The sequence below is a fragment of the Streptomyces cyaneofuscatus genome (assembly GCF_000718135.1).
GTDB classification, from domain to species: domain Bacteria; phylum Actinomycetota; class Actinomycetes; order Streptomycetales; family Streptomycetaceae; genus Streptomyces; species Streptomyces cyaneofuscatus.
Genome location: NZ_JOEM01000016.1, coordinates 1 through 57,129, shown reverse-complemented (window position 1 = coordinate 57,129; position 57,129 = coordinate 1). Strand labels below are relative to the sequence as shown.

Genomic DNA, 57,129 nt, shown 5'->3' with positions numbered 1-57,129 from the left:
CCGTCGAGCGTGGGGTAGGGGACCCGGGAGCGGATGGTGGCGGTGCCGGTGTCGGGGGTGCGGTCGACGAGGGCGCGCAGATCCCGCAGCCCCGGGAGGACGGTCAGGGTGTGGTCGGAGCCGGGCTCCTCCACGTACGCGTCCCAGCGCCCCTCGGGTACGTCGGCGGAGGGCGGCAGCACCGCCCGCAGCCGCCCGGGGGCGGTACTGGTCAGCGGGAGCCGGACCGTGGTGCCCGCCCCTCCCCGGCGCCGCAGGAGCAGCACGGCCTCGGGGCCGGGGACGGTGGCGGCGGGGGCCAGGTCGAAGGTGAGCGCTCCGGCCGGATCGGCGGCGCAGTCGGCCCGTACGGTGGTGGCGGTGGCGGTCATGCGCTCTTCCCTTTGCGGAGCACGTCGGCGGCCTTGTAGCGGAGCGCGTACGCCCCGTCGAGCACGGTGCCCCGGGTGCGGTGCAGCGCGGTGCGCACAGGGCCGTGGCCCCGGCGCCGGGCGCCCTGGGCGATCAGTTCGGTGTACAGGCGCTCGTGGCGCTCGGCGATCCGCGCCGGGTCGAAGCGCTCCGACGCGGACAGCGCGGCGCGGCCCATCCGGTGGCGCAGGCCGTCGTCCTCGATCAGCTGGAGCAGCGCGGCGGCGATCGCGTCGGTGTCACCCTTCGGCACGAGCCGGCCGTCGGTGCCGTCCTCGATGATCTCGACCGGTCCGTGCGGGCAGTCGGTGGCCACCACCGGCAGTCCGCCGCGCATCGCCTCGACGATGGTCATGCCGAAGGACTCGCGGTCCGAAGTGACGGCGGCGATCGACCCCTTGGGCCACTCCGCCTCCAGGGGGGTGGCGGAGCCCATAAGGAACACGTGGTTGTGCAGGTCCAGTTGGTCGATGAGGGCGCGCAGCGTGGTCTTCTCGTCGCCGGAGGCGTCCGCACCGCCGTAGATCCGCAGCCGCCAGTCCGGGCGGACCGCGGCGACCTGGGCGAAGGCCCGTACCAGCAGGTCGTACCGTTTGACCCGGTGCAGCCGGCCGGCCGCGACGACCCACTTCAGGTCGCCGCCCGCGGGCGGACAGGCGGGCTCGGGAACGGCGTTGGGGATGGCCTCGATCCGTACGCCGGGCAGCTTCATCCGGCTGCGGTAGTCCTCGGCGTCGGCGCGGGTGACGGTGGTGAGGGCGTCGAGCAGCGTGTAGCGGTGGGCGATCTCGCGCCGCAGGCGGTAGCCGTGGTTGTCGAGCGTGAGGTGCTCCTGCCCGACGCGCACCGGGCCCCGGCGGGTCTGCCGGCTGATGTGGACGTTGAGGCCGGGGCGGGTGCCGACGACGACATCGGCTTCGAGCCGCTGGAGATGGGCGGCGATCCGGGCGTCGGTGAGTTTGCTGTACTGCTTGTGCCGGCTGTCGCCGCGCGGGAACACCGTTGCGGGCCGGGCGTGTTCGGCGTCGTCACCGTCGTACGTCGCGCTCTTCTTCCGCGTGTCGACGAGGTGGCGCAGGGTCACACCGTCGGGCGTGCCGAACGCGGGGGCCTCGCGGTGCCGGAAGACGGACACGATCTCGACGTCGTGCTGTTCGGCGAGGGTGCGGGCGAGTGTGAAGGTGGTACGGATCGTCCCCCCGATGCCGTACGCGTTGTGCAGAAGAAATGAAATATGCATGGCGCCGCCGTTTCCCCCTGGTCTGGCCGTCTCTTGCGACTGTACGTCCCGGCGGTTCACCCCGGAATGCGTGCGGAATCCGGCTGGATTCCGCCGGGGAATGCGTCGCGGTGTCCGAATACTCCCGTCGCACCGCCGGAACCGTGGCTGACCAGCAGGTTTACGGAAGCCGTGAATCCGCTTCACCGTCACCGACCGGAATCCCGCGCATACGTCGGGGACGGCCGGTGTACCGTCCGGCCGCCTGCCCGCCACCCGTTCCAGCGACGCTTTCCCTCCGTGCTTGACGTGAGGAAAGGCGGGCGGGTTGCCTGCGTCCGGCGAAAAATTCCGGCGAATATCCCGGCTCCCGGCGCCCCGGCCTCCGGGGCACGGCGGTCGACTCCTCGATGTAGCGATCTGTCGACCTTGCCCTCACTTCCGTCGCCGCCGGTGCGTGACCCCGGCCACGGATCCCGCGTTGTCTCTTCATGAGCCGGGAACCCCTCGGCCCACGCACCGAGTTCGAGGAGCCACCCGTGCCGCGCATGCTCGACGTCAGCCAGGACGTACGCGCCGAGATCGGCGACGACGAAGCCGACCGGCTGCTCGTCGGCGACGACACCCCCGGCAGTTACGACTGCACCTCCTGCCGCACTCCCGGCGACTCCGACCAGGAACGCACCAGCACGGTGCTGTTCATCGGGGACGAGACCGCCGTACTCGCGTTCGCCCACGCGACGTGCATCCCCTCGCAGGTCGTCAAGGTCGCGGAGGACCAGCTCCAGGGCGCGGTGCGCAGCATCACCGGCAGCGAGCAGAAGAACACGGAGGGGCGCATGCCCGAACAGGCTGTCCTCGGCATCACCAGCGGTCTCGTTCTCATCGAGGACGATGTCCGCCCGGCCCTGGTCGTCGAACCGACCGGACCGGTCGCCCGGCCCGGCACCGACGGCAGCGGGGGCGACGAGTTCCTCCAGCTGCTGCTGGAGCAGGGCTTCCACCCGGCCCCCGACCTGACCGCGCTGCCGGCGCCGCTGCCCGGCTGGTCGGTGCTGCTCGCCGTGGGCCAGCTGCACGCCGTGCTGCAGCCGGGCTCCGGCGGCGGCAACCCGGTCGCCTGGTGGCAGGCCCACCAGCCGCTCCAGGTGACCGACGGCTGGCGGGCCGCGGTCAACAAGTCGCAGACGGTCCTCGTCTTCGCCGCACCGGCCGGCACCATCGGCCAGCAGCCGCGCGAGGACCTGCTCCGGGACGCCCTGGAGAAGGCCGCGGTCAACGGGGTCCTGGTCGCCGCGTCCATGCCGCTGGCCGGGACCTGATCATGTCCGCCCCGCTCGGGCACCCCCGCCGAACAGCGATTTCTCCGGCGGGACCGCATCCGACGGGCGATGAGGTCGTTGGCACCTACGTGCACTCATACGACCCCTCCCGCCAGCACCAGAGCCAGATTCCTGCCATGCGTCCCTCGCAGGAGCCATCGGTGGGCACGTCCGCCACCCCGATCTACGACGCGCTGTACTCCGAGTACCGGCGCTCGTTCCGGGCGTTGCCGGGTGACCGGAGCGGTGAGGAGAACCTCCGCTTCCCGGCCTTCGGCGCCGGGATGTTCGCCTCCCGGGCCCCGCTGGGCGGCAGCCACTCCTCCCCGGCCGGTCAGAGCCGCCACACCGGGACCGGCAGCAGCGTCCAGAGCCAGCACACCGGAACCCTCGGCTCCTGGCAGCGGGTCGGCCGGCACGCCGGGCGTCCCCTGCCCGCGGCACTTCCGCCGGGGACCCGGGAGTCCTGAGAGCGGGTACGGGAGAGCCCCGGCACGATCCTTCGTACGGATCGTGCCGGGGCTCTCCCGTAGGCGCTACTTGTTGCGGCCGCGCTTCTCGCGGACCCGGACCGAGATGTGGATCGGGGTGCCCTCGAAGCCGAACTCCTCGCGCAGCCGGCGCTCGACGAAGCGGCGGTAGCCGTGCTCCAGGAAGCCGGAGGCGAACAGCACGAACCGCGGCGGCTTGGTGCCCGCCTGGGTGCCGAACAGGATGCGCGGCTGCTTGCCACCGCGGATCGGGTGCGGGTGGGAGGCGACGATCTCACCGAGGAAGGCGTTCAGCCGGCCGGTGGGGACGCGGGTCTCCCAGCCCTCGATCGCGGTCTCGATCGCCGGGACGAGCTTCTCCATGTGCCGGCCGGTGAGGGCCGAGACGTTGACCCGGGGGGCCCAGGAGATCTGCGCGAGCTCCGTCTCGATCTCGCGTTCCAGGTAGTAGCGGCGCTCCTCGTCGAGGGTGTCCCACTTGTTGAAGGCGACGACGATGGCGCGCCCGGCCTCCACGGCCATGGTGATGATCCGCTGGTCCTGGACGCTGATGGACTCGCTGGAGTCGATCAGGACGACGGCGACCTCGGCCTTCTCCACGGCGGCTGCCGTACGGAGCGAGGCGTAGTAGTCCGCGCCTTCCTGGAGGTGCACGCGGCGGCGGATGCCGGCCGTGTCGATGAACTTCCAGGTGATGCCGCCGAGCTTGATCAGCTCGTCGACCGGGTCGCGGGTGGTGCCGGCCTGTTCGTTGACGACGACCCGGTCCTCGCCCGCGACCTTGTTCAGCAGGGAGGACTTGCCGACGTTCGGACGGCCGATCAGCGCGATGCGGCGGGGGCCGCCCAGCGCGGTGCCGAACTTCTGCTCCGGGGCGTCCGGGAGGGCTTCGAGGACGGCGTCCAGCATGTCGCCGGTGCCGCGGCCGTGCAGCGAGGAGACCGGGTAGGGCTCGCCGAGGCCGAGCGACCACAGGGCGGTGGCGTCGGCCTCGCCGCTCTGGCCGTCGACCTTGTTGGCGCAGAGCACGACGGGCTTGCCGGCCCGGCGCAGCAGCTTGACGACGGCCTCGTCGGTGTCGGTGGCGCCGACGGTCGCGTCGACCACGAAGACGACGGCGTCGGCCGTCTCGATGGCGTACTCCGCCTGGGCGGCGACGGAGGCGTCGAGGCCCAGCACGTCCTGCTCCCAGCCGCCGGTGTCCATGACCTTGAAGCGGCGGCCGGCCCACTCGGCCTCGTAGCTGACGCGGTCGCGGGTGACGCCGGGCTTGTCCTGCACGACGGCCTCACGGCGGCCGATGATCCGGTTCACCAGGGTCGACTTGCCGACATTGGGGCGGCCGACGATGGCGAGCACGGGGAGCGGGCCGTGACCGGCCTCACCAAGGGCGCCCTCGACCTCTTCGGGGTCGAAGCCCTCCTGCGCGGCGAGCTCCATGAACTCCGCGTACTCGGCATCGCCAAGTTCTCCGTGCTCGTGGTCCGAGCCGCCGGAGTGAATCTGGTCGTTCATGAAGTCCGTTCCTCTTTGCATCATCATCGATGGACCGCGATCAGCGCCGTCCACTACTCAAGTCAGGTCAAGTCTGGCCTATCGCCCGGTGAGGCGCTTGGCACTTTCCAGGTGGGCGGTGAGCTTCGCCTGGATCCGCAGGGTCGCCTCGTCCAGCGCCTTGCGCGTACGCCGCCCGTCGCCGGCGCTCGCGTCGAACGCGTCACCGAAGACGACGTCGACCCGGCTGCGCAGCGGGGGCAGCCCCCGTATCAACCGCCCGCGCCGCTCGGTGCTTCCCAGGACGGCGACGGGGACGATGGGCGCCCCGCCCCGTACCGCGAAGTACGCGAGTCCGGCCCGCAGCGAGGCGAAGTCACCTTCGCCCCGGGTGCCCTCCGGGAAGATCCCGAGCGCTCCGCCGTCCGCCAGCACACCCAGCGCGTGGCCGATGGCGGTGCGGTCGACGGTCGTACGGTCCACCTCGATCTGGCCGATCCCGTGCAGGAACGGGTCGAGGGGGCCGACGAACGCCTCCTTCTTGATCAGGAAGTGCACCGGCCGGGGTGCGGTCCCCATCAGCATCGGTCCGTCGATGTTGTGGGAGTGGTTCACCGCGAGTATGACGGGTCCGGCGGCGGGCACGCGCCACGCGCCGAGCACGCGGGGCTTCCACAGCCCGTACATCAGGCCGATGCCGATCCCTCGCCCGACCGCGGCTCCGCGCAGTGTGGGCGCCCCCGTGGCGTCACTCACGCGGCGGTCCGCTTCTCCTCGACGAGGGTGACGACGCACTCGATGACCTGCTGGAGGGTCAGGTCGGTGGTGTCCACCTCGACGGCGTCGTCCGCCTTGGCGAGGGGGGAGGTCTTCCGGCCGGAGTCGGCGGCGTCCCGCAGAATCAGGGCCTCGCGGGTGGCGGCGAGGTCGGAGCCCTTGACCTCACCGCTGCGGCGGGCGGCGCGGGCCTCCGGGGAGGCGGTGAGGAAGATCTTGAGGTCGGCGTCGGGCAGCACGGTGGTGCCGATGTCGCGGCCCTCGACGACGATGCCGCCCACGGCGCCCGCGGCGATGGAGCGCTGGAGCTCGGTGATGATCGTGCGCACCTCGGGGACCGCGCTGACGGCGCTGACCTTGGAGGTGACCTCCTGGGTGCGGATCGGGCCCGAGGCGTCCTCGCCGTCGACGGTGATCGTCGGGCCGGTCGGGTCGGTGCCGGAGATGATCACGGGCTTGGCGGCCGCGGTCGCGATCTCGGCGGGGCTGTTCACGTCGATGCCGTTGGTCAGCATCCACCAGGTGATGGCCCGGTACTGCGCGCCCGTGTCCAGGTAGCTCAGGCCGAGCTTGGCGGCGACGGCCTTGGAGGTGCTCGACTTTCCGGTGCCCGAAGGCCCGTCGATGGCGACGATCACGGCGGAGCTTGCGGTTTCCACGGTGGTGGACACCTTCCTGGTACACGGGGTGGGGACGGACAGGCCTGAGGGCGGCCTTGTACCAGGTTACCGAGTGCCGGGCGCGCCCTTGTACCCCGTACGGGGGAGGCTCCGTCCCCGTACGGGGGTGGCGCCGGGCGCCGCCTCCCCCACCGGCCTCAGTTGCGGACCGACCAGCCGCGCTCGGTCAGGGCCGCCGCGAGCACGGGGGCCGCGCTCGGTACGACCATGAGCTGGACCAGGCCCGCCTGCTGCCCGGTGGCGTGCTCGATGCGGACGTCCTCGATGTTGACCCCGGCCCGGCCCGCGTCGGCGAAGATCGAGGCGAGCTCGCCCGGCTTGTCGCCGATGAGGACGGCCACGGTCTCGTACGCGGCGGGGGCCGCGCCGTGCTTGCCGGGGACCCGGACGCGGCCCGCGTTGCCGCGGCGCAGGACGTCCTCGATGGCGTCGGTGCCCGCACGCCGCTTCTCCTCGTCGGCGGAGTGCAGGCCGCGCAGCGCGGTCACCGTCTCCTCCAGGTCGGCGGCGACCCCGGCCAGCACGTCGGCGACCGGTCCGGGGTTGGCGGAGAGGATCTCCACCCACATCCGGGGGTCCGACGCGGCGATCCGGGTCACGTCGCGGATGCCCTGGCCGCACAGGCGTACGGCGGTCTCGTCGGCCTCCTCAAGGCGCGCGGCGACCATGGAGGAGATCAGCTGCGGGGTGTGGGAGACGAGGGCGACGGCCCGGTCGTGGGCGTCGGCGTCCATGACCACGGGGACGGCCCGGCAGAGTGCGACCAGCTCCAGCGCGAGGTTGAGGACCTCGGTGTCGGTGTCCCGGGTCGGGGTGAGGACCCAGGGGCGCCCCTCGAAGAGGTCGCCGGTGGCGGCGAGCGGCCCCGAGCGCTCCTTGCCCGCCATCGGGTGCGTACCGATGTACGGGGAGAGGTCGAGGCCCATCGCCTCCAGCTCGCGGCGCGGGCCGCCCTTGACGCTGGCGACGTCCAGGTAGCCCCGGGCCACCCCGTCCCGCATGGCCCGGGCCAGGACGGTGGCCGTGTGGGCGGGCGGTACGGCGATGACCGCCAGGTCGACCCGGCCCCCCGGCGGCTCGTCGCTGCCGGCGCCGAGCGCGGCCGCCGTGCGGGCCGACTCGGGGTCGTGGTCGACGAGGTGGACGTGGACGGAGCGGCCGGAGAGCGCGAGGGCGGCGGAGGTGCCGACGAGGCCGGTTCCGATGACGAGGGCGGTTCTCACTGGGCGATGTCCTTGCGCAGGGCGGCGGTGGCGCCGAGGTAGACGTGGCTGATCTCCGCACGCGAGAGATAGGTCTCGACGTGGGCGAGGAGGCGGACGACGCGGGGCATGGCGCCCTCGATGTCCAGCTCCTGGGCGCAGATCAGGGGGACGTCGACGATCCCGAGGCCGCGCGCGGCGGCGGCCGGGAAGTCGCTGTGCAGGTCGGGGGTGGCGGTGAACCAGATGCTGATCAGGTCGTCGGCGACCAGCTCGTTGCGTTCCAGGACGGCCGTGAGCAGCTCACCGACCCGCTCGTCCATGTGCCCGGCCTCGTCCCGCTCCAGCTGGACGGCGCCTCGGACCGCTCGTACCGCCACGTCGTACTCCTTGCTCGTTCACTTCCGCACTGCTCCTGATCACCCTAGAGGGGAGGCGCCGGGCCCGGTCACCGCGCTCTCTGGGTGAGACGGGCGGTGGCGTGGACGGCGAGGAGCATGCGCCAGATCCGGCCGGCGAGGTGTTCCGGCGTCGCGGTGGTGCGCCCGTGCACCCAGTCGGCGAGGACGCCGGTGAAGAGCCCGGCGACGGCGCTCGCGGTGAGGTCGTGTCCGGTCTCCGCCGGGCGGCGGGCGGTCAGCTCGTCGAGGCTGCGCCGCCGCAGCTCCCGGTGAAGCAGCTCGCCGAGGGGCCCGCCGCCGCCCTCGCGGAGCAGGCTGCGGTAGACGGGCGCCCGGGTGTGGACGGACGCGAGGAGAGCGGCGAGCGGGGCCGGGGGCGCGTCGGGGCCGGGCGGTGCGCCGTCCCAGGCGTGCAGGGCGTCGACGGCTTCGGTGACGACCTCGGCGCAGGCGTCCACCGCGAGGGCGTGCAGGTCGTCGTAGTGGAGGTAGAAGGTGGCCCGCCCGACGCCGGCCCCGCGGACCACCTGCGCCACGCTGACCTGTTCGAGTGGCCGGTGCTCGCAGGCGGCGAGCAGGGCGGCGCGGAGCTTGGCCCGGGTGCGTGCGGTACGGGGGTCGGCGCTGCCGTCGGTCACTGCGGGGCTCATCGGCCCAGGATCTCAGCCCGCGAGCAGGACGGCGCCGAGGGCGAGCGCGGACGGCACGGCCTGGACGTACAGGATCTTCCGGCTCACGGTGGCGGCCCCGTAGACCCCGGCGACGATCAGGCAGCTCAGGAAGAAGACCTGCGCCTGGTACGCGACGGGGTCGGCGGCGATGAGTCCCCAGACCAGACCGGCGGCCATGAACCCGTTGTAGAGGCCCTGGTTGGCGGCGAGGGTGGCGCTCTCCCGGGAGAAGGCGGGAGTCGTACCGAAGGCCTTGCGGCCGCGGTCGGTGTCCCAGAGGAACATCTCCAGGACGAGGAAGTAGGCGTGGATCAGCGCGACGAGCGCGACCAGGACCTGAGCGGTGATGTGCATGACGTCGGCCTCCCGGGGGCGATTTCCTGGACGACTGTACAGGAAGTGCCTCGAACCCGCCCGGTTGCTTCACCTGCGCGCTCCCCGGCACCACCATGGCCAGCAGAGATCGCCCCCCACGCCCGACAACTGGAGAGCCCATGCCCATGAACGCGAACGCACGGCGAAGGACGGTCCTGACCGCGGGCGCGGCGGGCGCCGCCGCCCTGGTGACCGGCTGCGGGTCGTCCGCCGACGAGGGCGGCGGAGGGGACGCGAGCGGTACGCCGACGGGTACGGCGTCGGACACCGCGTCGCCCGGGGCCTCCCCCGGCGGCGGTCAGCAGCTCGCCGCGACGGGCGACATCCCGGTCGGCGGCGGCACCATCTTCAAGGAGCAGAAAGTGGTGGTGACGCAGCCGGAGGAGGGTGAGTTCAAGGCCTTCTCCGCCGTCTGCACGCACGCCCAGTGCCTCGTCTCGACGGTCAGCGACGGCACCATCAACTGCCCCTGCCACGGCTCCAAGTTCTCCATCACGGACGCGGCGGTCGAGGCCGGCCCGGCGACCCGCCCGCTGCCGGCCGAGCAGATCACCGTCGAGGGTGGAGCGATCCGGCTGGGCTGAGGGCCGGGGCTTCTCAGTGCGCCGCCGGAATCTCGGGGGCGGGGCGGCCCGCCGCCCCCGTACCCTCGCCGCCATGATCACTCCCACCGACGAGGCTCTCGTACGCGACCACACGGTCTACGCGTGTGTGATGGGTTCCCGCGCGTTCGGTCTGGCGACGGAGGACAGCGATACCGACCGGCGGGGCGTGTTCGTGGCCCCCACCCCGCTGTTCTGGCGCCTCGACAAACCCCCGGCGCACATCGAGGGCCCAGCTCCCGAACAGTTCTCCTGGGAGCTGGAGCGCTTCTGCGAGCTGGCGCTGCGGGCCAACCCGAACGTGCTGGAGTGCCTGCACTCCCCGCTGGTGGAGTACGTGGACGACACCGGCCGCGAACTGCTGGAGCTGCGCGGGGCGTTCCTCTCCCGCCTGGCCCACGCCACGTTCGTCCGCTACGCGCTGGGCCAGCGGAAGAAGCTGGAGGCCGACGTACGGCAGTACGGGGAGCCCCGCTGGAAGCACGCGATGCACCTGCTGCGGCTGCTGGCGAGCGGCCGGGACCTGCTGCGCACGGGCGAGCTGCACATCGACGTCGGCGAAGCGCGCGAGGGGCTGCTGGCGGTGAAGCGGGGCGAGGTGTCCTGGCCGGAGGTGGAGCGCCGGATGAACCGGCTGGCCGAGGAGAACGACGCGGCGGCGGACGCCTCCCCACTGCCGCCCGGACCGGACCGGGCGGCGGTGGAGGACTTCCTGGTACGGGTCCGGCGGACGTCCGCCTAGAGGCCAGGCGTCAGGGCGCGAGCCGCGCCCGTACGACGAGGTCGTGCAGGTCCTCCAGAGCCGTCGCGGCCTCCGGCAGCCGGGAGCGGTCCTGCGCCTCGTCCAGGACGCGGTGCAGCTCCTCGACGTCCCGGGCCACCGCTCCGCCGTCCAGATCCGTCGCCGCCGCGTGCTCGGCCTCCGCCTTCGCCTCGATCAGGCCGGGCAGATACGCGGGGGCGTCGACCTCGCCGAGCAGCGTCGGCAGATGGGCCTGGATGGACCCGCCGCGCATCAGGTGGATGCCGGTGAGCAGGGCGCGGAAGGTGTAGAGCAGCGGTTTCAGCTCACCGGTCTTCGCGTACAGCCTCCACTGGGTGCCGGCGAAGCCCCGGTAGTGGTGGGCGTGGTTGCGGGTCAGTACGCCGGGGACGAGGGCGGACAGTTCGGTGTGGAGGGTGCTCGTGTGCACCACCAGCGGGGAGAGCAGCTGCTCCAGGACGTAGCCGTTCGGCCGGAGCATCAGGCGGACGAACTTCCGCAGGTCGTGGGTGACGAGGTCCATCTCGACCCCGTCCCGCTCCCACATCCGGGTCCGGGTCTCCTCCAGCTGGTGCAGCCCCACCAGGTCCTCGGCGGGCAGGACGTGGACCCCCCGCAGGTCCACGTCCGAGTCCCGGGAGGGGAAGCCGTAGAGGTGGGCGCCGGAGACCGTGGCGAAGACCAGCGGGCCGGGGGCGTGGGCGAGGTCCGGGCGCAGGTCGGCGACCGGCAGGCCGGCCCGCGCCAGGGTGAGGGGTGAGGTGCTCATGGCTCAAGCGTCCCAGAGCGCCGCCAGGGAGAGCAGGTCGCTGCGGTACTCGATGCGTTCCGACCACTCCTGGGGCCAGGCCCCCGCGCCCAGGTGGGCGCCGGCGAAGGCGCCCGCCAGGCAGGCGATCGAGTCGGAGTCGCCCCGGGTGCAGGCGGCCCGGCGCAGGGCGGTGAGCGGGTCCTCGGGGAAGAGCAGGAAGCAGTGCAGGGCCGTGGCGAGGGCCTCCTCGGCGATCCAGCCGTCGCCGGTGCGCTCGCACGGGTCGGTCTCCGGGGACGGGGTGCGCAACGCCTCCTGGAGGGCGGCCAGGGCCACCTGGCACTCGTCCCAGCCGCGGCTGATGAACGCCTCGGGTGAGGTGTCCCCGGCGTAGCGCCACAGGTCGCCGAGCCAACGGGTGTGGTAGCGGCCGGTGTTCTCGTACGCGTAGCTGCGCAGCCGGCCGATCAGGCCGAGCGGTTCGGCGCCCTGGGCGAGCAGGAAGACCGCACGGGCGGTCAGGTCGGAGGCGGCCAGGGCGGTGGGGTGGCCGTGGGTCAGGGCGGCCTGGAGCTGGGCGGCGCCGGCGCGCTGTTCGTCGCTGAGGCCGGGGACGAGGCCGATGGGGGCGACCCGCATGTTGGCGCCGCAGCCCTTGGAGCGGGTCTGGCTCGCCTCCTGCCAGACCGGGCCGGTCTCCAGCAGGCGGCAGGCGGTGAGGCAGGTGTTGCCGGGGGCGCGATTGTTCTCCGGCGAGTGGTACCAGGCGATGAACTCCCTGCGTACCGGGTCCACCATCCGCTCCGGGGTGAGCAGTCCGCTGTCCATGGCGGTGCGGATGCCACGGCCCAGCGCGATCGTCATCTGGGTGTCGTCGGTGACGATCGCGGGGGTCGGCAGGGCCATCTGCTGCCAGGGGCCGAACTTGGCGAGGATGGCGGGGACGTCGTTGAACTCGGTGGGGAAGCCCAGCGCGTCACCGAGCGCGAGCCCGGTCAGCGCGCCGGTGGCCGCCTGCTTGGTGATTCTTCGGGTGGCTGTGGTCATGGCGTTCGTCCTTCCGGGCGCGAGAGGGGTACGTAGGTGGGCTGCGGGCGCAGCAGGGGCGGGTGCAGGGTCGTGGTTCCGCCCGCCCGGTACAGCGCGGCCGGTTTGCCCCGGCCGCCGGTGCGGCGCGGCGGGCCGTCGACCGGCTGGACGAAGCCCGGCACGTTCAGGACCTTGCGCCGGAAGTTGGGGCGGTCCAGCTCGACGCCCCACACCGTCTCGTAGACCTGTTGTAGCTCGCCGAGGGTGAACTCGGCGGGGCAGAACTCCGTTGCCAGGCAGGTGTACTCCAGCTTGGCGCCGATCCGGTCGCGGGCGTCGGCCAGGATCCGGTCGTGGTCGAAGGCGAGCGGGCCGGTGGAGCCCGTCGCCCACCACCGCGCGCTCGCCGCGTCGCCGCCGCCGCGCGGTTCGGGCAGGTCCGGCAGGAGTGCGGCGTACGCGACGGAGACGACCCGCATCCTCGGGTCGCGGTCCGGGTCGGTGTAGGTGCGCAGCTGCTCCAGGTGGAGGGTGCCCACGGCGTCCGGGCCGAGGCCGGTCTCCTCGGCCAGCTCGCGGCGGGCCGCCTCGTCGGCGGACTCGCGGGGCAGGACGAAGCCGCCCGGCAGTGCCCAGCGGCCCTGGAAGGGATCCTGGCCGCGTTCGACCAGCAGCACGTGGAGCGCCTCGTCCCGGACGGTGAAGACCGCGAGGTCGACGGTGACCGCGAACGGCGGGAAGGCGTGCGGGTCGTACCCCTCGGGCACGCCGGTGCTCATCGCTTCTCCGGGAGCGGGGCGGCGAAGTCCCAGCCGGTGGCGAGAAGTTCGTCCACGGCGGCGACGGCCGCGGCGAGGCGGGCCTCGGGCGGGCCGGTGATCTCGATGAACCGGCGTCCGGTGCGCGTGAGTTCGGCGCGGAAGCGGTCGGTCATCCAGGGACGCAGCTCCTCGCCGTCCCGCAGCCCGTCGTCCTCGAAGGCGACGCCCTCGTGGTCGGTGAGCAGCCACAGGTGGTGGGCCGTCCGGTCCGCGATCTCCTCGACGAGCGGGTTGCGGCCGCCGACGTACCGCTCGTGCCAGACGGTGGTGGCGAAGGAGTCCGTGTCGCAGAAGAGGACCGGGGAGCCGGTGCGGGCGGCGGCCTCCTCGCGCTCGTTCTGGGCCTCGGCGATGACGGGGAAGTCGTCGGTGGTGAAGGTGACGTCCTCCCAGGCGGCCTCGGGCCACCGCGCGCGCAGCGCGGCGAGCTTGTGCTCGCTGTACTCGCGCCCGTATTCCGCGACGTACCCCGTCCCCGCCCAGACCCCGCCACGGGCCCGGTAGTGGCCGGTGAGGGCCCGCGCGAGGGTGGTGGTGCCGGTGGACTCGGCGCCGAGAACGACGACCCGGCGGGCGAGGGCGGCCCGGACGGGTCCCCGGAGGAAGTCCCAGCAGCCGACGGGGTCCTTGCGCACGGCGGTGCCGGAGACCGGGAAGAGGGTGCGGTCGGCGTCGACGAGGACGGACGCGGCACCGAAGCGGCGGCCGAGCTCCTCCCCGTACGCCTCCGAGGTGAAGACCGCGTCGACCCGCTCGGGCACGGCGGCGGTGAAGACGGCCATGTGCGCGTCCCAGACCGCCGGGTCGGTCACGTCCATGTGCGTGTCGTCGACCGCGCCGACCACCGTGACGTCCGGGTGGACCTCCCGCATCCAGGCGACCCGGTCGGCGAGCGACACGGACTCCACGGAGGCGGCGCAGACCAGCACGGTCAGCCGCTCGCAGTGGTCCTGGGCAGTGCGGACGAGGTGGTGGTGGCCGGCGTGCGGCGGGTAGAACTTGCCCAGGACCAGGCCGTGTTCGTAAGCCTTCATGCCGTGGCCACCTCCAGCGGACGGGAGTTACGGGCGGTCAGGTCGCGGTGCCAGTTGCGCAGGCCGACGAGGCAGAGGGCGAGGAAGCCGGCGTACAGCAGCGAGGTCAGGTACAGCCCCTTGTGCGCGTACAGCGGGATGTAGACCAGGTCCGCCGCGATCCACAGCCACCAGGACTCCAGCCGCTTCCGGCACTGCCCGTACGTCGCCATCAGGGACAGCGAGGTCGTCGACGCGTCCCAGAACGGGACGGTGGAGTCGGTGGCGCGGGTGAGCAGCAGGGTGAGCCCTGCGGTCCCCACCACCCCCGCCGCGAGCAGCCAGGCCCATTCGGTGCGCGTCGTCCTGCGCACCGGCAGGACCGAGGTCCCTGGTCCACCCCCGTGGGTCCAGGTCCACCAGCCGTACGCGGCGAGGGTGATGAAGACGATCTGGAGGCCGGCGTCGGCGTACAGGCCGGCCTGGGCGAAGAGCAGGATGAAGAAGACGTTGTTGGCGATGCCGATCGGCCAGTTGGCGATGTGCTGGCGGGCCACGAGCCACACGCACAGCGCGCCGCTGCCGAATCCCAGCACCTCGGTCCAGCTGACCGGGGTGTCCAGGACCGTCACCAGGGGCTGTTGCAGGGGTTCGAGTATGTCCGCGAGGCTCACGGGCCCGCCTCCTTTTTTAATAGTCACTCTGACTATAAAGGGTGGACGGGGGCAGCAAAAGGCCCGCGGCCGGTTCTGTTCGAACTTTCCGAACGGATACCTGCCGCGGGCCTTGTGGGAGCGCTGTTAGAGACCGACCTCGCGCATCAGCATGCCGACCTCGGTGTTGGTGAGGCGGCGCAGCCAGCCGGACTTCTGGTCACCCAGCGGGATCGGCCCGAAGGACGTCCGCACCAGGCGCTCGACCGGGAAGCCGGCCTCGGCCAGCATCCGGCGCACGATGTGCTTGCGGCCCTCGTGGAGGGTCACCTCGACCAGGTAGTTCTTGCCGGTGTTCTCGACGACGCGGAAGTGGTCGGCGCGGGCGTAGCCGTCCTCCAGCTGGATGCCGTCCTTGAGCCGCTTGCCGAGGTCGCGCGGCAGGGGGCCCTGGATGGCGGCCAGGTAGGTCTTCTTCACGCCGTACTTCGGGTGCGTGAGGCGGTGGGCCAGCTCACCGTGGTTGGTGAGCATGATGATGCCCTCGGTCTCGGTGTCGAGGCGGCCGACGTGGAACAGCCGCGTCTCGCGGTTGGTCACGTAGTCGCCGAGGCACTGGCGGCCGTCCGGGTCCTCCATCGAGGAGACGACGCCCGCGGGCTTGTTCAGCGCGAAGAACAGGTAGGACTGGGCGGCGACGGTCAGGCCGTCGACCTTGATCTCGTCCTTGTGCACATCGACGCGCTTGCCCTGCTCGACGACGATCTCGCCGTTGACCTCGACGCGGGCCTGCTCGATCAGCTCCTCGCACGCGCGGCGCGAGCCCATGCCGGCCCGGGCGAGGACCTTCTGCAGCCGCTCGCCCTCCTCCTCGGCGCCCGGGTGGGTCTTGGGGAGGTTGATCTCGGGCTTGTTCGCGTACCGGTCGCGGTTGCGCTGCTCGATCTTGGCGTCCAGCTCACGGGGGCGCGAGGGGCTGCCGCCGCGCCGGAAGCCACCGCTGCGGCTGCCGCCCTGTGCGGGCTTCGGGCCGCCCTTGGCGCCGCCGCGGGCCGCCGAGCCGCGGCCCTTGCGGGGGCCGTCCTGCTCGCGGGCCTCGCGGGCGCCGGGGGCGTCGTTGCCGACGTCGTAGCGGCGCTCCTCGGGGCGGGGACGGCGGGGGCGCTGGTCCTGCTCGTCGCGCCCGCCCTGGTAGCCGCCGCGCCCGCCCTGGGGGCGCCCGCCCTGGCCGCCGGAGGGACGACCGCCCTGGCTGCCGCCGCGTCCGCCCTGACCGCCGGAGGGACGACCTCCCTGACCGCCGGAGGGCCGTCCGCCCTGGCCACCCGGACGGCCGCCCGAGGCTCCGGGCCGTCCGCCCTGGCCGCTGCCGCCGCGTCCGCCGCCGCCCTGGCCGCCGGGACGGCCGCCCTGGCCGCCGCCGCTCCGGCCGCTGCCGCCGCTGCCGCTTCCGCTGTTCCTGCCACTGCTTCGCATCAAAATTCCGTCTTGTCGTCTGCGTGAGTATCCGGGGTGTCCGGTGCGTCCGGATCGAACGACGGCACACCCTCTAGCGTCTCAGCCTCGATCGCGTCCGCCTCGGGGAGGAAGGGCGCGAGTTCCGGGAGCTCGTCCAGGCCGCGCAGGCCCATTCGCTCCAGAAAGTAGTTCGTCGTCCTGTACAGGATCGCACCTGTTTCGGGTTCCGCGCCCGCCTCGGCCACCAGGCCCCTCTGGAGGAGGGTCCGCATGACGCCGTCGCAGTTGACTCCGCGCACCGCCGAGACCCGCGACCGGCTCACCGGCTGCCGGTAGGCGACCACCGCCAGGGTCTCCAGCGCGGCCTGGGTCAGCCGGGCGTGCTGGCCGTCCAGGACGAAGCCCTCGACGGCCGCCGCGTACTCGGGGCGGGTGTAGAACCGCCAGCCGCCCGCCACCAGCCGCAGGTCGAAGCCCCGGCGCTGCACGGTGTACTCGTCGGCCAGCTCCCGCAGCGCGTCCGCCACGGCCCTGCGGGGCCGCTGGAGCACCTTGGCCAGCTGGTCGACGGTGGCGGGCTCGTCGACGACCATGAGGACCGCCTCCAGGGCGGGCTTCAGGTCCAGCGAGGCGACGGCGCCCGTGTCGTCCCCCTGGATCGGCTGCTCGCTCATTCCCGTACGTCCTCCTCCTGCTCGGCCGTCCCGTTCATCTCCTGGTCGAACTCGTCCGTCACCACCGGCTCCGTCCCTTCCCCGCCGCACCAGGCCACCAGCAGCTCGCCCAGCGCCTCGTCCTGGTCCAGGGTGACGGCCTTCTCCCGGTACAGCTCCAGCAGGGCCAGGAAGCGGGCGACCACGGTGAGGGTGTCGGGGGCGTCCTCGGTGAGGGTGCGGAAACTCACCGCCGCCCCGGCCTCGCGCAGCCGCTCTACCACGATGCCCGCCTGCTCCCGCACGCTGACCAGCGGGGCGTGGATGTGGTCGACGTACACCTGGGGCTTGGGCTTCGGCTGCATCGCCTTGACCGCCAGCTTGGCGAACCCTTCCGGCCCGATGCTGATGACGACCTCGGGCAGCAGCTCCGCGTGGTGGTCCTCCAGGCCGACCGTACGGGGGTGGCGGCGGGCCTCGGACTCCAGGCGGCCGCTGAAGATGTCCGCGATCTGCTTGTACGCGCGGTACTGGAGCAGCCGCGCGAAGAGCAGGTCCCGCGCCTCCAGGAGCGCCAGGTCCGCCTCGTCCTCCACCTCGGCGGCGGGCAGCAGCCGGGCGGCCTTCAGGTCCAGCAGGGTGGCGGCGACGACGAGGAACTCGGTGGTCTGGTCGAGGTCCCAGTCGGGGCCCATGGCGCGGATGTACGCCATGAACTCGTCGGTGACCTTCGAGAGCGCGACCTCGGTCACGTCGAGCTTGTGCCGGGAGATCAGCTGGAGGAGGAGGTCGAAGGGGCCCTCGAAGTTCACCAGCCGGACGGTGAAGCGCTTGTCGTCGGCGGCTTCCGGCGGCTCGGTGGGCTCAGCCCCGGTCTGTACGGGCTCCGGCGCCGTTTCCGGCACTTCCGGTACGGGAACGGCCTCCGGCTCCCGTACGGGCTCCGCAGGCGCCTCCACGGCCGCCGGAACGGACTCCGCAACCGGCTCCGGAACGGGCGCCGGCTCAGGCGCCACCGCCCCCGGCCCCCGCCCCAGGGCACGGCGGCGCGGGGCGGCGGGGTCGTGGGGCGGGGGCATGGTGGTCCAGAGGTGGGGCGGGGGCGCGGACGGGCCCCGCCGGGCGGCGGGTCCCATCCGGCAGGCTACCGGCGCGGCGCCGGTCAGCGGCCGCGCAGCCGCCGTACGAGGATGCTCGCGTCGCCCCGGGACTCCAGGTCGGCGAGGACCACCGCCACCGCCTCGCGGACGATCCGGCCGCGATCGACGGCGAGGCCGTGTTCGCCGCGCAGGACGAGCCGGGCGTGTTCCAGGTCCATCAGCTCCTCGGCGGAGACGTAGACCGTGATCTTCTCGTCGTGGCGTTCGCGGCCGCTGGGGCGCCGGTTGGCTCCGCGTCCACCGCCGCGCCTGCGCTGCTGCTGGACGGCCGGGGACTGCTCCGCCGGGGCGGAGGCGGCGGCGGTCCGGTCGCCGGACGGCGGGGCCGGGGCAGCGGGCGCCTGGCGGTCACCCTCTGCGCCCCGGCCGCGCGCGTCGCCCGCGTCGTCGGCGGAGGCGTGCTCCTCACCGGCCTCGGAGGACCGGCCCGAGGGGTCGCTCTCCCCGGCCGGTGCGGGCACCCGGGGCTCACCGTTCGCCTTGCGTCGCCGGTCCGCCGGGGAGGAGGACTGGAGGCCCATCCCTCCCCCGGTCGTACGGAACAGTTCGTCGGCCCCCGGCAGACTCACTCGGCGTGACACCGGGCGAGCACCTCCCTGGCGAGCTGGCGATAGGCGGCGGCACCGACCGAGTTGGAGGCGTACGTGGTGATGGGCTCACCGGCGACCGTGGTCTCCGGGAAGCGGACCGTGCGCCCGATGACCGTGTGGTAGACGTGCTCGTCGAAGGCCTCGACGACGCGCGCCAGGACCTCGCGGCTGTGCACCGTACGGGAGTCGTACATGGTGGCGAGGATGCCGTCGAGCTCCAGCTCGGGGTTGAGCCGCTCCTGGACCTTCTCGATGGTCTCGGTGAGCAGCGCCACCCCGCGCAGCGCGAAGAACTCGCACTCCAGCGGCACTATGACCTTGTGAGCGGCCGTCAGGGCGTTCACCGTGAGCAGGCCGAGCGAGGGCTGACAGTCGATCACGATGTAGTCGTAGTCGGCCATCAGCGGCTTCAGGGCGCGCTGGAGCGTGGACTCGCGGGCCACCTCGCTGACGAGCTGCACCTCGGCGGCCGAGAGGTCGATGTTGCTCGGCAGCAGGTCCATGTTGGGGACGGCGGTCTTGAGCAGGACCTCGTCGGCCGCCATGCCCCGCTCCATGAGCAGGTTGTAGACGGTGAGGTCGAGCTCCATCGGGTTGACCCCGAGGCCGACCGAGAGGGCGCCCTGCGGGTCGAAGTCGACGAGCAGGACACGGCGTCCGTACTCGGCGAGCGCGGCACCCAGGTTGATGGTCGACGTGGTCTTGCCGACGCCGCCCTTCTGGTTGCACATCGCGATGATCTTCGCGGGGCCGTGGTCGGTCAGGGGGCCCGGGATCGGGAAGTACGGCAGGGGCCGTCCGGTCGGGCCGATGCGCTCGCGGCGCTGGCGTGCGGCGTCGGGCGCGAGCGTGGCCGCGTACTCCGGATCGGGCTCGTACTCGGCGTCGGGGTCGTAGAAGTGCCCCTCGGGCACCTCGGCGAAGTCGGCGAAGCGGTCGGTGTTCCGGCCACTCTCGTTGCCGGCCGTGGCGTTCACGTGTAGGCCGTCCATCATCTGGGGGGCTGTCGTCATGTGCTGTTGGGTGGTGAAGGTGCGGACAGCGACGGAGCCGACAGCTTCGAGCCCGATCGGGCTCAGACCCCGTGCAGGCATCCCTGGTTGACCACCCCCGGGAGTAATTGTCGACTCATTCACAAGTCGTCTTACCTCCTTGGACGTGACCAGGAAACTTATCGATAGGTCAGCGTGGCACCATGCCGACGATTGGCGACTCTATGGCGTGTCACCGGTCCGCAGCAACACAATCCGCCGGACCCGGCCCGATGTGTCGGCAATCGAACACCTCGCTGTCAAGGGTGCACAGCGACCAAGCCGCACATTTCGCCGCTGCACGAAACGGGTAAAGGGTTACGTTCGAGGCGAGTTGCACAAGGGCCTCACGGGGCCCGATACACCTCCGGCCGGACCTTGCTCGGCAAGGTCCGGCCGGAGGTGCGATGTTGACGGGAGGCGTTGACCCGTCAGCCGAGCAGCGTGCTCAGCTCGACGTGCGGGAGACCGTGCGCCTCGGCCACCTCGCGGTAAACGACCTGGCCCTCATGGGTGTTGAGGCCCTTGGCCAGGGCGGCGTCGCGGCGCAGGGCGTCGGCCCAGCCGCGGTTCGCCAGCTCCACGATGTACGGCAGCGTGGCGTTGGTGAGCGCGTAGGTGGAGGTGTTCGGGACCGCGCCGGGCATGTTGGCGACGCAGTAGAAGACCGAGTCGTGGACCTGGAAGGTCGGCTCGGCGTGGGTGGTCGGGTGCGAGTCCTCGAAGCAGCCGCCCTGGTCGATTGCAATGTCGACAAGTACACTTCCGGGCTTCATCTTGGCGACGAGCTCGTTGGTGACCAGCTTCGGGGCCTTGGCTCCGGGGATCAGCACCGCGCCGATGACGAGGTCGGCCTCGACGACGGCCTTCTCCAGCTCGAAGGCGTTGGAGACGACGGTCTGCACCTTGGTGCCGAAGATCTTGTCGGCCTCGCGCAGCTTGTTGATGTCGCGGTCGAGCAGCGTGACGTGGAAGCCGAGGCCCACGGCGATCTGCGTGGCGTTCCAGCCGGAGACACCGCCGCCGATGACCACGGCACGGCCGGCGTGGGTGCCGGGGACGCCGCCGGGGAGCACGCCGCGGCCGCCGACCGAGCGCATCAGGTGGTACGCGCCGACCTGCGGGGCGAGACGGCCCGCGACCTCGGACATCGGGGCGAGCAACGGGAGCGCGCGGTTGGCGGTCTCGACCGTCTCGTAGGCGATGGCGGTGGTGCCGGAGGCCAGCAGCGCGTCGGTGCACTCGCGGGAGGCGGCGAGGTGCAGGTACGTGAAGAGGGTCTGGTCCTTGCGGAGGCGGTGGTACTCCTCGGCGACCGGCTCCTTGACCTTGAGCAGCAGGTCGGCGGTGGCCCAGACCTCGTCGGCGGTGCCCATGATCTGCGCGCCGGCGGCGACGTACTCCTGGTCCGGGATGGACGAGCCGACGCCGGCGTCCTTCTCGATGACGACCTGGTGGCCGTGGCGGACGAGCTCATGCACTCCGGCGGGGGTGATCGCCACCCGGAACTCGTTGTTCTTGACTTCGCGGGGGATGCCGACCTTCACGTCGATCACGGTCCTTGGCTCGGAGGGTAATCCGGGCACGACAGGACAGACCCGGATATATACAGCTTAAATGGAGACGCCACGAACGAGCGCGGCAGAGCCAGTCTAATGAAGGACTTCACGCTGTCTAGCCTTACAAAGCATTAACTTTCTGTCGAAGCACTGCGGATTTCGTAGGCAGAACCCTCCTCGCCCAGCAATCTGTCGGCGGCGGCCCTGTGCAGCCGGGCCGCCGCCGGGTCGCCGAGCCGGTCCAGGGTGTCGGCCAGCCGGAGCTGGAGCGCCGCCTGAAGCCGCACGTCATCGGCGCGACGGGCCAGCTCGGCCGCCTCCCGGCAGGTGTGCAGCGAGTCGTGCGGCCGCCCCGCGTACTCCTGGACCCGCGCCGCCTCGCTGAGCGCCCGCGCCTGGGCCGCCAGGTCGCCGAGCCTGCGGTGGCCGGCGGCGGCGGCCCGCCAGTTCCGCAGGGCCTCGCCGTACCGCCCGGCGTAGCTGTGGACGGCGCCGAGCCGTCCGTAGAGGCGTGCCTCGTCCGCCCGCTCCCCCTGGGTGAGGCGCTGGGCGAGCGCCCGGCCGTACCAGTCGGAGGCCCGGTGGTAGTCGCCGAGCTCGGCGTACGTACTGCCTACGGATTCCATCGCGCGGCCCGTCGCATACAGGTCGCCGGCGGCCCGTCCGGCGTCCAGCGCGGCCCGGTAGCGGGTCAGGGCGTCCCGGGTGCGGCCGGTGCGGGCGTCCAGGTCGGCGAGGTTCAGCAGGGCCGCCGCCTGTTCGCGGGGCAGGTTCCGGCGTTCGGCCACGTCCAGGACCAGCCCGTGCAGCCCGTACAGCTCGGGGGCGGCGGCCTCGGTGCCCCGGTGCACGGCCAGCGCCCGCACCAGGGCGGCGACGAGGCGGCGGGCCAGGGTGTCGAGCTCGCCGTCGGCCACCGCGAGCCGGGCGGAGGCGAGCAGGGCGGGCTGGCGCAGCAGGAGCCAGACGCCCGCCTCCTCGGCGCTGGGGAAGCGCAGGGAGCGGGGCAGCCCGGCGAGCTTGCGGTGGGCGGTGGTCCTCTCCGGTTCGGTGACCGCGCGGCAGGCCTGGAGCCGGCGCACGGTCCGCTCCAGCATCCGGGCGCGGGCCAGCTGGATCTCGGCCGGGCGGTCCCGGTCTTCCAGGAGGGCCCGCAGCATCGGGGCGAGGCAGCCGGGCACCCCGTACTGCGGGTGGACGGCGCCGTCCGTCCGCAGCAGCCCGAGCTTCACGAAGTCGTCCAGGGTCTTCTCGGCGGCCGAGACCGAGCAGCCGGCCAGCGCGGAGGCCGTGTGGGCGTCGGCGAGTCCGGCGGGGGCGAGGGCGAGGAGGCGCAGTATCCGGGCGGCGGCCTGCGGCAGGGAGTCGTGGACGAGCCGGAAGGCGCGGGCCAGCGGGCGGGCGCCGGTGGGCTGCTGGTCGCCGGTGTCGGGCAGTTCGTGGAGCTGCTTGGTGACGTCGGCGACGGAGGCCATGGGGTGGGCGGCGAGCCAGCCGCCGATCAGGGCGAGCGCGGCGGGCTGCCCCCCGCACTCCTCGGCCAGGCTCTCGGCGGTGCGCGGGTCGACGGTGATGCGGACCTGGCCGATGGCGCGGGCGAGCAGCTGGACGGCGGCGCCCGCCTCCAGGCCGCCGAGGGTGCAGGGCCGGACGTCGGGGATGCCGGTCAGCGGTCCGGTGGCGACGGCGACGACCAGGCAGTCCGGGTTCTCCGGGAGCAGCGGGTCGACCTGCTCGGCGTCGGCCGCGTCGTCGAGGAGCAGGACGAGACGGCGTACGGCGAGGGCCTCGCGGACCATCTCGGAGAGCTCGTCCTGATCCGCGCCGGGCGGGACGGGGAGCCCGAGCAGGTCCAGGATCTCGGCGGCGGTGCGTTCGGTGGGGACCCGCTCGCCGCCGGGTTCGGTGAGGCCGACCCGGAGGACCCCGTCGGGGTAGTCGCCGGAGCCCGTACCGGGAACGGCCCAGGGCAGGGCGCCCGTTCCGGTTCCGGGTCCGGACGCGTCGGCCGGGGCCGTGCCCGTACCGGTGAGGGAGCCCGCGAGTTCGGCGGCCAGCGCGCTGCGGCCGGAGCCGGGGCGGCCCGCGATGAGCAGGACCCTGGCGCGGGGGGTCTTGCGGCCGGCCAGGGTGTCCAGGCCGGCGCGTTCGATGTCCGCCCGCAGGGCCTTCAACTCGCGTTCCCGGCCGAAGAATCGGGGCGGGGCGGCGCCGGACGGCTCCTCGGTCCCCGCAGCCTCCGCCGGGCCGCTGGTGTCCACCGCCTGATCGGTCACGGGCCACGCTCCACTTCGCTGCACGCCGTGCCCGCCGGAACTCCGGTCGGGACCTTTCGAGCGTAGTTCAGCGGTGGTGTGGATCACTGCGGAGCGGGGCGGAGCCCGGGGGAACTTCCCCCGATCGGATCAGCATTTCTTACGATCGTCGCTTCAGGCGATCGCCCGACCGGGGGTGTGGAGAAAGGCGGCGGACGGACCGTCAGGCCTCGAACGGACGGGCCGGCCAGGGCGCCTCGGCGGGCCGCAGCGAGTCGACGCCGTCGCCCGCGAGGACGGCGGTGAGCGCGAGCGCCCCGACGACCAGGCAGTTGTTGTGCAGGTCCCCCGCGAGCACCGAACGCACCAGCTCGGGCAGCGGGATGCGGGCCTGCTCCATGTCGGCCTCCTCCTCGGAGACCGCGAACCGCTCGCCCTCCACATCGGAGAGGCCCCGGGCGAGGAAGATCCGTACGGCCTCGTCGCAACCGCCGGGCGTCGTGTAGACGTCGGTCAGCACCCGCCAGTCCTCGGCCTTGACGTGCGCCTCCTCGTACAGCTCGCGCTGGGCGGCGTGCAGGGGGTTCTCGCCGGGGACGTCCAGCAGTCCGGCGGGGATCTCCCAGAGCCGCTGGCGGACCGGGTGGCGGTACTGGCGTACGACGAGCACCTGGCCGTCCTCGTCGACCGCGAGGATCGCGACGGAGCCGGGGTGCACCTGGTAGTCACGGCCGTGGACGGAGCCGTCGGGCATGACCACCTGGTCGGTGCGGACGCTGGTCTTGTTGCCGGTGAAGGGGGTGACGGTCGCGGTGACCTGCCACTCCTCGGGCGTGTCCTGGATACCCACTGCGTCCTCCCACGTACCACGTACAAAACGAGAAACCGGGGCACGTATCCGGCAAGGATCCGTACCCCGGTCAACCGTAATGCCTCGGGACTACTCGGCCGCGCCGGTCTTGCGCGCGACGGCCGCCTTCACCAGACCGGCGAAGAGCGGGTGCGGGCGGGTCGGGCGGGAGCGCAGCTCGGGGTGGGCCTGGGTGGCGACCAGGTAGGGGTGGACCTCGCGCGGGTACTCGACGTACTCGACGAGCTTGTTGTCCGGGGAGGTGCCGGAGAAGACCAGTCCGGCCTTCTTCTCCAGTTCACCGCGGTAGGCGTTGTTGACCTCGTAGCGGTGGCGGTGGCGCTCCTCGACGTACGGCTCGCCCGCGTACGCCTCGCGCACCAGGGAGCCCTCGGCGAGCTTGGCCGGGTAGAGGCCGAGCCGCATGGTGCCGCCGAGGTCGCCCGCGCCCTCGACGTAGGCGAGCTGCTCCTCCATGGTCGAGATGACCGGGTGGGAGGTGGCGGCGTCGAACTCGGTGGAGTTGGCGTCGGGGATCTCGGCCAGCGAGCGGGCCGCCTCGATCACGATGCACTGGAGGCCGAGGCAGAGGCCCAGCAGCGGGACCTTGTTCTCGCGGGCGTAGCGGATGGCGCCGACCTTGCCGTCGACACCGCGCTCGCCGAAGCCGCCGGGGATGAGGATGCCGTCGACGTCGCCGAGGTGCTCGGCGGCACCGGCGGCGGTGCGGCAGTCGTCGGAGGTGACCCACTTGACCTTGACGCGGGCCTTGTTGGCGAAGCCGCCGGCGCGGATGGCCTCGGTGACCGAGAGGTAGGCGTCGGGCAGGTCGATGTACTTGCCGACCAGGGCGACGGTGACCTCGTGGTCGGGGTTGTGGACGCGGTCCAGGAGGTCGTCCCAGGTGGTCCAGTCGACGTCCCGGAAGGGGAGGTCGAGCTTGCGGACGACATAGGCGTCCAGGCCCTCGGTGTGCAGCACCTTGGGGATGTCGTAGATCGACTTGGCGTCGATCGCGGCGACGACCGCGGCCTCGTCGACGTCGCACATCAGCGAGATCTTGCGCTTGATGGAGGTCGGGACCTCACGGTCGGCGCGGAGCACGATGGCGTCCGGCTGGATACCGATGTTGCGCAGGGCGGCGACCGAGTGCTGGGTCGGCTTGGTCTTCAGCTCGCCGGAAGGGCCGATGTAGGGCAGCAGCGAGATGTGCACGACGAAGACGTTGTCGCGGCCGACCTCGTGGCGGACCTGGCGGACGGTCTCCAGGAAGGGCAGCGACTCGATGTCGCCGACCGTGCCGCCGACCTCGGTGATGACGACGTCGACGTCGTCGGTGGCCATGCGGCGGATGCGGTGCTTGATCTCGTTGGTGATGTGCGGGATGACCTGGACGGTGTCGCCCAGGTACTCGCCGCGCCGCTCCTTGGCGATGACCTGCGAGTACACCTGGCCGGTCGTCACGTTGGCGGAGCCGTCGAGATCCACGTCGAGGAAGCGCTCGTAGTGCCCGATGTCCAGGTCGGTCTCGGCGCCGTCGTTGGTGACGAACACCTCACCGTGCTGGAACGGGTTCATCGTGCCGGGGTCGACGTTGAGGTAGGGGTCGAGCTTCTGCATCGTGACCCGCAGGCCACGCGCCTTGAGCAGGGCACCCAGGCTGGAGGCAGTCAGACCCTTGCCGAGGGAGGAGGCGACACCCCCGGTGACGAAGATGTGCTTGGTCGTCGTGGATGTGGGCTGCATAGCCAAAGGGGGCTCCCGTGGTCGCGGTTGTGAGGTGCGTACCGGCCGCCGATCCGGGGATTCCGGGGTGCCGTCGCTGCGGTTCGGGGGCCTCGTCCGCTGTCGGATACGACCACCGGTCCACGGGCTACCAGGGTAACAGCGACGAGGGGAGGCTGCTTCCGGCCACACCCTGCACAGGGGCGTCACACCATCACCCCAGTCGTTTCACGTCCCACCCGATCAGCTCAGAGATGTTGCGGGGACCGTCGCGCGGATCTTCGTACCGCGTCGTATCCTGCTCGGACACTCGCTGCCGAGACGGCCGGGCGGCGGCACCGTTTGGCCCGCTACCGGTACAGGAACTCGTCGGTTCCTCCAGGGTGAAAGACCCTTTGACCCCACGACCCCCCTAGACCCCAGTAAGCGCCCCGGACGGGGCGACATGGCCGTTCGACTGGAGACGCACGTGGCCGGGCGCATCGAGGATTACGCACTCATCGGAGACATGCAGACCGCTGCCCTGGTCTGCCGGGACGGCACGGCCGACTGGCTGTGCCTGCCCCGCTTCGATTCGCACGCCGTCTTCGCGGGACTGCTGGGCACCGAGGAGCACGGCTTCTGGCGTCTGGGTCCCGCGAGGCCGGAAGGGGCCGAGCCGCTCTCCGCGGACCGGCGCCGCTACCGCGGTGACTCCCTCATCCTGGAATCGGAGTGGGACACACCGCGCGGCACCGTACGGGTGACCGATTTCATGCCCCCGCGTGACGGGGCACCTCAGCTCATCCGGATCGTGGAGGGCGTCAGCGGCCGGGTGCCGATGCGCTCGGAGCTGCGGATGCGGTTCAGCTACGGCCGGGTGACGCCCTGGGTGCACAAGGTGGACGGCCGTACGGTCGCCGTCGCCGGGCCGGACTCCGTCTGGCTGGACACCGAGGCGGACACCTACGGCAAGAACCTGACCACCTACTCCGACTTCACCGTCGGCCCCGGCGACCGGGTGGCCTTCACGATCAGCTGGCAGCCCTCGCACCGGGAGCCGCCCGCACTCCCCGACCCGGAGGGGTCCCTGGAGGCGACCGAGCTGTTCTGGCGCGAATGGGTCGATCAGTGTACGTACCACGGGCCCTATCGGGAGGCGGTCGTCCGCTCCCTGATCACCCTGAAGGCCCTTACGTACGCCCCGACCGGCGGCATCGTCGCGGCCCCGACCACGTCACTCCCCGAGGAGATCGGGGGCGTACGGAACTGGGACTACCGCTACACCTGGCTGCGGGACGCCGCGATCACCCTCTCCTCGCTGCTGCGCACCGGCTACCGCGAAGAGGCCCGCGCCTGGCGTGAGTGGCTGCTGCGGGCGGTGGCGGGCGACCCGGAGAACCTCCAGATCATGTACGGCATCGCCGGCGAGCGCGAGCTCGGCGAGGCGGAGCTGGACTGGCTGCCCGGCTACGAGAACTCCGGCCCGGTCCGCGTCGGCAACGGCGCCGCCAACCAGCTCCAGCTCGACGTGTACGGCGAGGTCACCGAGGCGCTGCACCTGGCGCACATGACGGGGCTGACCCGCAACGACTACGCGATGGGCCTCCAGCTCAAGCTGATCGAGTACCTGGAGAAGCACTGGGAGGAGCCCGACGAGGGCATCTGGGAGGTGCGCGGTCCGCGCCGCCACTTCGTGCACTCCAAGGTGATGGCGTGGGTCGCGGTCGACCGGACGATCAAGCTGGTCGAGTCCGGGGACGTCGAGGGCCCGCTGGAGCGGTGGTACGAGCTCCGCGACGACATCCACCGGGACGTCTGCGAGCGCGGCTACGACAAGGAGCGCAACACCTTCACCCAATCCTACGGGTCGAAGGAGCTGGACGCCTCCCTGCTGCTCATCCCGCAGATGGGCTTCCTGCCGCCGGACGACAAGCGGGTCATCGGCACGATCGAGGCGATCCAGCGGGAGCTGTCCACGGAGGACGGCTTCATCCTGCGCTACCCCACCGAGGGCGACGAGGCGGGCGTCGACGGTCTGGCCGGCGACGAGGGCGCGTTCCTGGCCTGCTCGTTCTGGATGGCCGACGACCTCGCGATGATCGGCCGGGTCGACGAGGCGCGCCAGCTGTTCGAGAAGCTGCTGGCGCTCCGCAACGACCTGGGCCTGCTGGCCGAGGAGTGGGACTCCAACCTCCAGCGGCAGGTGGGGAACTTCCCGCAGGCGTTCAGCCACGTCCCGCTGATCGACACGGCCCTGCGGCTGACGGCGAGCGGGGCGTACGTGGGCTGAGGCCCTGCGGGACAGACTGTTCCCCTCTTTGTGTTCCGCACCGTTCTGTGTTCCGCACCGTCCCGGTCGTCGTCAATGCAGACGACCGGGGCATGGCCACGGCGGTCGGCGGTCGATCAGGCCGCCTCCAGGAACACCTGCTCGCATCGTCCGCCGCCATTGCCGACTTCCGCACGAGGACGACCTCCATGCGTGACCTTCCCGCTGCTGTGAAGCCTCTGCTCGCACGCTTCACGTCCGTGCAGGAGCCCGAGTGCCACTGGTCGCTCTCTGGGCGCACGGATCGCTGGCTCTGGGGGACTACCAGCCAGGGCGCAGTGATCTCGATCTGGTGGCGCTGGTCGGTACGGAGCTCGATGACGCGCAGCAAGCAGAACTGCGCGTTGTGCATGAACGTCTGATCGCCGACGTCCCCCTTGCCCGGAGCCTGCACTGCACCTATGTGCCCCAGGGAGACCGGTCCGATAGGGCACAGAAACACCCGACCTGGGCTCAGGGTGAGTGGTTCGAGCGTCCCGTCACCCCGGTGAGCCGGCGCGAACTGGCCCTGGGGGCAGTCGTCCTCCACGGACCGCCACCGGTCGGCCTGCTGCCCGGGGTGAGCGACCAAGAGCTCGCAGAGTTCATCCGTGCCGAGCTGGCGGACTACTGGCTGCCTGTGACAGGCAACGCCAAAGCCGAACTATGGCTCCAGGACATCTGGGTGGATCTGGGGATGCTGACCTTCGCGAGAGCATCAGTGACCCTGCGCGATGGCCAGTTGATCACCAAAGGAGAAGCTCTCGAGGAGCTGCGCTCCATGGGAGCGCCGACGGCCGTCGTGGATGACATCTGCCGACGCAGATACGGGACGGACCTCCTGAAGAACCCGTCCGCTTCTGACGGCTTTCGGGCCCGACGCGCTGAACAGGCCCGGCAGTTCGTCCGCGCGGGGATCACCACCCTCCTGGCACAACACGGGAATCCGCCACCCGGGCCGGCTCATGCGAGCCGGCTCACTCGAAGGCCGCTGCCGCCTGCTTGAGCGCGGCGGCCACCGCCTCCGGTGAGTCGGGTCCCGGCTCCCCGGGGGTGTAGGTGACCGAACGCAGCGTCCCCTGGTAGCGGAACGAGCGGTGGCGTTCGAACAGGGGCCAGGAGACCGGGGACTTGCGGTCGATGCCGATGCTGATGCCCTGGAACGGGGCCATGCCGATGAGCTGGTGGACGCTGGGGGGTGCTGCCCTCACCTCACCGTCGACGCTGACCGTGAACGACCAGCGCAGGCCCTTCTCCGCCTCAGCAGTGAGAGCGATGACATGTTCGCCCGGGGTGAGCGGGCCCGCGTCGGTCTCGTGCAGGACGCCGTACTCGTTGTACGCGAGGTGCAGCCGCCCGTCCTCGACGTACAGGCTGTAGCCGCCGCCCTGGTCGCCGTGGGAGACGAGCACCCCCTCCCCCGTTTCGTCGATGACGACGGTGATCTCGAAGGAGCGCAGCGAGACCAGCCGGGAGGAGCGGTAGCGCTCCAGCTCGGGGGTGCCGGGCAGCAGGGTCAGGGGGCGGGTCAGGCGTTGTTCGGCGGGGTTGCGGCGAGCGAGGGCGCCGCTGCCGTCGGGGAGCGGGAAGACCCCGTTGCGCCAGGCGGCCGCCTCCCAGGCCTCGGACAACTCCTTGACCAGGTCGGGGCGTTCGGCGGCGAGGTCGTGGATCTCGGTGGGGTCGGTGCGGATGTCGTACAGCGCCCACTCGGAGTCGTCGTAGGGGGTGCCGGGGCGGTGGAGCGTGACCAGCTTGTGGCCACCCCGGTAGTAGCTGCGGTTGCCGGTCATCTCGCAGTACTGCTCGGGGTGGGTGGAGGCGTGGTCGGGGTCGGCGAGTACGGGGGTGAAGCTGATGCCGTCCGGCTCCTGGAGGGTGACCCCGCGCCGCTGGGCCGGGCGTTCCAGGCCGGCCAGCCGGAGCAGGGTGGGGGCGATGTCGGTGACGTACTGGTACTGGGTCCGGACGCCCGGGGTGAGCAGGCCCTCGCGGGCGCCCCGGGGCCAGGACAGGACGAACGGGACACGGACCCCGCCGGCGTAGGTGTGGCCCTTGTACAGCCGGAAGGGGGTGTTGGAGGCCATGCCCCAGCCGCGCGGGTAGTGGACCAGGCTGCGCGGGCCGCCGATGAGGGCGGGGTCGCGGTCGACGTCGGGGGTCCAGTCGCCGGGCAGGGCGGGGTGGTGGACGAAGCGGCTGAAGTAGGAGCGGGTGCCCTCGGCGCCGCCTTCGCCGGTGCCGCCGTTGTCGGAGGTGAAGACGATGATGGTGTTGTCGAGTTCGCCGAGCGCTTCGAGGGTGTCGGTGAGCCGGGCCAGGTTCTGGTCGATGTTGTCGACGAGTGCCGCGTACACCTCCATGTACCGGGCGTAGAGCTTCTGTTGCTCCTGGTCAAGGCTGTCCCAGGCGGGGACGTCGAGCCCGGCCTCGCTGTTGCGGTCGGGGAGTTCGGTGCCGGGCGGGAGGAGTCCGGCGGCGAGCTGGGCGGCGAAGCGGCGCTCGCGCAGGACGTCCCAGCCCTCGTCGTAGTGGCCCTGGTGGCGGGCGATGTCCTCGGCCTTGGCCTGGAGCGGGCCATGAACGGCGTTGTGGGCGAGATAGAGGAAGAACGGCTTGTCGGGGTCGTGGGCGCGGAGCGACTTCACCATGGAGATCGCCTGGTCGGTGATGTCGTCGGTGTAGTAGTAGTCGTCCGCCAACTCGTCGATGTCCAGCGGGCTGTTGTCGCGGACCAGTTGGTGGGGGTGGAAGAGGCTGGTGAGTCCCTCGAGGACGCCGTAGTACTGGTCGAAGCCCTTGTTGAGCGGCCAGTTGTCCCGGTCGTCGGCCGCGTTGGAGGCGGAGTCGCGGACCAGGTGCCACTTGCCGACCGCGTAGGTGGCGTAGCCGGTGTCGTGGAGCAGCTCGGCGAGGGTGGGGATGTCGTCGGCGATCTCCATGCCGTAACCGGGAAAGCCGGGGTCGGAGTTGGCGACCATGGAGTAGCCGACGCGGTGCGGGTTGAGGCCGGTGAGCAGGGCGGCGCGGGCCGGGGAGCAGAGCGGCATCGTGTGGTAGTTGGAGAGCCGGACGCCCTCGTCGGCCAGGGTGTCGAGCGTGGGCGTGGCGATCTCGGAGCCGAACGGGCCGATGTCGCTGTAGCCCATGTCGTCGACGAGGACGACCACGATGTTGGGGGCCTTCTCGCCGGGTGCCGTGCGCGGCGGCCAGGACGGCTCGGAGTCGGCGAAGGTGCGGCCGATGCGGCCGGGGAAGCCGGCGTAGGGGTCGCGGCGGGTGGGGTCGGTGGCGGTAGCGGGGTCGGCGGTCATCGGCTGGGCTCTCCGTCGTGGGTGGTGTGGTGGTCCGGTACATCTGGTACGTCTGGTACGTCTGGTACGTCTGGTACGTCTGGTACGTCTGATACGGGGAAGAGGCGGGCCAGTTCGTCGGCGATCGCGGCGAGTTGGGGCCGGGCGGGGTGGCCGGTGAGGGCGGCGATCTGGAGCAGGGTGGAGCCGCCCCGGACGGTGAGCAGCTCGGTGTCGAGGAGGCCGGGGACGATGCGGCGGACCGTGTCGGCCGCTGCCGGTTCGGCCAGGAGGTCGGCCAGTGGGGTACGGAGGTGGAGCGCGCCCTCGGTGAACTCGTCGGAGCGGGGAGCCGATTGGTGGCCTGCCTCGGCCCGCTCGCGCTGGGCGTCGACCAGCAGGTGGGCCTCGGTGACGTCCTCGGGGGCGTACGGGAGGCCGAGGCGGGCGTACTGATCGGCGGGGGCGTCGTTGGCGCGGAGCCGTACCACCAGCTGCCGGGCCAGGCGCAGTTCGACGGCCGGGTCGCTGATCGGCTTCTCCTGGAGCGGGTCCGTCTCCAGGTCGAAGAGGAGCGTGCCGAAGCGCTGGGGGCCGAGGAGCGGTGAGGGGTGGGCGGGGATACGGAGGGTGGGCACGCCCTTGGTGAAGGGGAACGGGTCGGCCAGGGTCAGCCGGGTCAGCTCCTCGGGGGTGAAGCGGCCCCGGATGCGGGTGGGCATCAGCGTGTGCTCGTACAGCGGCTGGTTGGTGTCGTCGTGGCACGCGCGCATGTAGACGTACCGGCCGTCGGTGATGTTGACGTGGCCGCCGAACATCCCGAACAGGGCCGACTCCCTGGGGTGTTGTGCGTCAGCGGTCTCGCTGAGTGGGCGGCCCTGCATGTCGGGTGGGAGTTCGGCGCCGAAGAAGTCCAGGAGCGTCGGGGCCAGGTCGATGGTCTGGACGAGGGCCGCGTCCCGGGTCCCCGCGCGGTCGGGGCGGCGCGGGTCGTGGACGAAGAGCGGGGTATGGACCAGCTCGTTGTACCAGGGTGTGACGACCTTCGCCCACCACCCCTTCTCCCCCAGCAGATAGCCGTGGTCGGTGCAGACGATCAGCAGCGTGTCGTCCCACAGCCCGTGCTCGTCCATCGCGTCGAGCACCCGGCCCAGCGAGTGGTCGCACATGGAGAGCAGCGCCGCGTACTCGTAACGGGCGTGCTGCTCCTGCTCCTCGGTCTCGGTGACCCGGTTGTAGTCGGGCCAGTCGAAGTGCGGGCCTTCGTAGTCGTGCGGGTAGAGCTCCTTGTAGTGGTCCTGGGTGAAGAAGGGTTCGTGCGGGTCGAACGTCTCGATCTGGACGAACCAGTTGTCCTCTGTGTGGTTCGTCCGCAGGAACTCCAGGCCGGCGTCGAAGGTGAGGGTCTGCGGCTGCTTCGCCTCGGTGTCGAGGTACTGCCGGTTGACCCAGTCCTGGCGCCAGAGGTCGTTGCGGGTGGCACGGGGGCTGTCGGGGATCTCCGGGTCGGCGACCTGCCCCTTCCAGGCGTCGCCCTCCTGCCCCCGGAAGAACTCCCAGGAGTTGTAGCGCCCGTGGTAGGTCGCCCCGCCGTCCTCCCAGTAGTGCTGGTGGTCGCTGACGAGGTGGGTGTAGACGCCGTGCCGCTTCAGGATCTCGGGCATCGAGTCGTCGAACGGCTCCAGCGGCCCCCAGCCCCGGTGCAGGAAGTTGTGGCGCCCGGTGTGGAGTTCGCGACGGGCCGGCATGCAGGGCATGGACCCGGCGTAGCAGGTGTCGTAGGTGACCGTGCGCTCCGCGAGGCGGCGGAAGTTGGGGGCGTGGGTCCAGTCGGCGCCGTACGGGGGCAGCAGGTGCCGGTTGAGGCTGTCGAACATCACCATGACGGCCTTCACGCGGTGGCCCCTTCTTCTCTCGTGTCTTCTGTCGTGCTGTGCGGTGCCAGGTCTCGGGCGCGGCGGAAGCCGCCGTGGCCGGTCGAGGAGTCGGGGGTGTTGTGGGAGCGGGCGGCGACCCGGTAGCGGTTGCAGTACGAGGTGTGGCAGAGGTAGGAGCCGCCCCGGATGACCCGCTCACCGGGCCCGAAGGCGTCGACGCACCACTCCCAGACGTTGCCGGAGGTGTTGTGGAGCCCGTAGCCGTTGGGTTCGTACGCCGTCACGGGCACGGTGCCCGTGCGGCCGCCGGGCCGGTCCGAGCGGTGCGGGAAGCGGCCGAGCCAGGTGTTGCACATCTCCCGGCCGCCGGGGGTGAAGTCGTCGCCCCACGGATAGCGGGCGCCGTCCAGGCCGCCGCGTGCCGCGTACTCCCACTCGGCCTCGGTGGGCAGCCGGGTGCCGGTCCAGTCGCAGTAGGCGAGGGCGTCGTCGTACGAGATGTGGACGACCGGGTGGTCCGCGCGGTCCGCCACGTCGGAGCCCGGCCCTTCCGGCGCGGCCCAGGACGCCCCGGTGACGCCGAGCCACCAGGGGGCGCCGGGCACCCGGCCGAGGACGTGGCGCCCGGCGGCCTCGGGATGGAGGAGGAGGTGAAAGACGTAGCTGCTGCCGTAGCGCTCGGCGTCGGTGCGGTAGCCGGTGGCGTCCGCGAAGGCCGCCCACGCGGCGTTGGTGACGGCGGTGGTGTCGATGGCGAAGGGCGCCACGGTGACCTCACGGGCCGGCCCCTCCCGGTCGGCGAGGTAGCCCTCGCCGAAGGCGTCGCCCATCGTGAAGGTTCCGCCGGGGAGTTCGGCCATCCTGGACGCGTCGACGGTGGTGGTCGCCGGTCGGCGTACGGCCGGCAGCGGCAGGACCGCCGTGGGCGCTCCCGTGCAGGGGCGTCCCGGGGTGCAGCACGCGCTCATGCGAGCACCTCGGTCTTCCGGAGTGCCGGCTTTACGGGTACGGGCTCGGGCGCCGCCGCCAACAGGGCCCGGGTGTACGGGTCCTGGGGGTTCTCGCAGATGTCGTCGGCGCTGCCGCTCTCCACGATCCGGCCCTGGTGCATGACCGCGATGCGGTGGCTGACCTGCCGGACGACCGCGAGGTCATGGGCGATGAAGACCAGGGCCAGGCCCAGGTCGCGCTGGAGGTCGGTGAGGAGGCCGACGATCTGGGCCTGGACGGAGACGTCGAGCGCGGAGACGGGTTCGTCGCAGATCAGGACGGACGGCTCGGGGGCGAGCGCCCGGGCGATGCCGATGCGCTGGCGCTGCCCGCCGGAGAAGGAGCGCGGGTGCCGGTCGGCCACGGCCGGGTCGAGCCCGGCGAGCGTGAGCAGCTCCGCGACCCGGGCATCCCTCTCGTCCCGGTCGCCCAGGCCGAAGGAGATCAGCGGTTCCGCGACGATCTGGCCGACCGTCATCCGGGGGTTGAGCGAGGCGTAGGGGTCCTGGAACACCATCTGGATCTGCCGGCGCACCGCGTGCAGCTCACGGCGTGCGGGCCGGGTGACGTCCTGGCCGCGCAGCCTGACCGTGCCGCCGTCCGAAGGGTGGGCGTGGGCCAGGACCCGGGCCAGGGTGGACTTGCCCGAGCCGGACTCCCCCACGATGCCCAGGGTCTCCCCCTCGGCCAGCGTCAGCGACACCCCGTCGAGCGCGGTGAACCCGCGCCCGCGGACCCCGCGCCGCTTGTACGTCTTGCGCAGGCCGTCCGCCTCCAGGACCACGGCCCCGGTGGCGGGGCGGTCGATCCGGGCGGGCGGGGCGGGCGCGGGAAGGGGTTCGGTGCGCGCGGCGGCGGGCAGGCAGGCGGCCCGTACGCCGTCGGTCAGCTCGACCAGCGGGGGCACCCCCGTACGGCAGCGGTCCTCCACCAGCGTGCAGCGCTCGGCGAAGGCGCAGCCGTCCCCGAGGAGGGTGAGGTCGGGCGGGGAGCCGGGGATGCCGGTGAGGCGGGTGCCGGAGGGGGCGGAGAGGCGGGGGACGGCGGCCAGGAGGCCTGCGGTGTACGGGTGGCGGGGGCGGGTGAGGACCTCGGCGGTGGGGCCGTCCTCGACGACGGTGCCGCCGTACATGACGAGGACGCGTGCGCAGGAGCGGGCGACGACGCCCATGTTGTGGGTGATGAGGACGAGTGCCGTGCCCGTCTCCCGGTTGAGGTCGGCGAGTAGGGTGAGGATCTGTTCCTGGACGGTGGCGTCGAGCGCGGTCGTCGGTTCGTCGGCGAGCAGGATGTCGGGCTCACCGGCCAGCGCCATCGCGATGAGGATGCGCTGGCGCTGGCCGCCGGAGAACTGGTGCGGGTGGTCGTCGATCCGGCGGTGGGGCTCGGGGATGCCGACCCGGTCGAGGAGTTCGACGGCCCGGGTCCGGCGTGCGGCCTTGGCCTGCCGGCGACCGTGCTTCTCCCGGGACCCGTGGGCCCGCAGCACCTCGTCCAGGTGGCGGCCCACGGTCAGCACCGGGTTCAGGGCCGTCATCGGGTCCTGGAAGATCATGCCGATCCGGGCACCGCGCACCGCGCGCAGCTCCTCGGCGCTCGCGGCGGCCAGATCCTGTCCGTCCAGCAGGACCGACCCGGTGGAGAGGCGCCCGGTGCCGGGCAGCATCCGGGTCAGCGCGAGGGCGGTGGTGGACTTGCCGGAGCCGGACTCACCGACGACGGCCAGCGTCTCGCCCCGGCGCAGGGTGAAGGAGACCCCGCGCACGGCGCGCAGGGTGGAGCCGTCGGGGGCGGTGAACTCGACTCCCAGGTCGCGGACTTGGAGTAGGTCCTGGGCGGACGTCGGCTGATGGGTCATCGGCGTACCTCCCGGTTGAGCGCCTCGGCGATGAGCGAGAGCCCGAGGACGAGCGCGGTCACGGTGATCAGCGGCCCGGCCGCGAAGTGCGGGGCCTGGGCGAGGTAGGGCATGGACTGGCTCAGGACCGAGCCGAGCGTGGGCTCGGGCGGCCGGACGCCCACGCCGAGGAAGCTCATCGCGCCCTCGATGAAGACGGCGACGGTCAGCGAGACGGCGACCTGCACGATGAGCGGGTCGGCGGCGTTGGGCAGGATGTGCCGGACCAGGACGCGGGGGCCCGAACTGCCCCCGACCCGGGCGGCGGTGACGTACTCCCGCTCCCGCTGGACGAGGATCCCGCCCCGCAGCAACCGCCCGAACGCCGGGATCTCCGCGAGCGCGATGACCAGGACGACGGGGAGCCGGCCGGGGCCGAGGATCGCGGTCACGGCGAGCGCCAGGATCAGGCCCGGGAAGGCCAGGATGAGGTCGAAGATCCGCTGGACGAGGGTGTCGAGGACCGGGTGCGCGGCCGCCGCCAGGGCGAACAGGCAGCCGAGGACCGCGCCGACGGGCACCGCGATCGCGATGATCCCGAGGTCGGCGCGGATGCCGTAAAGCACCCGGCTGAGCAGGTCCCGGCCGAGGTCGTCGGTGCCGAGCGGGTGCCCGGGGGTGCCGACGCCCGCGAGGCTGAGGCCGCTCTGGTCGGTGGGCCCGTGCCCGGCGAGCAGCGGGGCCAGCAGGCCGGCGAGGACGACCGCGCCGACGAGGACGAGGCCGGTGCGGGCGCGGGCGGTGGAGAGGGCGGCGCGGTAGGGGTGGCGGGAGGTCTTGCGGAGGGTGCCCTTCTGCGGGGCACGTACGGGTTTCCGCAGCGTCGCCGGGGACGCCGGGGCGAGGTCGGGGGTCGAGGTCATGGCGGTCACTCCCACCTGATCCGGGGGTCGAGCCAGGCGTACACGAGGTCGGTGAGCAGCTGGACGACGACGAACACGGCGACCAGGAGAAGCAGCAGGTCCTGGACGACCGGGTAGTCGCGGCGGCTGAGCCCCTGCTCGGCGAGCTGGCCGAGGCCCGGCCAGGCGAAGATCGCCTCGACGAGCACGGCCCCGCCGAGCAGGTGCCCGGTCTGCATCCCGAGCAGCGTGACGACGGGCGGGAGGGCGTTGGGCAGGGCGTGGCGCCACAGCAGCCGGCGCGGGGCGACCCCGGCGGCGGTGGCGGTACGGATGTAGTCCTCGGCCAGCGCGCGTTCGATGCCGTCCTTGAGGTAGCGGCCGAGGACCGCGGCGCTCGGGAGGGCGAGGCAGAGCGCGGGCAGCAGCAGGTACTGCGCGGCCAGGTCGGGGGCGCCGAGGAACGACACCCGTCCGCCCGGCGGCAGGGCGCCGAGCACGACGGCGAACAGCAGCACCAGCAGGACACCGCTGACGAACGGCGGTACGGCGAGGGCGGCGGTCGTCGTCACCCGGATCGCGCTGCGGACCCACCCGCTGCGCGAGGTGGCGCCGAGGATGCCGAAGGCGCCGCCGAGCACGATGACGAACAGCAGGGCCGCCACGGTGAGTTCGGCGGTGGCGCCGAGCCCGTCGGCGATCAGGTCGGAGACCTGGCCGCCGATCGCGTACGAGGGTCCGAGGTCGCCGGTGACCAGGGAGCCGATCCAGTGCGCGTACTGGGTAAGCAACGGCGCGTCCAGGCCGAGCCGTTCGCGGATCGCGGCGACGGTCGCCGCGTCCGCGTCGGGCCCGGCCAGCGAGGACGCCGGATCGCCGGGGACGAGCCGGAGGATGGTGAAGATCAGGAACGAGGCCCCGAGCAGGACGAGGAGGGCGGAGGGCAGCCGCCTCAGCAGGTAGCCGCGCATGTCACACCAGGTAGGCGTCGTCGAGGTTGAGATAGGAGAACTTGTTGAGCGCGACGCCGTGCAGCCGGTCGGCGTTGACCTGGACCTGGCCGCGTACGACGAGGTCGATGATGAACGCCTCGTCGAGCAGGATCCCGGAGATCTTCTCGTGCAGGGCGTTGGCCTCGGCCGCGCTCGTCTCCGGCTTCGTCCACGCCTCCTGGACGACCTTGGTGTAGGTGGCGGAGCGGTACTTGGAGGTGTTCTTCGCCTCGTTGAACGGGTACGCGCTCACCGCGAGGGTGGAGGGCTGGACCTGGGCGAAGCCGTGGCCCATCGACCACAGCGCCGGCATCTCCTGCGAGATCAGCTTCTTCTGCGCGGTGGCACCGTCGGTGGGCTCCAGGGTGGTGGTGACGCCGATCTGCTTGAGGTCGTACTGGATGGACTCGGCGATGGCGGTCTCGCCGGGCAGCCCGATGTGCAGCAGCGGGAAGGAGAGTTTGCTGTGCCCGGCGGACTTCAGCAGCTCGCGCGCCTTGCCGGGGTTGTGGGTGTAATGGGTGCGGTGGGCCTCGCTGAAGGCGGGCGAGGACTTGGGCCACGGAGCGGCGGAGGCGAGACCGTAACCGCCCAGGGTCTGCGCGAGGAGCCGGTCGCGGTCGATGGCCCAGGCGAGGGCCTGGCGGACGGTCCTGTCGTTCAGCGGGGCGATGGTGGTGTTGACGCCCAGGTAGATGGCGCCCGCTCCGGTGTCGTAGTTGGTGATCTTGAGCTTGGGGTCGCTATTGATGACGCCGAGGCTCTTGCCGGGGACGGCGAAGGAGAGCTGGGACTGGCCGGAGCGCAGGGACGAGATCAGCGCGTCGGCCTGGGGTATCACCCGCAGTTCGACCCCGTCGAGGTATGGGCGGTCCGGCAGCCAGTAGCTGTCGTTACGGGTCAGGCTCAGCCCGGAGCCGGGGCTCCACTTCTTCAGCTTGAACGGGCCGGTGCCGATGAGCTTCTTGCCGGTGACGGCGTCCTCGACGGTCTTCTCGTCGGTGATGATCATGAACTCGAAGAGGTCGAAGAGGTTGTTGACCGGATGCGCGAGCTTGAGCACCAGCTCGTGGTCACCGCGCTTCTCGAACCCGTTGACGGCGGCCGCCGTGCTGCGCAACTGGGCGGCGCGCACGGGGTTCTGGAGGTTCTTCACCGCGAAGATCACGTCGTCGGCGGTGAAGGGGCGGCCGTCGTGGAAGGTGACGTCGTCGCGCAGCTTCAGCGTGATGCTGCGCCCGTCCTTCGCGTACGTCCAGGAGGTGGCGAGCTCCGGCTTCGGCGTGAGGGCGTCGTCGTACCGGGTCAGGGTGTTGTAGATCAGCCGCTGCTGGAGGGACTGGCCGCTCTGCGCGAAGAGCAGGGCCGGGACGAAGTCGGAGTTGACGGCGAGGTTGAGGGTACCGCCGCGCCGGGGCTTGCCACCGGTCTCCTCGGGAGCGGACGAGCTCTCGGAGACCGCCGAGCGGCAGCCCGTCAGGCCCAGTCCGAGCAGCAGGGCGCTGCCGCCGCCGGCGAGCAGGGTGGAGCGCCGGGAGAGTCCGGTGGACGGGGACGGGGAGGGGTACAGCTCGGTCATCGAAGCCTGCCTGTGACAGTGAGGGACGGTGGGTGGGGCGAAGCGGATGCGGGTGGCGCCAATTGATTCCGCTGCGGGAGCAATGGAAGGGAGACAGAGGCGCCACCGGAGCGCGAAGCACGGGTGTACGGGCGTGCGGGTGTACGGAGCTGCGGGTGTGCGGACGTACGACGTCAGGTCGTACGGGTCAGAAGCGGCTCGACCGCGAGAGGTGACACGTGAGGCGTGGGATCAGCGCGCCGGGCCGCGTGGAGCGGCGCCGGGCATCGGACCGGGTCCGTGGAACAGCTCCGCGGAACGGGTCCGGGAGCGCGGGAGGGGTCCGGGTCAGCTGTGGACGGCACAGACCGCGCTGGCCTGTCGACAGAGGTCGACGTGCCTGCGGGAGATGAGGCGCATGTCCGGGTTCACGGGAGCAATATGACAGTGGCTTCGCCGGGCGGTCAACCTGGTCTGTCCGGATCTTGGTACGAAATCACCTCCTGCCCCATACGCGCCGCTACCGCTGAGAGGCCGCCAAAGGGCTCCTGAACAGGGGATTCAGCGCGATCGTCCCCCCGGCGACGGGCAGCACGGTCATTCCGGCATGCGGACTGACGATCCGTTCGGGGTCCCCGCAGACATGCGAGAGGTCGACCGCGGCGCCCCTGATCTCCTCCAGGTACTCCGGGTTGAGGAGGCTGGAGTGCTCGGTGACCACGACCAGGTCCGGGTTGAGGACGTCCAGCAGCAAAGCGGTCGCCCGGCCCACCGCGCGGGCCCGCTCGCGCAGCAGCCGGTCCGCCCGCCGGTCCCCGGCCGCCGCCGCGTCCACCAGCAGGAACACATCGGCCTCCGGCACGATCCCGCGCCGCACGGCGGTCCGGGCGACCGCCATGTTCGAGGCCGTCGCCTCCAGGCAGCCGGTCCGCCCGCACGGGCAGGTGACCGTGGAGTCCGGTACGGGCAGGTGGGCCACGTCCCCCGCGCCGGAGCCCGGCCCCTGATGGACCACCCCGGCGATGCCCAGGGCCGCGTCGACCACGTTGCCGATGAAGAGGTGGACCAGGCTGCGGCGGGCGGCGGGCCGGCCGAAGAGGATCTCGGACTGGGCGATGGCGCGGGCGTGGTTGTCGATGCGTACGTCGATCCCGCCGAGGCCCCGGGAGAGTTCGGCGGCGAGCGGCCGCTGGTGCCAGCCGAGGGTGTCGTGCCGCACCGCCGTCCCGAGCGCCGGGTCCACCCACCCGCCGAGTGCGGCGCCGACCCCGAGGAGGCGGTGGTCCCCGGTGGTGTCGGCGAGGAAGGCGCGCAGCCCGGCGACGACTTCACGCGAAAGGTCCTGGGAGGCGATGCCGTCGTGCGGGAAGGTGCGGCGGGCCAGCAGCCGGCCCCGTAGATCCAGCAGGCCGAACGTCGAACCGGGCACCCCGATGTGGACCCCGCCCGCCACCGGCCCGTCGCTCTCCCCGGTGTGCAGGTCGACCGGGATCTGGGGTCTGCCGACGCCACTGCTCTCCACCCGTTCGGGCAGTTCACGGACGAGGCCGAGGCGGACGAGGTCGACGCACTGGCGCGATACGGCGGCGGGGCTGAGGCCGGAGAGCTGGGCGATCGACCTGCGGGCGACGGGCCCGTGGTCGAGCACCGCGCGCAGCACCGTCGCGGCGTTGGCCTCGCGCCGGCCGTCGCCGGTCGCGCGGGGCAGCCGGTCGGCCGTCCGGGCCGAGGGGGCGGTGGTCGTCCGAGGGAGCTGGGGGGCGGCAGTCATGGGGCCTTCCTTCGGTCCTGCGCCACGGGGGGCACGGGGGCACTCGCAACATTACGGCGGCGTGAAATCGCGCCGGGTCCCGCGCCCGGTGGTCTGACGGGGTGGCCGACCTGTCCGGGATCGCCGGGAAAAGCGCTGCTCAGAAGCGGTTTGACGGGGCGTTGCCGGACAGCGGCCGGGCCGTGCGCGAGCGCCGATTCAACCACCGCCGGACGCCTCCCGGTCCACGGGAGGGTGCTTGACGTACGCGGAGGGGCGCTGGAATTCTCCGGTCCATGTTCGCGACGGCCGTTTCCGACGCGCGGCCCGCCCACGCCGGCCGCACCGCAGCAGCGCCCGGGTGTCCCGGCCGCTGTACCGCCGCCTGACCGGCCCTCTCTCCGGCCGCACCGCGCTTCCTCCTCCGCACGGCCCCCGCTTCACCCCTGGTTCTCCAACGGGGGTCCATCGTCGCCCGAATTAATTTCGCTCCAAGATTAATCAATGGATGGTCGTGGCTTCGCAACTCCCTGGCAGCCCCGACCCGTGAAAGCTCCGAAAGGAACCCACCATGTCCTCGGCAACCACCACCTCCGCCCTCATCGTCCAGAAGGTCGGCGGCCGTCTCGGCGCCGTCATCTCCGGCGTCCGCCTCGGCGGGGACCTCTCACCCGAGACCGTCGCCGGGATCCGGGCGGCTCTCCTCGCCAACAAGGTCGTCTTCTTCCGCGGCCAGGACCACCTGGACGAGGAGAGCCACGAGGCGTTCGGCAAACTGCTCGGCACCCCGGTCGCCCACCCCACCGTGCCGTCCGCCGACGGCCGTTACTCCCTCGGTATCGACTCCGACCACGGCGGCCGGGCCAACCAGTGGCACACCGACGTCACCTTCGTCCCCGCCTACCCGGCCTTCTCCATCCTGCGCGCCGTCGTCATCCCGCCGTACGGCGGCAACACCCTGTGGGCCAACACCGCCACCGCGTACGACGGGCTCCCCGAGCCTCTCCGGGTCCTGGCCGACTCGCTGCGCGCGGTGCACTCCAACGACTACGACTACGCGGCGCTGCGCCCGCAGGCCCTCCCCGAGGCGCTGAAGCAGTACAAGGAGGTGTTCACCTCGACGAAGTTCCTCACCGAGCACCCGGTGGTCCGCGTCCACCCCGAGACCGGTGAGCGCACCCTGCTGCTGGGCAACTTCGTGCAGCGCATCGCGGGCCTCACGGGCCGCGACTCCCGTACGCTCCTGGATCTGTTCCAGTCGCACATCGAGCGCCCGGAGAACACCGTGCGCTGGCAGTGGCAGGTGGGCGACGTGGCGATCTGGGACAACCGCGCCACCCAGCACTACGGGGTCGACGACTCCGACGCCCATGAGCGCAAGCTCCGCCGCGTCACCATCGACGGCGACGTGCCGGTGGGCGTCGACGGCCGCTCCTCGACGCTGATCTCCCCCGAGGAGGTGCCGGACCCGTCCTTCGGCATCCCGTCCGGAGCCTCCACGGCCGCCTGACCCCACGGTCTCCACGCCTCCCCTGCCATGCGCACCCCGCCCCCCGGGCGGTAGCGTCCTGAACAGGACGGACGCCCGGGGTACGGGCGGCGGGAACAAAGGGAAAGCGGGCCGGGTACGTGGAGAGCCACAGCGGAATCACCGTGCAGCGGGCACTGGAGCTGCCGGGGCTGCGTGCGGGGCTCCCGGAGGTGGTGGCCGGCGCGGACCGGCTGCACCGCACCGTGCGCTGGGTGCACGCGGGCGAGGTCCCGAACATCGCCTCGCTCCTCAAGGGCGGCGAGCTGCTCCTCACCACCGGCCTGGGCCTCGGCACCCGCCCCGCCGAGCAGCGCGCCTTCGTCCGCCGCCTGGCCGACCGGGGCATCGCCGCCCTGGTGGTGGAGCTCGGCCCGCGCTTCAGCCGGCTGCCCGCCTCCATCGTGGACGCGGCCCGCGCGGCCGGCCTGCCGTTGGTGCAGCTCCACCGCGAGGTCCCGTTCGTCGCGGTGACCGAGGAGGTGCACACCGAGATCGTCAACGGGCACTACACCCTGCTCCAGCAGGCGGAGGAGGTGCACCGGCGCGCCACCCGGGCGCTGCTCGACGGGGGCGGGGTGCCGCAGGTCCTCGGCATCCTCGCCGACTTCACCGCCAACCCGGTCTTCCTGGAGACGCCCGACGGGCAACTCCTGTACGCGGCGTCCACGGGCACGGGCCCGGTGGGCGCGGACCCGCTCCAGGTCTGGGAGGGCATGCGCGGCGACCGGGCGGCCCGGGAGTCGCCGCCGACCGGTGCGCTCCTGGTGGACGTGCCGGGCGGCGGTCCGGACACCGGTGCCGTACGGGCCCGGCTGGTGCTGCTCGCCGTCTCGGGCCCGCTGGCCACCGTGCACCGGATGGCGGCCGAGCGGGCGGCGGGCCTGCTCGCCGTCGTCCTGATGCAGGCCCGGCAGGAGGAGGAGCTGGCGGCCCGGGGCCGCGGCGACTTCCTCACCGATCTCGCGGAGGGCCGGATCACCCCGGAGGACGCCCCGGCCCAGGCCCGGGTGCTCGGCTTCCGGCCCGGGGACACCCCGCTCCTCCCGGTCGTGATGCGGCTGGCGCCCGAGCTGTCCCCGTCGGGCAACTGGGCGCTGCTGGCCCGCGCGGTGCTGGAGGAGCTGGCCTCGGTCGGCGTGCCGGTGCTGCTGGGCGTACGGCCGGTGGAGGGGCGAGTGCCGCTGCTGCTCGGGCTGCGCTCGGAGGGCGAGCGCACGGCGGTCGCGGACCGGGTGGCGGCGGCGCTGCGGGCGGGCGTGGGGCGGGCCGGCCTCGACCGGGCCGGGTCGCAGCCGCCGGTGGTCGTGGTCGGTGTCGCCGGAAGCTGGGCGGCGGCGGGCGCGGGGCTGCGGCACGCCTCGGAGACGGCCACGGCGGCGCAGGGTCTTGACGACCGGCCCTGGTACGACGCCCGGCGGCTCGACATCGACCTGCTGCTGTGGCGGCTGCGGGACCACCCGGACCTGGCGGCATTCGTGAACCGGGCGATCGGCCCGCTGCGCGAGCACGACCGGACCTCGCGCCCGCCGCTGCTGCCGACGCTCCAGGCGTATCTGGCGCACGCGGGCCGCAAGGCGGAGACCGCCCGCGAACTGCACCTCAACCGCCAGACGCTCTACAACCGGCTGGCCAGGATCGGTGAGCTGCTCGGCACGGACCTGGACGACCCGCAGACGGTCCTGGCCCTCAGCCTGGCGCTACGGGCCCGCCGCCACACGAACTAGGTACGCGAAGGCAGCGGTTGCGCCAACTCGTCGTACACGCTGAGCACATGGGCGATGGTGTCGTCCTCGGTGGGCCAGCTCGCCGCCTGCTCCCGCCCGGCCTCGGCCAGCCGCGCGCACCGCTCGGGGTCGCCCAGCAACCGCGCGACCGTACGGGCGAGCGCCTCCGCGTTCCCGAACGGCACCAACTCAGCTGCCTCACCCACCAGTTCGGGCACACCATCGACCTCGGTCGCGACCAGCGGCACCCCCAGCCGCAGCGCCTCCTGCGCCAGCAGGGAGCGGCCCTCCCAGCGGCTCGGCAGCAGGGCCAGGTCGGCGGCGGCGATCAACTCAGCGACATCGTCCCGGCAGCCGATCAGCCGTACGGGCAACTCCTCTTCCCGGATGCGCTGTTGCAGGGCGTCCCGGTCGCGCCCCTCCCCCGCGATGACGAGCAGGGGTACGGGGTCGAGCCCGCGCCAGATACGGGCGGCGTCCAGCAGGGTGGAGAAGCCGTGGTGCGGCACGAGGCTGCCGACGGCCATCAGCAACGGCCGCTCGACCGCCCCCAGTTCGGCCCGCGCCTTGCCGTCGTGCAGGGTGCCGGCCGAGCGCGGTACGGGGGCGGCGGCCGGGGCGAGCCGCGCGTCCCGGGCCCCTCGGACCCGCGCCCGGTCCACCAGGTCGGAGGAGGGGGCGAGGACAACGGCGGCCACCCGTACGGCTCTTCGCTCCAGCAGGTGCAGGATCTGGCGGCGGGCGCCCTCGGCGTACCGGCGGGTGTGCCAGGTCAGCACCAGGGGCACGGTCCGCCCGCTCAGGGCGAAGGCGGTGCGGGAGGCGGCGTGCAGCCCGTGGGCGTGGACCACGTCGGCCCCCGCGCAGGCGGCGCGGAGCGCGGCCACGGCGGCCGGGTCGCTGCGCCGGGGCACCGGCAGGAAGCGGGCCCCGGTCGCCGTGAAGTCGTAGGCGCGGTCCACCGCGGGCGGGGCGCAGACGGTGACCTGCACCCCACGCGCCACCAGCCCCGCGGCGAGCGAACTGACGTGCGCGCTGCTGCCCGCACTGCCGCCGCCCAGGACTTGGACCGTACGCAGCTGTGACACGTTGATTGGCTCCCGGGGTCCCGGAGTCGGCGGTAGGTACAGCGCCAAGGATGCCAGTCCGTACGCGCGTTCCGGGACTGCCGGAACGTTGCTGCCGGGCACGCGGCGACAACCGGCCACGCCGCACCACTCTCACGGGTGAATCAGAGGGCGTGATGTTGCCTTCGCCGGCGTCCCTGCAACCCCCCTTCACCGCCCCGCAGCCCCTTCAACGCCCCGCTCCCCCGCCCCGTCAACGCCCCGCAACCCCCGCCACGCGCCTCAGTACCCCCGAGGCGCGTCGGGCGAGCCCGCTGACCCGCTCGCCGTTCGCCGCGGCCGCAACCAGTCCGACGGCCAGGGCGGCACGCCCCGCGCTCCCCCCGAGACATCCACCGCCCCGGGCCAGGGCGATCCCCAGAGCGGCCCCGAGCCCATGGGCCCCGGTGTCCCCCAGCATGGTGCGCTCCCCCAGGTCGGCGGGGGCGAGCACCGCCGCGGCAGCGGCCCCCGGCATCCCGGCCACCGCCCCCAGCAGCACCACGGAACCCACGGCCACCCCCGGCCCCACATCGACGAGGTTCACCAGATGGGCGGTACCGGCGATGACCGCACCGGTCAGCACCCCGTCCACCGCCCGCTCCTCGATCAGCAGCCCGGCGAGCACCCCCGCCGCCCCGATCCCGAAGAGCTTCACGGCCCCGCTGGTCACCTCGCCCCCGCGCAGGGCCCCGAGATGGGCCCGGAACCCCCGGCGCGGGTCATCGGTCCCCACGAGGTCGTCGTACGCCCCGCAGCCCCCGGCGGCCAGCACGGCGAGTACCCCGGCCGCACGCCCTCGGACCGGCCCCGGGGCGGCAGCGGTCCCGGCGGCCGCACCGAGCACGGCCGCAGGCCCGGCGTACAGGGTGACGGTCCGGCCCGCGTGGTTGGTCCGCAGCCAGACGGGGTCCGTACGACGGCGGCTCAGCACCGCGTACACCCCCGCACCGACGAGACCTGCGACGACGACGGCCCTGCTCACGTTCGTACCCATGGAGGAAGCCTAGATACGCGTACGGGGCCGGACGGAATATCCCCGCCCGGCCCCGCACACCTACCTCGTCACCCGTCCTTGCGCGCCGTCTCCAGCAGCTCCTCGGCATGGGCGCGGGCCGTCTCGGAGTCCTCCTGGCCCGCCAGCATCCGGGAGAGCTCCCGGACCCGGTCCTCGCCCTCCAGGACCGTGACCCCGCTCCGGGTCACCGAGCCGTCCACGGTCTTCTCGACCAGCAGTTGGCGGTCGGCGAAGGCCGCGACCTGCGGCAGGTGCGTCACGACGACGACCTGGGCGGAGCGGGCGAGCTTGGCCAGGCGCCGCCCGACCTCCACCGCCGCCTTGCCGCCGACACCCGCGTCGACCTCGTCGAAGAGATACGTCGGCACCGGGTCGGAGCCCGCGAAGACTACCTCGACCGCGAGCATCACCCGGGACAGCTCACCGCCCGAGGCACCCTTGGCGATCGGCCGGGGCTGGGCCCCGGGGTGCGGGGCGAGCAGCAGTTCCACCTCGTCGGCGCCCGAAGGGCCGTAGACGACACTCCGCCCGCCGATGTCGATGCCGGACGCCTCGTCGGCCGCCTCGGTCTGCCGGATGGCGAAGGAGACCCGGGCGTGCGGCATGGCGAGCGAGGCGAGCTCCTCGGTCACCGCCTCGGCGAACCGGGCGGCGGCCTCCGTACGGGCGTCGGTCAACGCCTGACCGAGCGCCGAGAGTTCGGCGCGCAACGCGTCGCGCTCGGCGGTCAGCTCGCCGATCCGCTCGTCGTCGCCCTCCAGCTCGGTGAGCCGGCCCGCGCCTTCCTGCGCCCAGGCGAGCACGGCAGCGATGTCCTCACCGTACTTGCGGGTCAGGGTGGTGAGCGCGGCCCGCCGCTCCTCCACGGCGGCCAGCCGCAGCGGATCGGCCTCCAGCTGGTCGGCGTACCCGGCGAGCTCGCCGGAGACGTCCGCGATCAGGATGGAGATCTCCCCGATCCGGTCGGCCAGCGCGGCCAGCGCCGGGTCATGGGCCCGGACCGCGTCCAAGGACTGCCCGGCAGCGGCGACCACCGTCGTGGCGTCGACACCCTCGGGGTCCTCCGGATTCCCCGCCAGCGCGGTGTGCGCGAGGGAGGCGGCGGAGGCGAGGGCCTCCGCGTGCCCGAGCCGCTCCGCCTCGGCGGCCAGCTCGGTGTCCTCCCCCGGCAACGGCTCCACGGCGGCGACCTCGTTCAGCCCGAAGCGCAGCAGATCCGCCTCCTGGGCCCGCTCCCGGGCCCGGGTGGTCAGCTCGTCGAGGTCGGTGGCGACAGCGCGCAGCCGGCGGTAGGCCGCCGCGTACTTCGCGTGCGGGACCTCCACGCCGTCCCCGGCGTACCGGTCCAGCGCCTGCCGCTGCCGCGCGGGCTTGAGCAGGCCCTGCTGGTCGGTCTGCCCGTGTACGGCGACCAGCTCGTCCGCGAGTTCGGTGAGGACCCCCACCGGCACGGATCTGCCGCCGAGGTGGGCCCGTGAGCGTCCTTCCGCCGAAACGGTACGGCTGATGAGCAGCGCACCGTCGTCGAGTTCCGCCCCGGCCTCCTCGGCCCGCAGCGCCGCCGCGTCGCCCTCGGACACCGTGATCCTGCCCTCGACGACCGCGGCCTTGGCCCCGACCCGTACGAGGGCGGGGTCCGCGCGCCCGCCGAGCAGCAGCCCGAGGCTCGTGACGACCATGGTCTTGCCCGCGCCGGTCTCACCCGTCACCGCGGTGAAACCGGGTGACAGCTCCACCACCGCGTCGTCGATGACTCCGAGCGACCGTATCCGCATCTCCTCCAACACGGACATGACCTTACGAGGTTCCGAGGCGGACGCGCGACGGCCCCCGCTCCCGGATTCACTCTCCCGAGCGTTCCCGGGCGTTCCCGAGGACCGCGGGGGCCGTCGAAGGCCGCCGTGCCGGTCAGTGCGGCGCGCCCCGCCACCCCGACACAGGCAGCGCGAACTTCGCCACGAGCCGGTCCGTGAACGAGGCCTGGTGCAGCCGCGCCAGCCGTACGGGCACCGCCCCGCGCCGCACCTCGACCCGCGCTCCGGCGGGCAGCTCCACGGTCCGGCGCCCGTCGCACCACAGCACCCCGTGCGGGGTGTGCGGCTGGACCTCGACGGCGAGGACGGAGGTCGGGGAGGTCACCAGGGGCTTGGCGAACAGGGCGTGGGCGCTGATCGGGACCATCAGCAGCGCCTCCACCTCGGGCCAGACGACGGGCCCGCCCGCCGAGAAGGCGTAGGCGGTCGAGCCGGTCGGGGTGGCGCAGACGATCCCGTCGCAGCCGAACCCGGTGACCGGCCGCCCGTCGATCTCCAGGACGACTTCGAGCATCCGCTCGGGCGACACCTTCTGCACGGCCGCCTCGTTGAGCGCCCAGTCGGTGTGGACGATGTCACCGTTGCTGTGCACGAGGACATCGATCGTCATGCGCTCCTCGACCTCGTAGTCACGGGTGACGACCCGCGAGACCACCTTGTCGAGGTCGTCGCGCTCGGCCTCGGCGAGGAAGCCGACACGTCCGAGGTTGACGCCGAGCATCGGCACCCCCGAGGCGCGGGAGAACTCCGCGCCGCGCAGCAGGGTGCCGTCACCGCCGAGGACGATCAGCAGCTCGCAGCCGTCGACGGCGGCGGGCGAGGTGTCGGTGACCGTCTCCACCGCGTCCGGGAGCGGCAGATCGGCCGCCTCGGTCGCCAGGACCCGGACGCCGAGCCCGTTGCGCAGCAGGCCCTGCACGACGAGCTCCGCGCTGCGGATCGCGGCCGGGCGGCCGGTGTGCGCCAGCAGGAAGACTGTCCGTTCCGCGTTCGTCGTCACATTCGTCGTCAACGGGGCCCCTCCGCCACTGCACGGTCGACATCCGCGGGATCCAGCTCAGGTGCGCCGGCCCGCAGCCACAGAAAGTACTCGACGTTCCCCGAGGGGCCGGGCAGCGGACTGGCCGTCACCCCTCGTACGCCGAGCCCGAGCCCCCAGGCCCGGCGCGCCACTTCACGTACCGTCTCGGCGCGCAGCTCCTCGCTCCGCACCACTCCGCCGCTGCCGAGCCGCTCCTTGCCCACCTCGAACTGCGGCTTGACCATGACGACCAGGTCCGCGTCGGACGCGGCGCACCGGGCGAGGGCGGGCAGCACGAGCCCGAGCGGGATGAAGGACAGATCCCCCACCACCAGGTCGACCGCCTCCCCGTCGATGTCCTCCAAGGTCAACTCCCGCACATTGGTACGGTCCTTGACGACGACCCGTTCATCGGACTGGAGCGACCAGGCGAGCTGCCCGTACCCCACGTCGACGGCGACGACCTGCCGGGCCCCGGCCCGCAGCAGCACATCGGTGAACCCGCCGGTCGAGGCGCCGGCGTCCAGCGCCCGCCGCCCTTCCACGGCAAGACCGAGCGGTACGAAGGCGGCGAGGGCCCCGGCCAGCTTGTGGCCGCCGCGCGAGACGTACTCGGGGTCGTCGTCGTCCTTGGTGACGACGATCGCGGCGGCCGTCTCGACCTGGGTGGCGGGTTTGGTCGCGGTGGTCCGGCCGACGGTGACCCGCCCCGCGGCGATCAGCTGGCTCGCGTGCTCGCGCGAGCGGGCGAGCTTGCGGCGTACCAGCTCGGCGTCGAGGCGGCGACGTGCCACTCCTGCCACGTTCGGTTCAGCTCCTGTGGTCGTGCGTGTTGTCGTACGCGGGTGTGGGTCCGGGCCTGGGCGGCCCGGGTGCGGCGGCGGGACGGGCGTCCCCGGCCGGACGGGCGTCCAGCGAGGTCAGGGCATCCTTGAGCCCACGGTGTACATCCTCGTACACCGCGGTGTGCCCGTCCGCCGGGAGGTGGTCCGCGTCGGCCAGCCGCTCCAGCAGGGCGTCGACCTCGGCCCGGCCGGTGGGGGTGCGCTCGACGCCCAGGGGTGCGGGCTCGGCGGGCTCGAAGGAGGGCGCGTCGGCCACGGGCCCCTCCTGGGGCAGGTCCGGCTCCTCGGGCGTGCTCACGTCCTCAGGCGGGCTCACGGGCGGGGTTCCCGCCTCCGGCGTCCAGTCGCTCATGCCGAAACGCTACCGCGACGGGCCGGTGTACCGTCGAGGACGATGGCGACCATGGCGGAGTGCCGCAGCGCACTCGACACACTCTCCGACAACCTCGCGACGGCCGACGGCGACGTGCGCGGCGCCGCCGCGCTCGACCGCTCGCTGAGCTGTCACATCAAGGACCTCGACATCACGTTCACCGGCCGCCTGGCCGACGGCCGGATCCAGGTCCAGGACACGGTCGAGGGCCCGCCCCGCGAGAAGGCCGAGATCCGGCTCGCGATGACGAGTGACGACCTGGTGGCCCTGGTCGACGGCGACCTGAACTTCGCGAAGGCGTGGGCGTCGGGCCGCGTACGGCTGGAGGCGGGCTTCAGGGACCTGCTGAAGCTGAAGTCACTGCTGTAGCACCTCAGGCCCGTCCGGTTCCAGGACGTGCGGCGGCACACTCAAGCCCGTCCGGCGATTGAGGACAAAGCGCCCACCAGGGCGCCACCCGCACCCGCCCACCACCCTCAGGCTGCGACCTTCCGTGCCTTCCGGGCCGCAGGCACGACCAGCGGCGTCCCGGTCTCAGGATCGTCGATCACCTGACACCGCATCCCGAACACCCGCTCCACCAACTCCGCGTCCACCACATCCGAAGGCGCCCCCTCCGCGACGATCTCGCCCTCCCGCATCGCGATGAGGTGCGTGGCGTACCGCGCGGCGTGGTTCAGATCGTGGAGTACGGCGACGAGCGTGCGCCCCTGCGTCTCGTGCAGCTCCGCACACAGGTCGAGGACATCGATCTGGTGCTGGATGTCGAGGTACGTCGTCGGCTCGTCGAGCAGCAGCAGCGGCGTCTGCTGGGCCAGGGCCATGGCGATCCAGACCCGCTGCCGCTGACCGCCGGAGAGCTCGTCGACGTAACGGTCGGCGAGCTCGGCGACCCCGGTCGACTCCATCGACTCCTGGACCACCCGCTCGTCCTCCGGCGACCACTGCCGCAGCAGCCCCTGGTGGGGGTAGCGGCCCCGGGCGACCAGGTCGGCGACGGTGATGCCGTCGGGCGCGATGGAGGACTGCGGCAGCAGCCCCAGCGTGCGGGCGACCTTCTTCGCGGGCAGCTGGTGGATGACCTGCCCGTCCAGCAGCACCTGCCCCCGGCTCGGCTTCAGCATCCGGGCGAGCGAGCGCAACAGGGTCGACTTGCCACAGGCGTTGGGCCCGACGATCACCGTGAAGGAGTTGTCGGGTATCTCGACCGAGAGATCCTCGGCGATGACCCGCTGGTCGTAGCCGAGGGTCACCGATTCTGCGGTGAGGCGCTGCATGGTCGTACTCCCGGAGGCAGGGGGTGTCCGGCGGATCAGGGCCGGAGGGACCACCGACCAACACCAAGTTAGGTTAGCCTATCTTCCTCCTGGCGCCCCTCGCCGCAGACCTCCTTGTGCACCTCCGGGCACACGCCTGAGGGCCCCCCGGTCACAGCCCGAGCGCGGCGACAGCCTTCTCCGTGTCCGGCCCGAACGCCCCGTCCCCGGCGAAGGTCCACGCGGCCCCGCAGAGCGCCCGCAGCCCGTCGAGCGGATCGCCCTCGCCCTCCAGGACCAGGTCCTCCCCCTCACGTACGGCCGCGGTCCACCCGCCGCACCGGAACACGTCGTCCGAACCGCCCTCCACCGTCACCTCGGGCTGCCCGGTGAGCAGCCCCCGCAGATCCCGGTCCACGTACGTCGGCCGGTGCTGCGGCGGTGCGGCGAGCAGCTGGGCCGCGTCCGTCACCCCGGTCAGCACGAGCAGCGAGTCCACGCTCCCGTTGAACGCGCCCTCGATGTCCGTGTCCAGCCGGTCCCCGACGACGAGCGGCCGCTTCGCCCCGGTCCGCAGCACGGTCTCCCGGTGCATCGGCGGCAACGGCTTCCCCGCGACCTGCGGTTCGGCGCCGGTGGCGATCCGTACGACCTCCACGGCGGCACCGTTGCCCGGCGCGATACCCCGGGCGCCCGGGATGGTCAGGTCGGTGTTGGACGCGTACCACGGCAGCCCGCGCGCGACGGCGTAGCTCGCCTCGGCGAACCGCCCCCACGCCAGGTCCGGCCCGCCGTACCCCTGCACCACGGCCACCGGGTCGTCATCCGCCGACTCCACCGGTACCAGACCGCGCTCCCGCAGCGCGACCCGCAGCCCTTCGCCGCCGACGACCAGCACCCGGGACCCGGCGGGCAGCTGGTCGGCCATCAGCCGGGCCACCGCCTGGGCCGAGGTGATCACATCGGCGGCCTCGGCGGGCACGCCCAGCTCCGTCAGGTGCTCCGCCACCGCGTCCGGCGTGCGCAGGGCGTTGTTGGTGACGTACGCGAGGTGCATCCCGCCGTCCCGCGCGGTGGACAGCGACTCCACGGCGTGGACGATCGCCTCGCCCCCCGCGTACACCACCCCGTCCAGGTCGAGGAGAGCCGTGTCGTACGCCGCGCTCAGCGCCGTACTGCTCCCCGCCGGCCGGTACCTGTCGTGCTGCTGGCTCATATGACTCCGCTCCTCATTCATGCCGCTCCCCCGATCATCGCGCATGCCCCGTGCACCCATACGATGCTCAAATGAACACTTCAGGTCCCGACGAGCAGGGGCTGCGGCTGATCCCGTTCCGTGGACTGCGTTACGTCCCCGAGCGGGTCGGCAGCCTGGCCGCGGTGACCTCGCCGCCGTACGACGTGGTCGTCAGGCCGGACGGTCTGCACCACCTGGAATCGGCGGACCCGCACAACATCGTGCGCCTCATCCTCCCCCAGGCGGACACCGCCGAGGACCGGCACCGGCAGGCGGCGAGGACGCTGGAGCGCTGGCTGGCCGAAGGCGTCATCGCCCCGGACCCGGCGCCCACGCTGTACGTCTACGAGCAGCGCAACGACGAGATCCTCCAGCGCGGCCTGATCGGCGCCCTGGCCCTCTCCCCCGCCGCCGACGGGATCGTGCTGCCGCACGAGGACGTCATGGACGACATCGTCGCGGACCGCGCGGAGCTGATGCGCACGATGCAGGCCCACCTGGAACCGCTGCTGCTGACCTACCGCGGCGAGGGCGCCGAGGAGGGCGCCGCGGCGGTCATCGAGCGCACGGCCGAGCGCCCGCCTCTGCTCTCCACCACGACGGAGGACGGGTTCCACCACCGCCTCTGGGCCGTCACCGACCCGGCCGAGCGCATCGCGATCGAGACAGATCTCGCCCGGCACCAGGCGCTGATCGCCGACGGCCACCACCGCTGGGCCACCTACCTCCGGCTCCAGCGGGAACAGACCGCCCCGGGCCCCTGGGACTTCGGCCTCGTCCTCCTCGTCGACACGACCCGCCACCCGCTCCAGGTCCGCGCGATCCACCGCCTGCTGCGCGGCCTGCCGGTGGCCCGGGCCCTCGACGCGCTGACCGGCCTCTTCCGGGTCCGTACGGTGGAGGGCCCGCTCCCCCGCGCGCTCGACGCCCTGGCCGGCGCGGCGGCGGAGGGCAACGCGTTCCTCCTGGCCGGTGACGGCGGCTTCCACCTGGTGGACCGCCCGGACCCGGCCCTGCTGGCCCGTACGATCCGGACGGACCGCCCCGAGGCGTGGCGGACCCTGGACGCGACGGTGCTGCACTCGGCGCTGCTCGACGACGTCTGGCGGATCCCCGACGCCCCCGAGCACATCGGCTACATCCACGACACCGAGGCCGCCGTCGAGCAGGCCGAACGCCTCGGCGCCACGGCGGTGCTCATGCACCCGGTACGCGAAGAGGTCGTCCGGGACCTGGCCAGGCAGGGCGTCACCATGCCCCGTAAGTCGACGTCGTTCGGCCCGAAGCCGGCGACGGGCCTGGTCATGCGGAGCCTGACCATCGACTGAAGGGCGCCGCAGGGCATGAGAAAGGGGCGGGACTCCCTCGGGAGTCCCGCCCCTTTCCTGTGTCAGCGCTCCAACTCCGCTGTCAGCGACTAGGCCTTGTCCGCCCCGTCGCCCCGCTCATCGTCGTCCTCGTCGTCGCCCTCAGGCGAGTCGTCGAGGGAGGAGGAGACGGGTCCGTCGGTCTCGACGGACTCCGCGTCCTCGTCGTCACCCAGGACATCGACGAACGCGACCCCGTCCAGCTCGGCCAGCCGGTCCGACGCGTCGGTCGAGCCGTCCTTGTCGGCCTCCAGGGCCTTGCCGAACCACTCCCGGGCCTCGTCCTCGCGCCCCGCCTCCAGCAGGGCGTCCGCGTAGGCGTAGCGCAGACGCGGCGTCCACGGCTGGATGGAGCTGGAGGCGAGCTCCGGGCTCTGCAGCGTGACGATGGCGGCGTCGATCTGCCCCATGTCCCGACGGGCGCCCGCGGCCACCAGCCGCATCTCGACCTGGCCGGCCTTGTCCAGCTTCTGCACCTCGGGCTCACCGGCCATGGCCATCGCCCGCTCGGGCCGGCCAAGACCGCGCTCGCAGTCCGCCATGACGGGCCACAGGTCCACGGACCCGGTCATCCGCCGGGACGCGCGGAACTCGGCGAGCGCCTCCGCGTACTTCTGCGTCGCGTAGGCCGCGAACCCGGCCGCTTCCCGCACGGCGGCGACGCGCGAGGCCAGCCGCAGGGCGATACGGGAGTACGCGTACGCCTCCTCCGGGTCCTCGTCGATCAGCCGGGCCACCATGACGAGGTTGCGCGCGACGTCCTCGGCAAGGGTCTTCGGCAGGCTCATGAGCTCCTGGCGCACGTCCTTGTCGATCTCGTCGCCGGTGACGTCGTCCGGGATGGGCAGCCGCTTGATCGGCTCACGGTCCCTGTCCCGGTCACGGTCGTCGCGGCCGCCACGGAAGCCACCACGGTCACGGTCGTCACGCTGCCCGCCCCGGTAACCACCACGGTCCCCGCCACGGTCACGGTCACGGTCGTCGCGGCGGAAGCCACCACCACGGCTGTCATCACGGCGGAAGCCGCCACCGCTGGGGCGGTCGTCATCGCGACGGGGCCCACGCGGCCGGTCGTCACGACGCTCGAACCCACCACCGCTCGGACGGCCACCACGGCTGTCGTCACGCTGCTGACCACCGCGGTACCCACCACGGTCATCATCACGACGAGGCCCACGGTCCCGATCGCGGTCCCGGTCGTCACGGCGGAAGCCACCACCGGAACCAGCACCACGGTTGTCATCGCGCCGGAAGCCGCCACCGCTGGGCCGGTCGTCGTCCCGACGGGGCCCACGCGGCCGGTCATCACGCCGCTCGAAGCCGCCACCGCTCGGACGGCCACCACGGTCATCATCACGACGGAACCCACCACGGTCGTCGTCGCGGCGGAATCCACCACCGGAGCCACCGCCACGGTTGTCATCGCGGCGGAACCCACCACCGGAGCCACCGCCACGGTTGTCATCGCGACGGAACCCACCACCGGAGCCACCGCCACGGTTGTCATCGCGACGGAACCCGCCACCGGCGTTGCCGCCGCGGTTGTCGTCACGCCGGAAGCCGCCACCGCTGGGGCGGTCGTCATCGCGACGCGGGCCACGCGGCCGGTCGTCACGCCGCTCGAACCCACCACCAGTGGGCCGGCCGCCACGATCGTCACGGCGGAAGCCACCGCCGGAGCCGCCACCACGGTTGTCATCGCGACGGAAGCCACTCCCGGCCTTGCCGCCACGGTCATCACGGGGGAAGCCGCCGCTGGGGCGGTCGTCGTCCCGACGGGGCCCACGCGGCCGATCGTCACGACGCTCGAAGCCGCCACCGCTGGGACGACCACCACGGTTGTCGTCACGACGGAAACCACCACCGGAACCGCCACCACGGTTGTCGTCACGGCGGAAGCCACCGCCGGAGCCACCGCCACGGTTGTCATCACGACGCGGCCCACGATCCCGGTCGCGGTCGCGGTCGCGGTCATCGCGGCGGAAACCGCCACCGGTGCCGCTACCGGTCGGCCGGCTGTCGTCACGGCGCGGGCCGCGGTCGTTGTCACGGCGAGGCGCTGCGGAACCGGACCGGTCGTCACGACCACCGCGGTAACCGCCCCGGTCACCACCGTCCCGGCGACGCGGCTCGCGCTCCGGACGATCGTCGGGAGAGTTGGTGGACATGGGTGTGACTCCTGTCTTCGGGTACCACAGACATTCTCGCGCAGCCGACCCTCCGACGCGCTTCGACGAAAAACAAAAGGACCCCTGGTCCCAGCGTGAACGCTGGGACCAGGGGTCCTTGAAAGATTGTTCGGCGGCGTCCTACTCTCCCACAGGGTCCCCCCTGCAGTACCATCGGCGCTGAAAGGCTTAGCTTCCGGGTTCGGAATGTAACCGGGCGTTTC

Annotated in this window: 52 protein-coding genes and 1 rRNA gene (1 of these 53 only partly in view); 10 read left to right on the top strand and 43 right to left on the bottom strand. The window is 72.5% G+C overall.

All coding sequences use genetic code 11. The annotated features are described in order from the left end of the window. Both IF17_RS0124785 and IF17_RS0124780 read right to left on the bottom strand, forming a co-directional pair. Window positions 1-371, bottom strand: the start of a protein-coding gene (locus IF17_RS0124785) for a transferase (RefSeq protein ID WP_030569867.1). Its footprint begins 448 nt before the window's first position; the window shows 371 of its 819 coding nt (coding positions 1-371); the start codon lies at window positions 369-371; its stop codon lies off the left edge, out of view. Beyond that, window positions 368-1,651, bottom strand: coding sequence for a glycosyltransferase family 4 protein (locus IF17_RS0124780; RefSeq protein ID WP_030569865.1), 1,284 nt, complete (start codon window positions 1,649-1,651; stop codon window positions 368-370). Before IF17_RS0124780 ends, IF17_RS0124785 begins: the two co-directional genes overlap by 4 nt. Window positions 1,652-2,169: 518 nt before the next feature. Here IF17_RS0124780 and IF17_RS0124775 point away from each other — a divergent pair. Next, window positions 2,170-2,952, top strand: a complete 783-nt coding sequence (locus IF17_RS0124775; RefSeq protein ID WP_026242105.1) for a hypothetical protein — start codon at window positions 2,170-2,172, stop codon at window positions 2,950-2,952. Between the two features lie 137 nt (window positions 2,953-3,089). Beyond that, on the top strand, window positions 3,090-3,422 hold the full coding sequence (locus IF17_RS0124770; protein WP_030569862.1) for a hypothetical protein: 333 nt from the start codon (window positions 3,090-3,092) through the stop codon (window positions 3,420-3,422). Between the two features lie 66 nt (window positions 3,423-3,488). Here the strand turns inward: IF17_RS0124770 and der are convergent, their stop codons facing one another. The 7 genes from der to IF17_RS0124735 all read right to left on the bottom strand — a co-directional run bounded on the left by der (window position 3,489) and on the right by IF17_RS0124735 (window position 9,022). Next, the gene (gene der / locus IF17_RS0124765) at window positions 3,489-4,958 is read right to left on the bottom strand and encodes a ribosome biogenesis GTPase Der (RefSeq protein ID WP_030569859.1); all 1,470 of its coding nucleotides are present in this window, start codon (window positions 4,956-4,958) and stop codon (window positions 3,489-3,491) included. Window positions 4,959-5,036: 78 nt separating this feature from the next. Further along, window positions 5,037-5,693: a lysophospholipid acyltransferase family protein gene (locus IF17_RS0124760; RefSeq protein WP_030569855.1), complete on the bottom strand. Its 657-nt coding sequence runs from the start codon at window positions 5,691-5,693 to the stop codon at window positions 5,037-5,039. Then, on the bottom strand, window positions 5,690-6,385 hold the full coding sequence (cmk, locus tag IF17_RS0124755) for a (d)CMP kinase (RefSeq protein ID WP_030569852.1): 696 nt from the start codon (window positions 6,383-6,385) through the stop codon (window positions 5,690-5,692). Before cmk ends, IF17_RS0124760 begins: the two co-directional genes overlap by 4 nt. 146 nt (window positions 6,386-6,531) lie before the next feature. Further along, window positions 6,532-7,617 carry a prephenate dehydrogenase gene (locus IF17_RS0124750; RefSeq protein WP_030569848.1) on the bottom strand — a complete coding sequence of 362 codons (1,086 nt, stop codon included), beginning with the start codon at window positions 7,615-7,617 and terminating at the stop codon, window positions 6,532-6,534. After that, entirely contained in the window at window positions 7,614-7,976 is a 363-nt protein-coding gene (gene aroH, locus IF17_RS0124745; RefSeq protein WP_018515490.1) for a chorismate mutase, read from the bottom strand. The genes IF17_RS0124750 and aroH overlap by 4 nt, the downstream gene beginning before the upstream one ends. A 68-nt stretch (window positions 7,977-8,044) precedes the next feature. Then, a complete protein-coding gene (locus IF17_RS0124740) occupies window positions 8,045-8,647 on the bottom strand; it encodes a TetR family transcriptional regulator (protein WP_030569845.1) in 603 nt (200 codons plus the stop codon). Between the two features lie 12 nt (window positions 8,648-8,659). Next, window positions 8,660-9,022, bottom strand: coding sequence for a DUF1304 domain-containing protein (locus IF17_RS0124735; protein ID WP_030569842.1), 363 nt, complete (start codon window positions 9,020-9,022; stop codon window positions 8,660-8,662). Between the two features lie 146 nt (window positions 9,023-9,168). On the opposite strand from IF17_RS0124735, the gene IF17_RS0124730 reads away from it, so the two are divergent. Together IF17_RS0124730 and IF17_RS0124725 are read left to right on the top strand one after the other, a co-directional pair. Next, window positions 9,169-9,627, top strand: a complete 459-nt coding sequence (locus IF17_RS0124730; RefSeq protein ID WP_030569839.1) for a Rieske (2Fe-2S) protein — start codon at window positions 9,169-9,171, stop codon at window positions 9,625-9,627. A 73-nt stretch (window positions 9,628-9,700) separates the two neighbouring features. Beyond that, the gene (locus IF17_RS0124725) at window positions 9,701-10,387 is read left to right on the top strand and encodes a nucleotidyltransferase domain-containing protein (protein WP_030569836.1); all 687 of its coding nucleotides are present in this window, start codon (window positions 9,701-9,703) and stop codon (window positions 10,385-10,387) included. 10 nt (window positions 10,388-10,397) lie between these two features. On the opposite strand, the gene IF17_RS0124720 is transcribed toward IF17_RS0124725, so the two are convergent. From IF17_RS0124720 to IF17_RS0124655, 14 genes are all read right to left on the bottom strand, one after another. Then, window positions 10,398-11,177: a nucleotidyltransferase domain-containing protein gene (locus tag IF17_RS0124720; protein ID WP_030569833.1), complete on the bottom strand. Its 780-nt coding sequence runs from the start codon at window positions 11,175-11,177 to the stop codon at window positions 10,398-10,400. 3 nt (window positions 11,178-11,180) lie between these two features. Further along, on the bottom strand, window positions 11,181-12,206 hold the full coding sequence (locus IF17_RS0124715; protein ID WP_030569830.1) for an ADP-ribosylglycohydrolase family protein: 1,026 nt from the start codon (window positions 12,204-12,206) through the stop codon (window positions 11,181-11,183). Then, window positions 12,203-12,967: an NUDIX hydrolase gene (locus tag IF17_RS0124710; RefSeq protein WP_030569827.1), complete on the bottom strand. Its 765-nt coding sequence runs from the start codon at window positions 12,965-12,967 to the stop codon at window positions 12,203-12,205. Before IF17_RS0124710 ends, IF17_RS0124715 begins: the two co-directional genes overlap by 4 nt. Then, window positions 12,964-14,043, bottom strand: a complete 1,080-nt coding sequence (locus tag IF17_RS0124705; RefSeq protein WP_030569824.1) for an AAA family ATPase — start codon at window positions 14,041-14,043, stop codon at window positions 12,964-12,966. Before IF17_RS0124705 ends, IF17_RS0124710 begins: the two co-directional genes overlap by 4 nt. Then, window positions 14,040-14,696 (bottom strand): nicotinamide riboside transporter PnuC, encoded by a 657-nt coding sequence (gene pnuC, locus IF17_RS0124700; RefSeq protein ID WP_030569820.1) that lies wholly within the window; start codon window positions 14,694-14,696, stop codon window positions 14,040-14,042. The genes IF17_RS0124705 and pnuC overlap by 4 nt, the downstream gene beginning before the upstream one ends. A 126-nt stretch (window positions 14,697-14,822) precedes the next feature. After that, window positions 14,823-16,151, bottom strand: coding sequence for a pseudouridine synthase (locus IF17_RS0124695; RefSeq protein ID WP_030569818.1), 1,329 nt, complete (start codon window positions 16,149-16,151; stop codon window positions 14,823-14,825). Next, window positions 16,151-16,807, bottom strand: a complete 657-nt coding sequence (scpB, locus tag IF17_RS0124690) for an SMC-Scp complex subunit ScpB (protein WP_030569814.1) — start codon at window positions 16,805-16,807, stop codon at window positions 16,151-16,153. The genes IF17_RS0124695 and scpB overlap by 1 nt, the downstream gene beginning before the upstream one ends. Then, entirely contained in the window at window positions 16,804-17,865 is a 1,062-nt protein-coding gene (locus IF17_RS0124685) for a segregation and condensation protein A (RefSeq protein WP_030569810.1), read from the bottom strand. The genes scpB and IF17_RS0124685 overlap by 4 nt, the downstream gene beginning before the upstream one ends. A gap of 83 nt (window positions 17,866-17,948) precedes the next feature. Beyond that, window positions 17,949-18,515: a hypothetical protein gene (locus IF17_RS0124680; RefSeq protein WP_030569807.1), complete on the bottom strand. Its 567-nt coding sequence runs from the start codon at window positions 18,513-18,515 to the stop codon at window positions 17,949-17,951. Then, the gene (locus IF17_RS0124675) at window positions 18,512-19,630 is read right to left on the bottom strand and encodes a ParA family protein (RefSeq protein WP_018515503.1); all 1,119 of its coding nucleotides are present in this window, start codon (window positions 19,628-19,630) and stop codon (window positions 18,512-18,514) included. Before IF17_RS0124675 ends, IF17_RS0124680 begins: the two co-directional genes overlap by 4 nt. A 368-nt stretch (window positions 19,631-19,998) precedes the next feature. Further along, the gene (ald, locus tag IF17_RS0124670) at window positions 19,999-21,114 is read right to left on the bottom strand and encodes an alanine dehydrogenase (RefSeq protein ID WP_030569804.1); all 1,116 of its coding nucleotides are present in this window, start codon (window positions 21,112-21,114) and stop codon (window positions 19,999-20,001) included. A 143-nt stretch (window positions 21,115-21,257) separates the two neighbouring features. Then, window positions 21,258-23,402, bottom strand: coding sequence for a tetratricopeptide repeat protein (locus IF17_RS0124665; RefSeq protein WP_030569801.1), 2,145 nt, complete (start codon window positions 23,400-23,402; stop codon window positions 21,258-21,260). 202 nt (window positions 23,403-23,604) lie between these two features. Beyond that, window positions 23,605-24,231, bottom strand: a complete 627-nt coding sequence (locus IF17_RS0124660; RefSeq protein WP_030569798.1) for an NUDIX domain-containing protein — start codon at window positions 24,229-24,231, stop codon at window positions 23,605-23,607. Window positions 24,232-24,321: 90 nt separating this feature from the next. Then, window positions 24,322-25,977 carry a CTP synthase gene (locus IF17_RS0124655; RefSeq protein WP_030569795.1) on the bottom strand — a complete coding sequence of 552 codons (1,656 nt, stop codon included), beginning with the start codon at window positions 25,975-25,977 and terminating at the stop codon, window positions 24,322-24,324. 448 nt (window positions 25,978-26,425) lie between these two features. Between IF17_RS0124655 and IF17_RS0124650 the strand changes: the two genes are divergently transcribed. Next, window positions 26,426-28,228, top strand: a complete 1,803-nt coding sequence (locus IF17_RS0124650; protein WP_030569791.1) for a glycoside hydrolase family 15 protein — start codon at window positions 26,426-26,428, stop codon at window positions 28,226-28,228. Window positions 28,229-28,481: 253 nt separating this feature from the next. After that, a complete protein-coding gene (locus IF17_RS0124645) occupies window positions 28,482-29,252 on the top strand; it encodes a hypothetical protein (protein ID WP_051884116.1) in 771 nt (256 codons plus the stop codon). Here the strand turns inward: IF17_RS0124645 and IF17_RS0124640 are convergent. From IF17_RS0124640 to IF17_RS0124605, 9 genes are all read right to left on the bottom strand, one after another. After that, window positions 29,224-31,560, bottom strand: a complete 2,337-nt coding sequence (locus IF17_RS0124640; protein ID WP_030569782.1) for an arylsulfatase — start codon at window positions 31,558-31,560, stop codon at window positions 29,224-29,226. The genes IF17_RS0124645 and IF17_RS0124640 overlap by 29 nt on opposite strands. Then, entirely contained in the window at window positions 31,557-33,434 is a 1,878-nt protein-coding gene (locus tag IF17_RS0124635) for a sulfatase (protein ID WP_030569780.1), read from the bottom strand. The genes IF17_RS0124640 and IF17_RS0124635 overlap by 4 nt, the downstream gene beginning before the upstream one ends. Next, window positions 33,431-34,384, bottom strand: coding sequence for a formylglycine-generating enzyme family protein (locus tag IF17_RS0124630; protein ID WP_030569777.1), 954 nt, complete (start codon window positions 34,382-34,384; stop codon window positions 33,431-33,433). Before IF17_RS0124630 ends, IF17_RS0124635 begins: the two co-directional genes overlap by 4 nt. After that, window positions 34,381-36,264 (bottom strand): ABC transporter ATP-binding protein, encoded by a 1,884-nt coding sequence (locus IF17_RS0124625; protein WP_030569774.1) that lies wholly within the window; start codon window positions 36,262-36,264, stop codon window positions 34,381-34,383. Before IF17_RS0124625 ends, IF17_RS0124630 begins: the two co-directional genes overlap by 4 nt. Beyond that, window positions 36,261-37,175: an ABC transporter permease gene (locus IF17_RS0124620; RefSeq protein WP_421673803.1), complete on the bottom strand. Its 915-nt coding sequence runs from the start codon at window positions 37,173-37,175 to the stop codon at window positions 36,261-36,263. Before IF17_RS0124620 ends, IF17_RS0124625 begins: the two co-directional genes overlap by 4 nt. Beyond that, a complete protein-coding gene (locus IF17_RS0124615; RefSeq protein ID WP_030569770.1) occupies window positions 37,172-38,116 on the bottom strand; it encodes an ABC transporter permease in 945 nt (314 codons plus the stop codon). The genes IF17_RS0124620 and IF17_RS0124615 overlap by 4 nt, the downstream gene beginning before the upstream one ends. A 1-nt stretch (window position 38,117) precedes the next feature. Continuing rightward, on the bottom strand, window positions 38,118-39,716 hold the full coding sequence (locus IF17_RS0124610; protein ID WP_030569768.1) for an ABC transporter substrate-binding protein: 1,599 nt from the start codon (window positions 39,714-39,716) through the stop codon (window positions 38,118-38,120). Window positions 39,717-40,043: 327 nt separating this feature from the next. After that, window positions 40,044-40,115 (bottom strand): putative leader peptide, encoded by a 72-nt coding sequence (locus tag IF17_RS1000000140265; RefSeq protein WP_317824983.1) that lies wholly within the window; start codon window positions 40,113-40,115, stop codon window positions 40,044-40,046. A gap of 100 nt (window positions 40,116-40,215) precedes the next feature. Then, window positions 40,216-41,466, bottom strand: a complete 1,251-nt coding sequence (locus IF17_RS0124605; RefSeq protein WP_051884115.1) for an ROK family transcriptional regulator — start codon at window positions 41,464-41,466, stop codon at window positions 40,216-40,218. 550 nt (window positions 41,467-42,016) lie between these two features. Between IF17_RS0124605 and IF17_RS0124600 the strand changes: the two genes are divergently transcribed. Both IF17_RS0124600 and IF17_RS0124595 read left to right on the top strand, forming a co-directional pair. After that, window positions 42,017-42,955, top strand: coding sequence for a TauD/TfdA dioxygenase family protein (locus tag IF17_RS0124600; RefSeq protein ID WP_030569765.1), 939 nt, complete (start codon window positions 42,017-42,019; stop codon window positions 42,953-42,955). Window positions 42,956-43,074: 119 nt separating this feature from the next. After that, window positions 43,075-44,700, top strand: coding sequence for a PucR family transcriptional regulator (locus IF17_RS0124595; protein ID WP_030569763.1), 1,626 nt, complete (start codon window positions 43,075-43,077; stop codon window positions 44,698-44,700). On the opposite strand, the gene IF17_RS0124590 is transcribed toward IF17_RS0124595, so the two are convergent. The 6 genes from IF17_RS0124590 to IF17_RS0124565 form a co-directional block, all read right to left on the bottom strand. Then, the gene (locus tag IF17_RS0124590; RefSeq protein WP_030569760.1) at window positions 44,697-45,788 is read right to left on the bottom strand and encodes a glycosyltransferase family 4 protein; all 1,092 of its coding nucleotides are present in this window, start codon (window positions 45,786-45,788) and stop codon (window positions 44,697-44,699) included. The genes IF17_RS0124595 and IF17_RS0124590 overlap by 4 nt on opposite strands. A gap of 232 nt (window positions 45,789-46,020) precedes the next feature. Continuing rightward, window positions 46,021-46,803: a hypothetical protein gene (locus IF17_RS0124585; protein WP_051884114.1), complete on the bottom strand. Its 783-nt coding sequence runs from the start codon at window positions 46,801-46,803 to the stop codon at window positions 46,021-46,023. Between the two features lie 68 nt (window positions 46,804-46,871). Next, complete coding sequence (recN, locus tag IF17_RS0124580) at window positions 46,872-48,617, bottom strand: DNA repair protein RecN (protein WP_030569756.1); 1,746 nt, start codon at window positions 48,615-48,617, stop codon at window positions 46,872-46,874. A gap of 115 nt (window positions 48,618-48,732) precedes the next feature. Further along, window positions 48,733-49,638 carry an NAD kinase gene (locus IF17_RS0124575; RefSeq protein WP_030569755.1) on the bottom strand — a complete coding sequence of 302 codons (906 nt, stop codon included), beginning with the start codon at window positions 49,636-49,638 and terminating at the stop codon, window positions 48,733-48,735. A gap of 8 nt (window positions 49,639-49,646) precedes the next feature. Continuing rightward, window positions 49,647-50,462, bottom strand: coding sequence for a TlyA family RNA methyltransferase (locus IF17_RS0124570; protein ID WP_030569752.1), 816 nt, complete (start codon window positions 50,460-50,462; stop codon window positions 49,647-49,649). Window positions 50,463-50,469: 7 nt separating this feature from the next. Further along, window positions 50,470-50,856, bottom strand: a complete 387-nt coding sequence (locus IF17_RS0124565) for a hypothetical protein (RefSeq protein WP_030569749.1) — start codon at window positions 50,854-50,856, stop codon at window positions 50,470-50,472. A gap of 42 nt (window positions 50,857-50,898) precedes the next feature. Here IF17_RS0124565 and IF17_RS0124560 point away from each other — a divergent pair, with 42 nt between their 5' ends. Beyond that, window positions 50,899-51,246, top strand: a complete 348-nt coding sequence (locus IF17_RS0124560) for an SCP2 sterol-binding domain-containing protein (protein ID WP_030569746.1) — start codon at window positions 50,899-50,901, stop codon at window positions 51,244-51,246. Between the two features lie 107 nt (window positions 51,247-51,353). Here the strand turns inward: IF17_RS0124560 and IF17_RS0124555 are convergent, their stop codons facing one another. Further along, complete coding sequence (locus IF17_RS0124555) at window positions 51,354-52,154, bottom strand: ABC transporter ATP-binding protein (RefSeq protein WP_030569743.1); 801 nt, start codon at window positions 52,152-52,154, stop codon at window positions 51,354-51,356. Window positions 52,155-52,305: 151 nt separating this feature from the next. Then, a complete protein-coding gene (locus IF17_RS0124550; RefSeq protein ID WP_030569741.1) occupies window positions 52,306-53,349 on the bottom strand; it encodes an HAD hydrolase-like protein in 1,044 nt (347 codons plus the stop codon). 71 nt (window positions 53,350-53,420) lie between these two features. Between IF17_RS0124550 and IF17_RS0124545 the strand changes: the two genes are divergently transcribed. Then, a complete protein-coding gene (locus IF17_RS0124545; RefSeq protein ID WP_030569739.1) occupies window positions 53,421-54,698 on the top strand; it encodes a DUF1015 family protein in 1,278 nt (425 codons plus the stop codon). Between the two features lie 89 nt (window positions 54,699-54,787). Here IF17_RS0124545 and IF17_RS1000000139515 read toward each other — a convergent pair whose 3' ends face one another. From IF17_RS1000000139515 to rrf, 3 genes are all read right to left on the bottom strand, one after another. Continuing rightward, window positions 54,788-55,525, bottom strand: coding sequence for a tetratricopeptide repeat protein (locus tag IF17_RS1000000139515; RefSeq protein WP_030569736.1), 738 nt, complete (start codon window positions 55,523-55,525; stop codon window positions 54,788-54,790). Continuing rightward, the gene (locus IF17_RS1000000139510) at window positions 55,522-56,826 is read right to left on the bottom strand and encodes a hypothetical protein (RefSeq protein ID WP_342342170.1); all 1,305 of its coding nucleotides are present in this window, start codon (window positions 56,824-56,826) and stop codon (window positions 55,522-55,524) included. Before IF17_RS1000000139510 ends, IF17_RS1000000139515 begins: the two co-directional genes overlap by 4 nt. Window positions 56,827-57,033: 207 nt before the next feature. Then, window positions 57,034-57,129: ribosomal RNA gene (gene rrf / locus IF17_RS1000000137215) — 5S ribosomal RNA — on the bottom strand; the annotation flags it as partial.

Coding starts and splice junctions, on each gene's coding strand:
- IF17_RS0124560 (WP_030569746.1), top strand. CDS start 50,899: ATGGCGACCATGGCGGAGTGCCGCAGCGCACTCGACACACTCTCCGAC.
- IF17_RS0124695 (WP_030569818.1), bottom strand. CDS start 16,151: ATGCGAAGCAGTGGCAGGAACAGCGGAAGCGGCAGCGGCGGCAGCGGC.
- scpB (WP_030569814.1), bottom strand. CDS start 16,807: ATGAGCGAGCAGCCGATCCAGGGGGACGACACGGGCGCCGTCGCCTCG.
- der (WP_030569859.1), bottom strand. CDS start 4,958: ATGAACGACCAGATTCACTCCGGCGGCTCGGACCACGAGCACGGAGAA.
- IF17_RS0124655 (WP_030569795.1), bottom strand. CDS start 25,977: ATGCAGCCCACATCCACGACGACCAAGCACATCTTCGTCACCGGGGGT.
- IF17_RS0124780 (WP_030569865.1), bottom strand. CDS start 1,651: ATGCATATTTCATTTCTTCTGCACAACGCGTACGGCATCGGGGGGACG.
- IF17_RS0124770 (WP_030569862.1), top strand. CDS start 3,090: ATGCGTCCCTCGCAGGAGCCATCGGTGGGCACGTCCGCCACCCCGATC.
- IF17_RS0124730 (WP_030569839.1), top strand. CDS start 9,169: ATGAACGCGAACGCACGGCGAAGGACGGTCCTGACCGCGGGCGCGGCG.
- IF17_RS0124715 (WP_030569830.1), bottom strand. CDS start 12,206: ATGACCACAGCCACCCGAAGAATCACCAAGCAGGCGGCCACCGGCGCG.
- IF17_RS0124710 (WP_030569827.1), bottom strand. CDS start 12,967: ATGAGCACCGGCGTGCCCGAGGGGTACGACCCGCACGCCTTCCCGCCG.
- IF17_RS0124555 (WP_030569743.1), bottom strand. CDS start 52,154: ATGCAGCGCCTCACCGCAGAATCGGTGACCCTCGGCTACGACCAGCGG.
- IF17_RS0124685 (WP_030569810.1), bottom strand. CDS start 17,865: ATGCCCCCGCCCCACGACCCCGCCGCCCCGCGCCGCCGTGCCCTGGGG.
- IF17_RS0124630 (WP_030569777.1), bottom strand. CDS start 34,384: ATGAGCGCGTGCTGCACCCCGGGACGCCCCTGCACGGGAGCGCCCACG.
- IF17_RS0124545 (WP_030569739.1), top strand. CDS start 53,421: ATGAACACTTCAGGTCCCGACGAGCAGGGGCTGCGGCTGATCCCGTTC.
- IF17_RS0124610 (WP_030569768.1), bottom strand. CDS start 39,716: ATGACCGAGCTGTACCCCTCCCCGTCCCCGTCCACCGGACTCTCCCGG.
- IF17_RS0124605 (WP_051884115.1), bottom strand. CDS start 41,466: ATGACTGCCGCCCCCCAGCTCCCTCGGACGACCACCGCCCCCTCGGCC.
- IF17_RS0124640 (WP_030569782.1), bottom strand. CDS start 31,560: ATGACCGCCGACCCCGCTACCGCCACCGACCCCACCCGCCGCGACCCC.
- recN (WP_030569756.1), bottom strand. CDS start 48,617: ATGTCCGTGTTGGAGGAGATGCGGATACGGTCGCTCGGAGTCATCGAC.
- IF17_RS0124735 (WP_030569842.1), bottom strand. CDS start 9,022: ATGCACATCACCGCTCAGGTCCTGGTCGCGCTCGTCGCGCTGATCCAC.
- IF17_RS0124565 (WP_030569749.1), bottom strand. CDS start 50,856: ATGAGCGACTGGACGCCGGAGGCGGGAACCCCGCCCGTGAGCCCGCCT.
- IF17_RS0124705 (WP_030569824.1), bottom strand. CDS start 14,043: ATGAAGGCTTACGAACACGGCCTGGTCCTGGGCAAGTTCTACCCGCCG.
- IF17_RS0124625 (WP_030569774.1), bottom strand. CDS start 36,264: ATGACCCATCAGCCGACGTCCGCCCAGGACCTACTCCAAGTCCGCGAC.
- IF17_RS0124615 (WP_030569770.1), bottom strand. CDS start 38,116: ATGCGCGGCTACCTGCTGAGGCGGCTGCCCTCCGCCCTCCTCGTCCTG.
- IF17_RS0124585 (WP_051884114.1), bottom strand. CDS start 46,803: ATGGGTACGAACGTGAGCAGGGCCGTCGTCGTCGCAGGTCTCGTCGGT.
- IF17_RS0124725 (WP_030569836.1), top strand. CDS start 9,701: ATGATCACTCCCACCGACGAGGCTCTCGTACGCGACCACACGGTCTAC.
- IF17_RS0124550 (WP_030569741.1), bottom strand. CDS start 53,349: ATGAGCCAGCAGCACGACAGGTACCGGCCGGCGGGGAGCAGTACGGCG.
- IF17_RS1000000139515 (WP_030569736.1), bottom strand. CDS start 55,525: ATGAGCCTGCCGAAGACCCTTGCCGAGGACGTCGCGCGCAACCTCGTC.
- IF17_RS0124740 (WP_030569845.1), bottom strand. CDS start 8,647: ATGAGCCCCGCAGTGACCGACGGCAGCGCCGACCCCCGTACCGCACGC.
- IF17_RS0124720 (WP_030569833.1), bottom strand. CDS start 11,177: ATGAGCACCTCACCCCTCACCCTGGCGCGGGCCGGCCTGCCGGTCGCC.
- IF17_RS0124675 (WP_018515503.1), bottom strand. CDS start 19,630: ATGCCTGCACGGGGTCTGAGCCCGATCGGGCTCGAAGCTGTCGGCTCC.
- IF17_RS0124600 (WP_030569765.1), top strand. CDS start 42,017: ATGTCCTCGGCAACCACCACCTCCGCCCTCATCGTCCAGAAGGTCGGC.